At 59.1% G+C, this 55,832-nt stretch carries 58 protein-coding genes, 1 pseudogene and 1 riboswitch (2 of these 60 cut by a window edge); of the genes and pseudogenes, 19 read left to right on the top strand and 40 right to left on the bottom strand.

All coding sequences use genetic code 11. The annotated features are described in order from the left end of the window. Positions 1–194, bottom strand: partial view of a putrescine utilization regulator PtrR gene (gene ptrR, locus C9383_RS03415; protein ID WP_090369782.1) — the start only. The gene continues 679 nt to the left of window position 1, outside the view; the window shows 194 of its 873 coding nt (coding positions 1–194); it begins with the start codon at positions 192–194; its stop codon lies beyond the left edge, outside the window. 104 nt (positions 195–298) lie between these two features. Between ptrR and C9383_RS03410 the strand changes: the two genes are divergently transcribed. Next, positions 299–1,681, top strand: a complete 1,383-nt coding sequence (locus C9383_RS03410) for an aldehyde dehydrogenase family protein (RefSeq protein WP_090369780.1) — start codon at positions 299–301, stop codon at positions 1,679–1,681. A gap of 81 nt (positions 1,682–1,762) precedes the next feature. Here C9383_RS03410 and C9383_RS03405 read toward each other — a convergent pair whose 3' ends face one another. Together C9383_RS03405 and C9383_RS03400 are read right to left on the bottom strand one after the other, a co-directional pair. Then, positions 1,763–2,068, bottom strand: a complete 306-nt coding sequence (locus C9383_RS03405; protein ID WP_060755803.1) for a protealysin inhibitor emfourin — start codon at positions 2,066–2,068, stop codon at positions 1,763–1,765. 14 nt (positions 2,069–2,082) lie between these two features. Further along, the gene (locus tag C9383_RS03400) at positions 2,083–3,144 is read right to left on the bottom strand and encodes a M4 family metallopeptidase (protein WP_090369777.1); all 1,062 of its coding nucleotides are present in this window, start codon (positions 3,142–3,144) and stop codon (positions 2,083–2,085) included. 130 nt (positions 3,145–3,274) lie between these two features. Here C9383_RS03400 and C9383_RS03395 point away from each other — a divergent pair, with 130 nt between their 5' ends. The 4 genes from C9383_RS03395 to C9383_RS03380 all read left to right on the top strand — a co-directional run bounded on the left by C9383_RS03395 (position 3,275) and on the right by C9383_RS03380 (position 7,340). Then, complete coding sequence (locus tag C9383_RS03395) at positions 3,275–4,219, top strand: DNA/RNA non-specific endonuclease (RefSeq protein ID WP_060755805.1); 945 nt, start codon at positions 3,275–3,277, stop codon at positions 4,217–4,219. 35 nt (positions 4,220–4,254) lie between these two features. Continuing rightward, positions 4,255–4,449, top strand: a riboswitch (cobalamin riboswitch). Positions 4,450–4,567: 118 nt separating this feature from the next. Further along, a complete protein-coding gene (locus C9383_RS03390) occupies positions 4,568–5,578 on the top strand; it encodes an ABC transporter substrate-binding protein (RefSeq protein WP_090369775.1) in 1,011 nt (336 codons plus the stop codon). Further along, positions 5,575–6,579 carry a FecCD family ABC transporter permease gene (locus tag C9383_RS03385; RefSeq protein ID WP_090369773.1) on the top strand — a complete coding sequence of 335 codons (1,005 nt, stop codon included), beginning with the start codon at positions 5,575–5,577 and terminating at the stop codon, positions 6,577–6,579. Before C9383_RS03390 ends, C9383_RS03385 begins: the two co-directional genes overlap by 4 nt. After that, positions 6,576–7,340, top strand: a complete 765-nt coding sequence (locus C9383_RS03380) for an ABC transporter ATP-binding protein (protein ID WP_090369771.1) — start codon at positions 6,576–6,578, stop codon at positions 7,338–7,340. Before C9383_RS03385 ends, C9383_RS03380 begins: the two co-directional genes overlap by 4 nt. Here the strand turns inward: C9383_RS03380 and C9383_RS03375 are convergent. The 10 genes from C9383_RS03375 to C9383_RS03330 all read right to left on the bottom strand — a co-directional run bounded on the left by C9383_RS03375 (position 7,286) and on the right by C9383_RS03330 (position 16,556). Next, positions 7,286–8,257 (bottom strand): alpha/beta hydrolase fold domain-containing protein, encoded by a 972-nt coding sequence (locus C9383_RS03375; protein ID WP_090369769.1) that lies wholly within the window; start codon positions 8,255–8,257, stop codon positions 7,286–7,288. The two genes, C9383_RS03380 and C9383_RS03375, sit on opposite strands and share 55 nt — an antisense overlap. After that, positions 8,257–8,697: a tryptophan-rich sensory protein TspO gene (gene tspO, locus C9383_RS03370; protein ID WP_060755810.1), complete on the bottom strand. Its 441-nt coding sequence runs from the start codon at positions 8,695–8,697 to the stop codon at positions 8,257–8,259. Before tspO ends, C9383_RS03375 begins: the two co-directional genes overlap by 1 nt. A gap of 72 nt (positions 8,698–8,769) precedes the next feature. After that, on the bottom strand, positions 8,770–9,333 hold the full coding sequence (locus C9383_RS03365) for a nucleotidyltransferase family protein (protein ID WP_090372344.1): 564 nt from the start codon (positions 9,331–9,333) through the stop codon (positions 8,770–8,772). 55 nt (positions 9,334–9,388) lie between these two features. Beyond that, on the bottom strand, positions 9,389–10,747 hold the full coding sequence (gene chrA, locus C9383_RS03360; RefSeq protein ID WP_090369767.1) for a chromate efflux transporter: 1,359 nt from the start codon (positions 10,745–10,747) through the stop codon (positions 9,389–9,391). A gap of 82 nt (positions 10,748–10,829) precedes the next feature. After that, positions 10,830–11,564: a BPL-N domain-containing protein gene (locus tag C9383_RS03355; RefSeq protein ID WP_090369765.1), complete on the bottom strand. Its 735-nt coding sequence runs from the start codon at positions 11,562–11,564 to the stop codon at positions 10,830–10,832. A gap of 86 nt (positions 11,565–11,650) precedes the next feature. Further along, entirely contained in the window at positions 11,651–12,277 is a 627-nt protein-coding gene (locus C9383_RS03350; RefSeq protein ID WP_090369763.1) for a glutathione S-transferase family protein, read from the bottom strand. Between the two features lie 215 nt (positions 12,278–12,492). After that, positions 12,493–14,550: a methyl-accepting chemotaxis protein gene (locus C9383_RS03345; protein ID WP_090369761.1), complete on the bottom strand. Its 2,058-nt coding sequence runs from the start codon at positions 14,548–14,550 to the stop codon at positions 12,493–12,495. A 208-nt stretch (positions 14,551–14,758) separates the two neighbouring features. Continuing rightward, on the bottom strand, positions 14,759–15,058 hold the full coding sequence (locus C9383_RS03340) for a DUF3144 domain-containing protein (RefSeq protein WP_090369759.1): 300 nt from the start codon (positions 15,056–15,058) through the stop codon (positions 14,759–14,761). 78 nt (positions 15,059–15,136) lie between these two features. Next, positions 15,137–15,832 (bottom strand): tRNA (adenine(22)-N(1))-methyltransferase, encoded by a 696-nt coding sequence (locus C9383_RS03335; RefSeq protein ID WP_090369757.1) that lies wholly within the window; start codon positions 15,830–15,832, stop codon positions 15,137–15,139. A gap of 13 nt (positions 15,833–15,845) precedes the next feature. Then, the gene (locus C9383_RS03330; protein ID WP_090369756.1) at positions 15,846–16,556 is read right to left on the bottom strand and encodes a FadR/GntR family transcriptional regulator; all 711 of its coding nucleotides are present in this window, start codon (positions 16,554–16,556) and stop codon (positions 15,846–15,848) included. Positions 16,557–16,904: 348 nt separating this feature from the next. Between C9383_RS03330 and C9383_RS03325 the strand changes: the two genes are divergently transcribed. Both C9383_RS03325 and gudD read left to right on the top strand, forming a co-directional pair. Then, on the top strand, positions 16,905–18,266 hold the full coding sequence (locus tag C9383_RS03325; protein ID WP_090369755.1) for an MFS transporter: 1,362 nt from the start codon (positions 16,905–16,907) through the stop codon (positions 18,264–18,266). Between the two features lie 19 nt (positions 18,267–18,285). After that, positions 18,286–19,611 carry a glucarate dehydratase gene (gudD, locus tag C9383_RS03320; RefSeq protein WP_090369753.1) on the top strand — a complete coding sequence of 442 codons (1,326 nt, stop codon included), beginning with the start codon at positions 18,286–18,288 and terminating at the stop codon, positions 19,609–19,611. Positions 19,612–19,700: 89 nt separating this feature from the next. Here the strand turns inward: gudD and C9383_RS03315 are convergent. Continuing rightward, positions 19,701–19,886: pseudogene (locus C9383_RS03315) on the bottom strand (addiction module antidote protein); the annotation flags it as partial. Positions 19,887–19,939: 53 nt separating this feature from the next. Next, positions 19,940–21,268 (bottom strand): hypothetical protein, encoded by a 1,329-nt coding sequence (locus C9383_RS03310; protein ID WP_143038201.1) that lies wholly within the window; start codon positions 21,266–21,268, stop codon positions 19,940–19,942. Between the two features lie 348 nt (positions 21,269–21,616). On the opposite strand from C9383_RS03310, the gene C9383_RS03305 reads away from it, so the two are divergent. Further along, on the top strand, positions 21,617–22,027 hold the full coding sequence (locus C9383_RS03305) for a hypothetical protein (protein WP_090369749.1): 411 nt from the start codon (positions 21,617–21,619) through the stop codon (positions 22,025–22,027). 79 nt (positions 22,028–22,106) lie between these two features. Here the strand turns inward: C9383_RS03305 and cynS are convergent, their stop codons facing one another. Next, positions 22,107–22,577 (bottom strand): cyanase, encoded by a 471-nt coding sequence (gene cynS, locus C9383_RS03300; RefSeq protein ID WP_060755824.1) that lies wholly within the window; start codon positions 22,575–22,577, stop codon positions 22,107–22,109. Positions 22,578–22,607: 30 nt separating this feature from the next. Then, the gene (locus C9383_RS03295) at positions 22,608–23,249 is read right to left on the bottom strand and encodes a carbonic anhydrase (protein ID WP_060755825.1); all 642 of its coding nucleotides are present in this window, start codon (positions 23,247–23,249) and stop codon (positions 22,608–22,610) included. Between the two features lie 111 nt (positions 23,250–23,360). Between C9383_RS03295 and cynR the strand changes: the two genes are divergently transcribed. The 3 genes from cynR (at position 23,361) to C9383_RS03280 (ending at position 27,308) form a co-directional block, all read left to right on the top strand. Beyond that, positions 23,361–24,254 carry a transcriptional regulator CynR gene (gene cynR, locus C9383_RS03290; protein ID WP_090369747.1) on the top strand — a complete coding sequence of 298 codons (894 nt, stop codon included), beginning with the start codon at positions 23,361–23,363 and terminating at the stop codon, positions 24,252–24,254. A gap of 141 nt (positions 24,255–24,395) precedes the next feature. Next, positions 24,396–25,823, top strand: coding sequence for an MFS transporter (locus tag C9383_RS03285; RefSeq protein WP_090369745.1), 1,428 nt, complete (start codon positions 24,396–24,398; stop codon positions 25,821–25,823). 96 nt (positions 25,824–25,919) lie between these two features. Continuing rightward, the gene (locus C9383_RS03280) at positions 25,920–27,308 is read left to right on the top strand and encodes an aminotransferase-like domain-containing protein (RefSeq protein ID WP_090369742.1); all 1,389 of its coding nucleotides are present in this window, start codon (positions 25,920–25,922) and stop codon (positions 27,306–27,308) included. Here C9383_RS03280 and panB read toward each other — a convergent pair. Beyond that, positions 27,296–28,111 (bottom strand): 3-methyl-2-oxobutanoate hydroxymethyltransferase, encoded by an 816-nt coding sequence (gene panB, locus C9383_RS03275; RefSeq protein ID WP_090369740.1) that lies wholly within the window; start codon positions 28,109–28,111, stop codon positions 27,296–27,298. The two genes, C9383_RS03280 and panB, sit on opposite strands and share 13 nt — an antisense overlap. Before the next feature lie 151 nt (positions 28,112–28,262). Between panB and C9383_RS03270 the strand changes: the two genes are divergently transcribed. Beyond that, the gene (locus tag C9383_RS03270) at positions 28,263–28,430 is read left to right on the top strand and encodes a DUF2986 domain-containing protein (RefSeq protein WP_090369737.1); all 168 of its coding nucleotides are present in this window, start codon (positions 28,263–28,265) and stop codon (positions 28,428–28,430) included. A gap of 4 nt (positions 28,431–28,434) precedes the next feature. Here C9383_RS03270 and C9383_RS03265 read toward each other — a convergent pair whose 3' ends face one another. Both C9383_RS03265 and C9383_RS03260 read right to left on the bottom strand, forming a co-directional pair. Then, complete coding sequence (locus C9383_RS03265) at positions 28,435–29,421, bottom strand: GlxA family transcriptional regulator (RefSeq protein ID WP_090369735.1); 987 nt, start codon at positions 29,419–29,421, stop codon at positions 28,435–28,437. Between the two features lie 2 nt (positions 29,422–29,423). After that, positions 29,424–29,966: a cysteine hydrolase family protein gene (locus tag C9383_RS03260; RefSeq protein ID WP_090369733.1), complete on the bottom strand. Its 543-nt coding sequence runs from the start codon at positions 29,964–29,966 to the stop codon at positions 29,424–29,426. Between the two features lie 197 nt (positions 29,967–30,163). On the opposite strand from C9383_RS03260, the gene C9383_RS03255 reads away from it, so the two are divergent. The 3 genes from C9383_RS03255 to C9383_RS03245 are packed head-to-tail and all read left to right on the top strand — an operon-like array spanning position 30,164 to position 31,553. Then, positions 30,164–30,439, top strand: a complete 276-nt coding sequence (locus C9383_RS03255) for a metal/formaldehyde-sensitive transcriptional repressor (RefSeq protein WP_060755830.1) — start codon at positions 30,164–30,166, stop codon at positions 30,437–30,439. Next, entirely contained in the window at positions 30,436–31,341 is a 906-nt protein-coding gene (dmeF, locus tag C9383_RS03250; RefSeq protein ID WP_090369730.1) for a CDF family Co(II)/Ni(II) efflux transporter DmeF, read from the top strand. Before C9383_RS03255 ends, dmeF begins: the two co-directional genes overlap by 4 nt. A gap of 32 nt (positions 31,342–31,373) precedes the next feature. Next, on the top strand, positions 31,374–31,553 hold the full coding sequence (locus C9383_RS03245; RefSeq protein ID WP_090369728.1) for a DUF1289 domain-containing protein: 180 nt from the start codon (positions 31,374–31,376) through the stop codon (positions 31,551–31,553). 10 nt (positions 31,554–31,563) lie between these two features. Here C9383_RS03245 and C9383_RS03240 read toward each other — a convergent pair whose 3' ends face one another. The 20 genes from C9383_RS03240 to C9383_RS03145 form a co-directional block, all read right to left on the bottom strand. Beyond that, a complete protein-coding gene (locus C9383_RS03240; RefSeq protein ID WP_090369726.1) occupies positions 31,564–32,430 on the bottom strand; it encodes a DNA/RNA non-specific endonuclease in 867 nt (288 codons plus the stop codon). 363 nt (positions 32,431–32,793) lie between these two features. Next, complete coding sequence (locus tag C9383_RS03235; RefSeq protein WP_090369723.1) at positions 32,794–34,035, bottom strand: MFS transporter; 1,242 nt, start codon at positions 34,033–34,035, stop codon at positions 32,794–32,796. Continuing rightward, positions 34,025–34,756 (bottom strand): 2OG-Fe dioxygenase family protein, encoded by a 732-nt coding sequence (locus C9383_RS03230; RefSeq protein WP_090369720.1) that lies wholly within the window; start codon positions 34,754–34,756, stop codon positions 34,025–34,027. The genes C9383_RS03235 and C9383_RS03230 overlap by 11 nt, the downstream gene beginning before the upstream one ends. A gap of 4 nt (positions 34,757–34,760) precedes the next feature. Further along, positions 34,761–36,128 carry an ATP-grasp domain-containing protein gene (locus tag C9383_RS03225; protein ID WP_090369718.1) on the bottom strand — a complete coding sequence of 456 codons (1,368 nt, stop codon included), beginning with the start codon at positions 36,126–36,128 and terminating at the stop codon, positions 34,761–34,763. A 30-nt stretch (positions 36,129–36,158) separates the two neighbouring features. Then, positions 36,159–37,313 (bottom strand): KamA family radical SAM protein, encoded by a 1,155-nt coding sequence (locus C9383_RS03220; protein WP_090369716.1) that lies wholly within the window; start codon positions 37,311–37,313, stop codon positions 36,159–36,161. A gap of 147 nt (positions 37,314–37,460) precedes the next feature. Beyond that, complete coding sequence (locus C9383_RS03215; protein WP_090369714.1) at positions 37,461–38,678, bottom strand: phenylacetate--CoA ligase family protein; 1,218 nt, start codon at positions 38,676–38,678, stop codon at positions 37,461–37,463. A 27-nt stretch (positions 38,679–38,705) separates the two neighbouring features. After that, positions 38,706–39,998: an ATP-grasp domain-containing protein gene (locus tag C9383_RS03210; RefSeq protein WP_090369712.1), complete on the bottom strand. Its 1,293-nt coding sequence runs from the start codon at positions 39,996–39,998 to the stop codon at positions 38,706–38,708. A 5-nt stretch (positions 39,999–40,003) separates the two neighbouring features. After that, a complete protein-coding gene (locus C9383_RS03205; protein WP_159438932.1) occupies positions 40,004–40,861 on the bottom strand; it encodes an arylamine N-acetyltransferase family protein in 858 nt (285 codons plus the stop codon). Next, positions 40,851–41,573, bottom strand: a complete 723-nt coding sequence (locus C9383_RS03200) for an SDR family NAD(P)-dependent oxidoreductase (RefSeq protein ID WP_090369708.1) — start codon at positions 41,571–41,573, stop codon at positions 40,851–40,853. The genes C9383_RS03205 and C9383_RS03200 overlap by 11 nt, the downstream gene beginning before the upstream one ends. Beyond that, a complete protein-coding gene (locus tag C9383_RS03195; RefSeq protein ID WP_090369706.1) occupies positions 41,566–41,907 on the bottom strand; it encodes an ApeI family dehydratase in 342 nt (113 codons plus the stop codon). Before C9383_RS03195 ends, C9383_RS03200 begins: the two co-directional genes overlap by 8 nt. Next, entirely contained in the window at positions 41,897–42,448 is a 552-nt protein-coding gene (locus C9383_RS03190; protein ID WP_143038200.1) for a hypothetical protein, read from the bottom strand. Before C9383_RS03190 ends, C9383_RS03195 begins: the two co-directional genes overlap by 11 nt. 27 nt (positions 42,449–42,475) lie before the next feature. Then, positions 42,476–42,865 carry a hypothetical protein gene (locus tag C9383_RS03185; protein ID WP_143038199.1) on the bottom strand — a complete coding sequence of 130 codons (390 nt, stop codon included), beginning with the start codon at positions 42,863–42,865 and terminating at the stop codon, positions 42,476–42,478. A 57-nt stretch (positions 42,866–42,922) separates the two neighbouring features. Next, entirely contained in the window at positions 42,923–43,450 is a 528-nt protein-coding gene (locus C9383_RS03180; protein WP_090369701.1) for a DUF6622 family protein, read from the bottom strand. Positions 43,451–43,458: 8 nt separating this feature from the next. Continuing rightward, complete coding sequence (locus C9383_RS03175) at positions 43,459–44,238, bottom strand: nicotianamine synthase family protein (protein WP_090369699.1); 780 nt, start codon at positions 44,236–44,238, stop codon at positions 43,459–43,461. Continuing rightward, positions 44,239–45,480: an AMP-binding protein gene (locus C9383_RS03170; protein WP_107338851.1), complete on the bottom strand. Its 1,242-nt coding sequence runs from the start codon at positions 45,478–45,480 to the stop codon at positions 44,239–44,241. A 14-nt stretch (positions 45,481–45,494) separates the two neighbouring features. Further along, positions 45,495–46,757 (bottom strand): beta-ketoacyl-[acyl-carrier-protein] synthase family protein, encoded by a 1,263-nt coding sequence (locus C9383_RS03165; RefSeq protein WP_090369695.1) that lies wholly within the window; start codon positions 46,755–46,757, stop codon positions 45,495–45,497. Next, entirely contained in the window at positions 46,754–47,896 is a 1,143-nt protein-coding gene (locus C9383_RS03160) for a beta-ketoacyl-[acyl-carrier-protein] synthase family protein (RefSeq protein WP_090369693.1), read from the bottom strand. The genes C9383_RS03165 and C9383_RS03160 overlap by 4 nt, the downstream gene beginning before the upstream one ends. Continuing rightward, positions 47,889–48,260 carry a phosphopantetheine-binding protein gene (locus C9383_RS03155; RefSeq protein WP_090369690.1) on the bottom strand — a complete coding sequence of 124 codons (372 nt, stop codon included), beginning with the start codon at positions 48,258–48,260 and terminating at the stop codon, positions 47,889–47,891. The genes C9383_RS03160 and C9383_RS03155 overlap by 8 nt, the downstream gene beginning before the upstream one ends. 264 nt (positions 48,261–48,524) lie before the next feature. After that, a complete protein-coding gene (locus C9383_RS03150; protein WP_090369688.1) occupies positions 48,525–51,587 on the bottom strand; it encodes a multidrug efflux RND transporter permease subunit in 3,063 nt (1,020 codons plus the stop codon). Continuing rightward, entirely contained in the window at positions 51,584–52,744 is a 1,161-nt protein-coding gene (locus C9383_RS03145; RefSeq protein ID WP_090369686.1) for an efflux RND transporter periplasmic adaptor subunit, read from the bottom strand. The genes C9383_RS03150 and C9383_RS03145 overlap by 4 nt, the downstream gene beginning before the upstream one ends. Before the next feature lie 549 nt (positions 52,745–53,293). Between C9383_RS03145 and C9383_RS03140 the strand changes: the two genes are divergently transcribed. The 4 genes in view from C9383_RS03140 to C9383_RS03125 are tightly spaced (at most 38 nt apart) and all read left to right on the top strand, a layout consistent with a single transcriptional unit that may run on beyond the window. Continuing rightward, positions 53,294–54,508, top strand: a complete 1,215-nt coding sequence (locus C9383_RS03140) for a methyl-accepting chemotaxis protein (protein ID WP_090369684.1) — start codon at positions 53,294–53,296, stop codon at positions 54,506–54,508. A 9-nt stretch (positions 54,509–54,517) separates the two neighbouring features. Then, positions 54,518–54,886 carry a response regulator gene (locus tag C9383_RS03135; protein ID WP_003174214.1) on the top strand — a complete coding sequence of 123 codons (369 nt, stop codon included), beginning with the start codon at positions 54,518–54,520 and terminating at the stop codon, positions 54,884–54,886. Positions 54,887–54,908: 22 nt separating this feature from the next. After that, on the top strand, positions 54,909–55,196 hold the full coding sequence (locus tag C9383_RS03130; RefSeq protein WP_060755838.1) for an STAS domain-containing protein: 288 nt from the start codon (positions 54,909–54,911) through the stop codon (positions 55,194–55,196). 38 nt (positions 55,197–55,234) lie between these two features. Next, positions 55,235–55,832 carry the 5' portion of a chemotaxis protein CheA gene (locus C9383_RS03125; RefSeq protein ID WP_090369682.1) on the top strand. It continues 1,442 nt past the right edge of the window, so 598 of the gene's 2,040 nt are visible here — the first part of the coding sequence; its start codon is at positions 55,235–55,237; its stop codon lies off the right edge, out of view.

Here is a 55,832-nt window from a genome sequence, read left to right as displayed (position 1 = left end):
AGGAAATTCCAGCCGGCCGGTGACAGGCGCAGACGGCTCTTCTCGCGGATAAACAACTCGACGCCCAAGTCCTGCTCCAGTTGCTTGATGCGCGTGGTCAGGTTCGACGGCACGCGATGAATCAACTGTGCGGCGGCGCTGATGCTGCCCTGCTCGGCAACCGCCTTGAAGATTTCCAACTGCACCAGGTCCAAATCATTCTCCAAACGTGAACGTATTACTTAATATTATTCAGTTTCAAGAAAACATACAGCCCCGTACGCTGACCCCCATTCCACTCATTCAGCAGGACGGTGCCATGAACCCGACGACCCACGCCCTCTCGATCAACCCGGCCAATGGCGAAACGGTCGGCAGCTATCCCTACGAAACCGAGCAGCAACTGGACGCAGCCCTCGAGCGCGCTACCCACGCCTTTCGTACCTGGCGCCGCCAGCCGGTCAGCCAGCGTGCCGAGTTGCTGCTGGCCCTGGCCGCCACCCTGCGCGAACAAGCCGAAAACATGGCGCAGATGATTACCCTGGAAATGGGCAAACCTATCGCCCAGGCCCGCGCTGAAATCGAAAAATGCGCCCAGCTCAGCGAATGGTATGCCGCCCACGGCCCGGCCATGCTCGCCCCGGAACCGACCCTCGTGGACAACGGCAGCGCCCGGATCGAATATCGCCCACTGGGCCCGATCTTCGCCGTGATGCCGTGGAATTTCCCAGTGTGGCAAGTACTGCGCGGCGCCGTGCCGACCTTGCTGGCCGGTAACACCTACGTGCTCAAACATGCGCCGAACGTCATGGGCAGCGCCTACCTGATCCAGCAAGCGCTGCAGAAAGCCGGCTTCGCCGACGGGCTTTTTGAAGTGGTCAACGTGACGAACGAGGGCGTTTCCAAGGCGATTGCCGACCCGCGCATCGCCGCCGTCACCCTCACCGGCAGCGTGCGTGCAGGTATTGCCATTGGCTCCCAGGCGGGTGCCGCGCTGAAAAAATGCGTGCTGGAACTGGGCGGCTCCGACCCGTTCATCGTACTCAACGACGCCGACCTCGACGCCGCCGTGCAGGCCGCCGTGATTGGCCGTTTCCAGAACAGTGGCCAAGTCTGCGCCGCGGCCAAGCGCCTGATCATCGAAGCAGGCGTCGTGGAGGCTTTCACCGCCAAATTTCTCGAAGCCAGCCGCAAACTGGTAATGGGCGACCCGACCTCGTCCCAGACCTACATCGGCCCGATGGCACGCTTTGACCTGCGCGACGAGTTGCACGGTCAAGTGCAGGCCACATTGGAAGAAGGCGCGACCCTGCTGCTGGGTGGCAACAAAGTCGCAGGTGCCGGCAACTACTACGAGCCGACCGTGTTGGCGAATGTCACCGACCAGATGACCTCATTCAGGCAGGAGCTGTTCGGCCCTGTGGCCTCGATCATCACCGCCCGCGACGCCGAGCACGCGGTAGCCCTGGCCAACGACAGTGAATTCGGCCTGACCGCGAGCCTCTTCACCACCGATGCGGCAAAGGCCCGTGATATCGCCAACCAACTGGAAACCGGCGGCATCTTCGTCAACGCATTCAGCGTGTCTGACCCGCGAGTGGCGTTTGGTGGCGTGAAGAAAAGTGGTTTCGGGCGCGAGTTGTCGCACTTCGGCGTGCGGGAATTCTGCAATGCGCAGACCTTGTGGCTGGATCGCAAGTAAACCCGGCCAGTCCCCTTACGACACCTTACCTGTGGCGAGGGAGCTCGCTCCCGTGGGGCTGCGCAGCAGCCCTCAACAGCCTCAGCCACGCACATGCCGGCGCACGCACTGCACCAACCCATCCAGCGCCTGGGACTTCACCGGCGCCAGCACACAGACCGTATGTTCGCGCTGGCCCTCGGTCACGGTCAGGGTGTAGTGCACCTGGCCCGGGTTACCGGGCGCGGGCGGGTTGTTTGGCGGCAACTCAAAGAAATCTGAAGCCTTGATCAGTTGCCGCAATTCCTGCTGGTCTTGCTCAGGCAGTGTATCCAGCTCCACCGTACGCGGCTTGGCCAGGCCCGGAAAAAAACCCGGCCCGCCGTTTTCCTTGATTGAGATGTGCATGGCTGCTCCTCACGTCAAACAGCAATACCGACCGCTTGCCAACCGTCCTTGACCGCCTTCTGTTCGTCCTTGTTCACGCCGTACAGGCGCCCCGCAACATCGTAAGTAATACGCGCAAAGCGCACAAACCCCGAATTAGGCCGCAGCCGCGCATCACGCAGCGCGTCATACCAGATGCGCCCTGCGCGCTCCCAGGCAAACCCACCCAACCTGGTCGCCACCTGGTAGAACGCATGGTTGGGAATACCGGAATTGATATGCACCCCACCATTGTCCTCGTAGGTCTGGACAAAATCATCCATGTGCCCCGGTTGAGGGTCCTTACCCAACAACTTGTCGTCAAAGGCAGTGCCGGGGGCTTTCATCGAGCGCAGTGCAGTGCCTTTGATCTTTTTGGTAAACAACCCTTTGCCGATCAACCAATCGGCATCTTCAGCCTTTTGTTTCAAGGCATATTGCTTGATCAGTGAGCCGAACACGTCCGACAACGACTCGTTCAACGCCCCGGACTGATTGAAATACATCAGCTTGGCCTCATCCTCCGTGACGCCATGGGCCAACTCATGGCCAATCACGTCGAGGGCCACGGTGAAGCGGTTGAACAACTCGCCGTCCCCATCCCCGAACACCATCTGGGTCGAGTTCCAGAACGCGTTGTTGTAGTTCTGGCCAAAATGCACGGTCGCGTCCAACGCCATGCCCGCGTCGTCGATGGAGTTGCGGTCGAAGACCTGTTCAAAAAAATCGAAGGTGGCGCCCAGGCCATCATAGGCTTCGTCCACCGCCGCATCACCACTCACGGGCTGCCCTTCACCACGGATCAGTTTTCCTGGCAGGCTGTCGCTGCCCTCGGCGCTGTAGATCGAGCGCTGTTTCTCGGCGCCTATGGCCAAGGCCAGCCGGGCCGGCCCCTTGGCGGGCACCGCGACCATGCGCAGCGAGCGGAACGTGCTGTCCTTGGCACGGGTACGCAACGCGACGTCCCGCTGCGCCTTGTCGCCGTTGCGCGCGATCTGGTCGAGCATATAGGGCGGGATCAGGCAAAAAACCGGGTTACGCAAAGGGTGATCACACATGAACTGGCTCCTTGTTGGCATGGGGTGAACGTCCGGGTAACCGTTTCAGGATAGCCCCCAGGGGTTAACGCGTGTCATCAATTGTCATTAACCTATGTTGCAGTCGTGTTTATCCAAGGAGGACTTACCGATGCCCGCACGTAAAGCCAAGATTGACCTGTCGTACCGCCCACGGCTCGCTGACCTGCGCCCGTTGATCACTGCGAGCCCCACGCTGCTGGAGGCACGGGCGGCGACGCCCCGCGTCACCTCGGCCAACGACCTGAAGGACCGGCACGGCTACGCAGAGGATTTCCTCGGCAGTTTCGTGGTGCCCTGGCCCACGGCTGAAGGGGCCTTGGCGGATGATGTACAGGTCTTGAAGGGGGGTGGTGAGCGCCTGGACTACACGCACTTCTCGATCACCATGTCGCGCTCGAAACGGCTCGCGCTGTATGTCGGCGTCAACATCGACGGCAACCAGCACGTGGAGATTATTCGCAGCAACGACAGCTGGGCCTATGACGGTCGCTTGCCTATCGAAGCACAGGTAGGCGACGCGCTTTATGCCAACAATGGCCTGGATCGCGGCCATCTGGTGCGCCGCCAAGATCCCAATTGGGGTGACGTGGCGCAGACCGCCAACCTCGACACCTTCCACTTCACCAACTGCTCGCCGCAGATGAGCGGGTTCAACCAGAAGACCTGGCTGGAACTCGAAGACTACATTCTGGACAACACGCAACGCTGGAAAGCCAGGGCCACGGTATTTACCGGCCCGGTGTACGCCGACGATGACCGCGTATACCGCGGCGTGCAAATCCCCAAGGCCTTCTGGAAAGTGGTCGCCTACCTCAACGACGACGGCAAGCCGTCCGCCAGCGCCTACATGATCGACCAAACCCGCGAACTGGGGCAGCTCGACCTGGTGTTCGGCCAACTCAGGACCTACCAGCGCAGCGTGATCCAGATAGAACGCCTGACCGGCATCCGCTTCGCCAACCTGGCCGACTACGACGGTTTCAGCAACGAAGAACGCGCCACCGGCACGCGGATCGAAGCGCTGATCCAGGGCCCTGAGGACATTCGTCTGTGAGCAGGCCCACCTGGGCTATTTCACCTCGCTCTAATCAACTACCATACCGCGCCGGTTCCCAAACGGGACTAATAGGGAATCCGAAGCGCGGTGCACCCGCGTCAATCGGAACTGCCCCCGCAACTGTAGGTGCTGAGCCTGCTCCTGGATGCCACTGGACCTTGTCCGGGAAGGCCGGAGCCTGGCGACGACGCATCAGTCAGGAGACCTGCCGGCTCAAGCTCGATCACTAACCGGCGGGGTGTCCGGGAAGGACATCCTTGCCCTGCCCCATCGGCAGCGTTAATGGCTGTATTTCCACGACCGTACCTCCCCAGCTACTTGTACGGTTCAAACGGAGATTGCCCCATGCTGCCACGCTTTAGCGCCCTGCTCACCGCTCTTGGCTTCTGTGCCCTGGCCCAAGCCGCCCCCACCCAGTACCCACTGACCGTGGAAAACTGTGGCAACCCCGTCACCTTTCAACAGGCACCCGCGCGCAGCGTGACCATCGGCCAGGCCGCCACCGAAATGCTCTACACCCTGGGCGTTGCGGATAAAGTGGTCGGCACCTCGCTGTGGTTCAACGATGTGCAGCCCCGGTTCAAGGCGCAGAACGACAAGGTCGAGCGCCTGGCCAACAACGAGCCGAGTTTCGAAGCCGTGATCGCCAAGCGCCCGCAACTGGTGGCCGCCGAGCTGGAATGGGTGGTCGGCCCGCAAGGTGTGGTCGGCACCCGCGAGCAATTTGCTGAACTGAAGATTCCCACCTACGTGCTGCCCTCCGATTGCGAAGGCAAGGACAACCTGGTGGGTGCCGACGGGACGCGGCTGGAGCCTTTCCGTATCGACACCGTGTATAAAAGCATCCGCCAACTGGCCGAGATCTTCGACGTGCAGGCGCGCGGCCAACAAGTGAACGATGAGCTCAAGGCACGCCTGGCAAAATCCGTTGCCACCGCGCAAAGCAAAGGCCTCAAACAGGCCAGTGCATTGGTCTGGTTCTCCAGCGCCGAAATGGCCAGCGACCCCTACGTGGCCGGGCATAAGGGCGTTCCGCAATTCATGCTGGACACCCTGGGCCTGACCAACGTGGTGCAGTCCGATGAAGAGTGGCCTGCCGTCGGCTGGGAAACCCTGGCCAAGGCCAACCCGACCTTCCTGGTAATCGCCCGCATGGACCGCCGCCGCTACCCGGCCGACGACCATGAAAAGAAACTCGCGTTCCTGCGCACCGACCCGGTGACCCGCAACATGGATGCGGTGAAAAACAACCGCATCATCATTATTGACGCCCTGGCCCTGCAGGCCAGCCTGCGTACGTTCGATGGCCTGGAACAACTGGCCGGTGCCATCGACGGCTACGACCTGCCGAAATGATCCGTCCCTTGCTCGCCCTCATCCTGCTATTGCTCGCGATCCTCGCCGGCGTGGCCATTGGTGAAACCGCCATCGAACCGCAGGTGGTGTTGCAGGTACTCGCCAACAAACTGTGGGCGGCCGGCTACGCACTGGATCCGATCGATGAAGGCGTAGTGTGGAACTACCGTCTGACCCGCACCCTGGTCGCCGCCGCCTGCGGTGCGGGGTTGGCGACGTGCGGGGTGATCTTGCAGTCATTGCTGCGTAACCCGCTGGCCGACCCGTACCTGCTGGGCATCAGCGCCGGCGCCTCGACCGGCGCCGTGCTGGTGGCGCTGATCGGCGTGGGCGGCGGGTTGATTTCGCTGTCGGCCGGCGCCTTTGTCGGCGCCATGGCGGCGTTTGCCCTGGTGATTCTGCTGGCGCGCGCCAGCGGTGCGGCCAGCGGTACCGGGCAGATCATCCTCGCCGGCATTGCCGGTTCACAGCTGTTCAATGCCCTCACCGCCTTCCTGATCACCAAGTCGGCCAGTTCCGAACAGGCCCGGGGCATCCTGTTCTGGCTGCTGGGCAACCTCAGCGGCGTACGCTGGCCCTCGGTAGGGCTGGCGGTGCCGGTGGCGGTCCTGGGCCTGGCGGTGTGCCTGTGGCATCGCCGTGCGCTGGATGCGTTTACCTTCGGCACCGACTCGGCGGCGTCCCTCGGCATCCCGGTACGGCGTGTGCAGTTCCTGTTGGTGGGCTGTGCGGCACTGGTGACGGCGGTGATGGTGTCGATTGTCGGCTCCATCGGTTTTGTGGGGCTGGTGATTCCCCACGCGGTGCGCCTGCTGCTCGGCACCGGGCATTCGCGTCTGCTGCCGGCCAGTGCGCTGGGAGGTGCGCTGTTTCTGATCGCCGCCGATGTGCTGTCGCGGACCTTGATCAAGGGCCAGGTGATTCCGGTCGGCGTGGTCACCGCGCTGGTCGGCGCGCCTGTGTTTGCGCTGATCCTGATCGGTCGGAGGAACGCGCGATGAGTGTGCTGAGCTGCAACGGCCTGGGCTTCAAGGTGCGTGATGCCGAGTTGCTGCGCGATATCCATCTGGATGTTCAACTGGGCGAAACCCTGGGCATCGTCGGGCCGAACGGTTCCGGCAAATCCACCTTGCTCAAACTGCTTGCCGGTTTGCGCACGCCGGCCAGCGGCGAAGTACGCTTGGGCGGCCAACGCCTGAATGAACTGTCACGCCGTGCCATCGCCCAACAGCTGGCGGTGGTGGAGCAACAGGCCGACACCGACGACGCGATCCGCGTGTTCGACGCTGTGGCCCTGGGCCGCACGCCGTGGCTGTCGGCGTTGAGCCCGTGGTCCAGCAAAGACCACGCCATCGTCAATCAAGCCTTGCATGACGTCGACGCCACGCACCTCAGCCAGCGTGCCTGGCGCAGCCTCTCGGGCGGTGAACGCCAGCGCGTACACATCGCCCGCGCCCTGGCGCAACGGCCGCAGATCCTGTTGCTGGACGAGCCCACCAACCACCTGGATATCCAGCATCAACTGGCGATCCTCAAAGGCGTGCAGGCGCTTCCCGTGACCACCTTGATTGCATTGCATGATCTTAATCAGGCACTGACCTGTGATCGCCTGGCCGTGCTGGATCACGGCCGATTGGTGGCGTTGGGCAAACCGCTGCAAGTGCTGACGCCGCAACGGTTACAGCAGACCTTCGGAGTGCAGGCGCATTACCTGACAGACCCGTTCGATGGCGCGCAGATACTGCGGTTGCGCCCCAGTTGATAGCCCATTCGGTTGGCTATCCATTGGCGAGCGTAGCCGAGCACGTCCTGCGCCATATCCACGGGAAAATGGATAAACCCATGCGCCGCCTCCGGCAGCAGATACGCCTCAGCGCCAGGCCATCGCTCGGCGATCAATAAGGTGTCATCTTTGAGCGGGTCCAACTCGCCGACAAACATCAACGCCGGCGGCAACCCTGCGAAATCGCCATATAACGGCGACCATCGCGGCTGTCGGCGCTCATCATCAGTCAACCCCGGCGTCAGCCTACGCAGCGCTGCAACCATCCCCGGCCCGTCCAGCAACAAGGTCTGCGGCCCCGCCGTGCGCACGCTCGGCGTACCGGTCAAATCATAAACGCCGTAATACAACACCGCCCCGCTGACCCGCTGGAGCAAGTGCGGCCATTGCTTGAGCGCCAGTAACGTCGCTGCCGCCAGGTGCCCACCCGCCGACTCACCGACGACGATCACCGGCAATTCGGCGAATTCCGCGCAGTCCTCCAGCAACCAACGGGCGGCCGTCAGGCAGTCGTCCAGCAGGCCCTCGAGCGGCGTGTCCAGCGCCAGCCGATAGTCCACCGACACCACTGCCACGTCGCAGGCGTTGACCATGCCCAGGTTGAGGTCGTCATCCATCTGCGCATTGCCGATGACCCAGCCGCCGCCGTGGATATCCAGCACCACGCCCTTGGGTTGGCCGCGTGGGCGCAGGATACGCACGGGCACCGTCCCGATGAGCCGGGTTTCAGCCTCGGGGGCCTTCTTGAGCTTTTGGCTGACCCGCAACAACGCCTGGATCAAACGCGGCGTCACGCGATTGCGGATTTTAAAGCGTGGCATCCAGGCGAGTTTCTGGTTGAAGCGACGCATCTGGGCCAGTTCAGGCTGACTGGCGGACCAGGGTTTGGGCGCCATCAGCGGTTATTGCGCAGGATCGAGAAGTTCAGCGCCGCCGCCACACACAACCACGCCAGGTAAGGGAACAGCATCAGGCCGGTGATCAGGTCCAGGCGCACCGCCAACACCACCATCGCCGCCACGGTCACCCACAGCACCGCGATAATCAGCATCCCGGCGAGGATCCGATGGGCACCGAAGAACACCGGCGTCCACAGCGTATTCAAGGCAATCTGCGCTGCCCACAAGGCCAGGACGATTTGGCTGCCGGGAATCAGGCTGAGACGATAACCAGCCCAGGCCAGCAGCAGGTAGATAAGGGTCCACGCGACCGGAAACAGCCAATTGGGCGGCGTGAAGCTGGGTTTGACCAGGGATTCGTACCAGGCGCCGGGCTTGAAAAGTAGGCCGGTACTGGCAGCGGCGATGCAGGCGAGCAGGAAGATGAAGAAAGTCATGGTCGATCCTTGGCTGGGCATTTCAGGCTTGGACGTGCCGCACGCGGGTAAAAGTTCACTGGCGTACGCAAGCTAAGCAGGCGCCACAATCCTCAACCAAGGCCAACGCGCCTGGTAACTCCTGGCCTTCTGCGCAAACAATGCCGGCTCCGGATGCTGCGGGTTGATACGCAACACCCCCTGCGCCACATCCTCCAACCCGTACGGCGCATACACCTCGCCCGTCGCAATCTCCAGGCCGATGCACGTGCCCGCCACCAGGTAACGATCAATCCCCTGCCTGGCCGTGTGCAACTGCGGATAAGGCCGACCGAACCGCTGAGCGTACCAAAGGTGCACCCGCGCCTGATTCTTCACCTCAACGTTGACGCCCAGGTCCTGGAACAGCACTTCGGCCGAACGGATCACCGCATCCTCGGCCTCGTAGGACAAATCCGTATCGAAATAAAAAACGTCGTAGTCCTTGACGCCCTGGTCAGCAGGCAGCTTCGCCTGATGATTCCACACCGCCTGGAACAGGCAGCCCGCCGTGAGGAAACACTGGTCCACCCCGAGGTCAGGCAGGCGCGCGGTGATTTCGGCGTTGATGGGGTTGGCCATGGCCAGGTCGAGCAGGGTTTTGACGGTCAATGTCATGGTCATCCCTTTCAATCGTTTTCCAGCAGGCAACTGTACAACAGGGCCACGACTCTTAGCGCAACAGCTGCACCGCCAAACCGACCAGCGCGCAAGCGATCAACACCTGAATCACCCCGCGCTTGAAATAAAACAGGGCGACCGCCGCCATCAGTGCGATCAACGCGGAAGGCCAATCAAGGCTGGCGCTGAAACCCTTTGGCCACAGCACGTGATACCCGAAGAAGCACGCCAGGTTCAGGATCACGCCAACCACGGCGGCGGTAATGGCGGTCAATGGTGCGGTGAACCTGAGTTCGTTGTGGGTCGACTCCACCAGCGGGCCACCGGCAAGAATGAACAGAAATGAGGGCAGGAAGGTGAACCATGTCACCAGAGACGCAGCGACAGCTCCAGCCAGAAACATTTGATCGGCGCCAAACACCTGCGAGACGTAGGCGCCGACGAAGCCGACGAAGGCCACCACCATGATCAGCGGCCCGGGCGTGGTTTCCCCTAGCGCCAGCCCGTCAATCATCTGTGTCGGGGTCAGCCAGCCATAGTGCCCCACCGCTCCTTGGTAGACATAAGGGAGCACCGCGTAGGCACCGCCAAACGTTAACAGCGCAGCCTTGGTAAAGAACCAGCCCATCTGGGTCAACGTGCCCTGCCAGCCAAACAACAAGACCAAAATAGCCATTGGCAATGCCCACAGTGCAACGCCAAGCAGAGCGAGCGATGCCAATTTCAACCAGCTGAACCGGGCATGCTCTGGGGACGGAGTGTCGTCATCGATCAAGGCCGGGCCAAACGTTCTCTTGGCGGCACTATGCCCCCCTGTTCTGAATTTCTCGGGTGCCAGGCGTCCCCCGACATAACCGATCAATGCCGCCCCCAGGACAATCAACGGGAATGGGACATTGAACGCGAAAATTGCGCTGAATGAAGCAGCCGCTATCGCCCATAGCCAATGGTTCTTCAGCGCTCGCGAGCCGATCCTGTGGGCTGCCTGCACAACGATGGCGGTCACGGCAGGCTTGATGCCATAAAACAGGCCCGCCACCACCGGCACTTCGCCGAACGCAACATACAGCCATGACAAAGCGATCAGGATAAACAGTGAGGGCAGCACAAACAGCCCACCCGCGACCACCCCGCCCCAGGTTCGATGCATCAGCCAGCCGATGTAGGTCGCCAACTGCTGAGCCTCCGGCCCAGGCAGCAACATGCAATAGTTGAGCGCATGCAGGAACCTGCGCTCGGATATCCAACGGCGCCGCTCGACCAGTTCCTGATGCATGATCGAGATCTGCCCCGCAGGCCCGCCGAAGCTGATGAAGCCCAACTTCAACCAGAACCAGAAAGACTCCCGCAAACTGACCGCCTGCGGCCTCGACAACGCTTCTTCACCCACGGGTCCCGATACCTCGCTCATTGCGCTGTTCCTCATTCACGAACCCGATGAGTTGCATAATTCGGCGGCGATGCAATCGTTCTACCCCGCGATGACAAGCGCTTCAAAAGTTGCGAATCAACGCCCCAAACAGATCGCCACGCGGCATTTTGTTCAACGGGATGTCGGCATTCTCGAACCATTCGCGACCGGCCTCGGGATGCGGGCCGCTAAGCACGACCACACCCTTTTCATAGGTATAGCGCGCCGCCGCGACGTCGCCGTTGCGGTAGGTCGCGATGGTTTTGTAGGGCGCGGCCGGGTCGGCTGCGGGAATGTAAGGCCCGTCCTGGAAGAACACATGGTCAGGCTTGCCTTCCCACATGACCTGCACGGCGGCGTCGGCGATGCCGGGCGCTTCAAAACCGGGGCGACCGGCTTCGCCGTCGAGGTCCTGGGGGATCAGGCCGAGGTTACCGTCATCCGCCAAGTAGGCGCCCATGCACAACCCCAGGTAGCGCCCGCCGCCGGCGACATAACCGCGAATCGCCTCGGCGCGCGCATCGCCCAGGCTGCGCAGGGCACCGGGAATGTCCTGGCCGCCGCCGGGCTGCACGTAGAGGTCATAGCGCGCCAGGGTTTGTGGCGTGATGTCGGTGGCCTCCTGCGCGCCCACATAATCGATCTGATACTCGGGATTGAGGCGGCGCAAGGCATTCGCCACGTTCTCGGAACAGTCATCGCAGCCCGCCGGACCGCGGTAGATGGCGACGTGCTTGATGGGCGTGGCGGCCTCGGCCGGCGACGGCAGCAACAGCGCGAATGCAATTAACGTGACGGCGACAGCTCGTAAGTTCATGACCGAAGGCTCCTGTACGGACAACGCAGAGCCTATAGCGATTGCGCCCTTCAATCCGTTAACAGTTGTAAACGCCGTGAAGCCCCTTACTTGGCAAACGCATACTCCCCACCCTGCTCCACCGCCTTGCGATACGCCGGCCGCGCCTGGAATTTTTTCACCCACGCCGCCAGGTTCGGGTAAGCCTGCAACTTGCCCTGGGCCTTGGCGATTTCGCCGATGAAACTCATCTGGATATCCGCGCCACTCAGCTCATCGCCCAGCAGGTAGGCTTTATCCGCCAGCACGTCGTTCAGGTACCCCAGGTAATTGGCCACTTCCGATTCGATCCTCGGGTGCAACGGCGCGCCAGCGTCACCAAGGCGGCCGACGTAGAGGTTGAGCATCAGCGGCAGCATCGCCGAGCCTTCGGCGAAGTGCAGCCATTGCACGTATTGGTCATAGGTGGCCGTGGCGGGATCGGGTTGCAGACGGCCCTGGCCATGGTGGCGGATCAGGTAGTCGATAATGGCAGCGGATTCGATCAGCACTTGGCCACCGTCTTCGATCACCGGGGATTTGCCCAGCGGGTGGATGGCCTTGAGCTCGGGCGGCGCAAGGTTGGTCTTGGAATCGCGCTGGTAGCGCTTGATCTCGTAAGGCAGGCCGAGTTCTTCGAGCAGCCAGAGGATACGTTGCGAGCGCGAGTTGTTGAGGTGGTGAACGGTGATCATGGTAGCTCCGCTAAGCGAAAGGGGGGTCCTGAAAAGAGACTACACCACCGCCCGGGAGTGCCCACCTAATTTACTTGTAGTGAGCGGGCTCGCCCCGCGCTGGGGGGCGAAGCAACCCCAAAACCAGGCACCTCGGTCTTTCTGAAACACCGCAGTGACAGGGTTTAGGGCGGCTGCGCCCCCCAGCGCGGGGCAAGCCCGCTCACTACAAACGCTCAACCCAATCGAAAGCGCGCGGTGTTATCGCTCAATGCCCGGCTGCCTTTGCTCAAGGTGTCCGCCGCCTGATTCACGGCACGCGCGCCATCGAGCAGGCGCCCTGCTGCCTGGTCGACCTGCTGGATATTGCCGCTCACTTCATCCGCCGTGGCAGCCTGTTCTTCCACCGCCGTGGCGATCTGCGCCAGGGTGTCGGTGACATTTTGTACCGCGCCTGCGATTTCGCCCAGGCGCGCCCCCAGGCCGGTGACTGACTCGGCGTCGGCCAGGGCTTGCTCGCACGCCGCGCCCATCAAGGTGACCGCCTGGCTGACGGTTGCACGCAGGCTGTCCACGGTGCCGGCGATCTGCGCCGTGGACGCCTGGGTGCGTTGCGACAGGCTGCGCACTTCATCGGCCACCACGGCAAAACCGCGCCCCTGTTCGCCGGCGCGAGCGGCTTCGATGGCGGCGTTGAGCGCCAGCAGGTTGGTCTGTTCGGCAATACCCCGAATGGTATCGACCACCGATTGAATCTGCTGGCCTTGCTGGCTGACCTGTTCCAAGGCGTTGGCGGTGTCGGTCAGACGCTGGTTGAGTTGCTGGATGCTCGCGGTGGTGCGCTGGCTGTCGCGACTGCTGTCCTCGGCAATGCTGCGGGTGTGCTGGGCGCTTCCAGAGGCTTGCTCGCAACTTCTGGCGACGCCCATCGAGGTGGCGGCCAGTTGGGTGGCGGCGGCGGCAATCTGGCTGATCTGGTGCTGTTGGTCTTCGACCTCGGTGAGGGTGCTGCCCGATTGTGCGTTGAGGGTGTGTACGGCCGAACCGAGTTGCTGGGTTTCGTGATTGACGCCCAACAGGCTGGTGCGCAGTTGCACCACGGCAGCGTTGAGTGCGGCGCTGATCAGCGCCAGTTCATCACGGCCCTCAACCGCCACTTCGATACACAGGTTGCCGTCGCGCAGGGACTCGGCCAACGTGGTGATGCCGCTGGCGCTACGGCGGATCGAGGCTTGCAGGCACATGAACAGGTACAGTGCGGCCAACGCCAACAGACTGAACGTCGCCGCCACCGGAATGAACTGTTTGATCGATTGCCCGTGGTAGTAACCCAGGCGCGCATCCAGCGCGTGCAGCGACTGGCTGCGCAACGCGCCCAGGGCACCGAGCACGGCGTCGACACTGCTGTCGAACGCGGCAGTATCGAGCTTGATGGTGCCGCCGAAAACGCCCTCGTCCAGCGTCTTGAGTTGGTTGTCCAGCAACTGCAGGCTGCTGTCATATTGGGCAGTCCACGGCTCAATGCCCGGATATTGCTTGGCCTTGAGCGACGCGGCGGCTTTGACCAACTGATCCCGGGCATCGCCGATACGGCCGCGCAGGTCACGCATCTGCAAGCGGCTTTGCAAGGTGAACTGCCCCGAGGCAATGGACGACTCACCGACGCTGGCGGTGCGGCCGATGCGCTCGATCAGGTCCGGGGTGTACTGGCTGGAAATCTGCATCAGCAGGTAGGTTTCCAGCCAGGGATCGAGGATCAGGCCGGTATCCAGGGTGATCTGCTCGCGCAGGGTTTGCATGGCGGTCAAGGCAGCGGTGAAGCGGTCATAACCGTCCGGCCACCAGCCCACGGCACGCAAGGACTGGGTGTCCATGCCCTTGACGGCGGCCTGCAACGCCTCGAAACGCGCCAGGGTGTCGGCGCTGGCGTGCTCAGTGTTGAGCACATCGCCCAAGGCTTGCAGGCTCTGCTGGATCAGCGGGTTAGCGGCATCGACTTTGTCCATCGCAGCCTGGGCGGCAGGGGTTGGCGCACGTAGGATGTCCACGGCCTTCCAGCGCGCAGCGAGGTTGCGTTGTGCGGTGAGCTGGCTGTCGAGCGCGTCCAGGGCCAACAACTGGCGAACGCCGGACTGTTCGCTGGCAATCACCGCGAGTTTGTCGCGATAGCCCTGCCCGATCAGCCACACACTCGCGGCCAGGGGCAGCATGAACAGGAAAAACAAGACCTGGAACTTGCGTGCGAAACCGAAACGGCCGAGCAAACGGATACCCGGTGATAAAAGACTGTGCATCGCCGACCACTCCCCCAAACAGCTTAGAAATGACTAAAAGCAAAATGCCATGTCATTGATTAAACTGGCTCAAGCAAGATGTGGGCCGTTGGTGCCGAGGCCGAAAACAGGCGCTTCTACACCGGCTGCCCGCTCAGGCGCGCACGAAAATGGGGCGAAAGCACTCAGTGTTGCGTGCACGTCTGTAACCCGTCGAGACGCCTTGAAATCAGCCCTCGGTGTTTACCAGCATATACCGGCTGAAATTATTGATGTGATCATCCAGATTATCCTCCAGCATCATCCGGTACTGATCACAGAAATACTTCAGCATGGCCTCCCGCGCCTCGGCCATTTCTGCGCCGGACTTGAAGTTGCGAGCACTGGCCCAGGCGTTGAAACGCGTGGTGCCGAACATCATCGAGGCACTGACCTCGCCGAGGTTTTCACAGGTCTTGAGCTGCTCGTTCGACAGTTCGATGTGCGCGTCGGCACGGTCGTAGAAGGCTTGGTCGGTGGTATCGGCCATGGCGGGGTCCTGGGTCAGCGAATGAAGGGCCGCATTGGAGCATAAGACGTCAACCTCAGGCGACCGAAGCCTGCGCCTTCACGCCAGTAATTCACTAATCCAGCGCACCTCTCGAGCCACTTCCTGCACCTTCGCCGGCGGCACCGCTTGCCGCGCCTGTTCAAGGTTGGCCAGGGTCTTGTGCTTCTGACGCAGCAGGCGTTGCCACTTGGCCAGGAACACCGGGCTGCGCGCTTGCATCTGCAGGGGGCCGAAGTACAGTTGTTCGGCGCTGTAGGTCACGGGCCCGGCGCGTTCAGCCACGATGATTTCGTAGTAGAAGCGGTTCTCCTGCAACAGCTCTTCGTGCAGGATCGAGTAGCCATTGTCCATCAACCACCGGCGCAACGGTTGCTCGCCACCGTTGGGTTGCAGGATCAGGCGCTCCAGGCCGCTCAGGCACGCCTTTCCGGCGTCGAGGATGTCGCGAATGGTTTCGCCGCCCATGCCGCAGAGGCTGATCGCGGTGATCCTGTCCCCCGGCTCGATCGCCGCCAAGCCATTGGCCAGGCGCACGCTAATGTGTTGTTCCAGGCCATTGTCGCGCACGGTGCGTTGGGCGGCGTGCAATGGTGTGGTCGCGACCTCCCCCGCCACCGCGGAGGTGATCACGCCACGGTGCATCAACGCCACCGGCAGGTAGGCGTGATCGGAGCCGATATCGGCCAGGCGCGATTCGGCCGGCACGTTGGCGGCCACGCGCTCCAGGCGCATGGACAGCGTGTGTTCGTTCAACAGTTGGTCCTTTTCATTCCCCGGAAAATCGATCCCGGCTATTGGTCAAATGCAACACCATGGCGGCCCGCGCGGCGTCCGGGTCCTGACGCCTGATCGCGTTGAAGATCGCCTCATGCTCCAGGTTCGCCAGTTGCCCCAGCCTGGCAAAATCCGCCCCGCCGCGTTCGGCGCCCTTGACCTGGGTACGCGGAATCATCGCATTGCCCAGGTGCGCCATGATCTCGGTGAAAAACGTATTACCGGTGGCTTCGGCGATCAGTTGATGAAAGCGCTTGTCTTCATCCACGCAACTGTCGTTATTGGCCAGCGATGCCTGATAGTCATCCAGCGCCTGGCGCATACGTGCCAGTTGTTCATCCGACCGGCGCAGTGCCGCCAGCGCCACAGCCTGCACCTCCAGGCCCAGGCGCAACTCAAGCATGTTGCGCACACTGGCGACCGTATCCACATGCAGGCGCAAGCCCTGCTGTGCGCGTGGCTCCAGCACGAAGGTGCCGATACCGTGACGCGTCTCCACCAGGCCGGATGCCTGCAATTTGGAAATGGCTTCGCGCACCACGGTACGACTTACCCCGTGCTCCAGCACGATGCTGGATTCGGACGGCAGTTTTTCGCCGGGCTTGAGTTGCCCGAGCAGGATGCGCTGGGTCAGCGCGTCGACCACGCCTTGGGCCAGGTTGCTGGAGCGTCTACGGACAAGTGTTCCGTTTTCAATGGGCATCACTGCGGGTCCACGGGGTTGGGCTGGAGGGAGCTTAACACTCCCTATCCGAGCCTGGCAGGCTAGGTTCACAAGACACTCAACTTGTATGACAACCAACTTGATCAATCTGCATTTTAACGCCCCCTGCCGCCAGCCCCAGATAACGTCGGCTTTGCTCGACAACGCTCAAAAAATCTATAACCACCAATAGATATGGGCAAATAACCATAAAATCTATTTCGATGGCGGCCTTATAAGCACAAAAACATCAATCACCCAATTGCGAATCCAAGAACACAACTTGTATGATGTCTATCAACAATACACAAACCCGCATAAAAATAAATCAGGGGGAGTTTTCGAGTCATGAGCCATTCAAATCCAGCATCCGCCGCTGCAGAAAACGAATCGGTGCTCAGCCGCACCGTCAGCAAAGTGAAGAGCCATGTGCTCCCCCTGTTCGTGATCATGTTCATCCTCAACTACATCGACCGGGTCAATATCGGCTTCGTGCGCACGCACATGGAGCACGACCTGGGCATCGGCGCCGCCGCCTATGGCCTGGGTGCCGGACTGTTCTTCATCGGCTACGCGCTCTTCGAAGTGCCCTCCAATCTGCTGCTGCAGAAGGTCGGCGCACGGATCTGGCTGACCCGCATCATGTTCACCTGGGGCATCGTCGCCACGCTGATGGCGTTCATCCAGAACGAAACCCACTTCTACATCCTGCGCTTTTTACTGGGCGTGGCCGAAGCGGGCTTTTTCCCGGGGGTGATCTACTACTTCACCCGCTGGCTGCCGGGTGTTGAACGCGGCAAAGCGATCGCCATCTTCCTCAGCGGCTCGGCCGTGGCCTCACTGATTTCCGGGCCGTTGTCGGGCGCGTTGTTGCAGATCGAAGGGTTCGGTTTCCACGGCTGGCAATGGATGTTCGCCATCGAAGGCCTGGCGTCCGTGGCGTTGGGGTTCTTCGTGTGGTTCTGGCTCGACTCCAAACCCCACGACGCCCAATGGCTGACCCGTGAAGAACAGGATGCACTGGTGAGCGCCATCGACCAGGAGCAGCGCGACCGTGAAGAGCTGACCACGGTCAAGCCGACCCTCGGCAAGTTGCTCAAGGACCGTCAGATCCTGTTGTTCTGCGCCTTGTATTTCTGCATCCAACTGACGATCTACGCGGCCACCTTCTGGCTGCCCAGCATCATCAAGAAGATGGGCGATTTGAGCGACGTGCAGGTCGGTTTTTTCAACTCGATCCCGTGGTTGATCTCGATCATCGCCATGTATGCCTTCGCCGCGCTATCGGGCAAATTCAAGTTCCAGCAGGCCTGGGTTGCCGCTGCGCTGCTGATTGCCGCAGCGGGCATGTTCATGTCCACCACCGGCGGACCGATCTTTGCCTTTGTGGCGATCTGTTTTGCAGCCATCGGTTTCAAGTCCGCCTCTTCGCTGTTCTGGCCAATCCCCCAGGGTTACCTGGACGTGCGCATCGCCGCCGCCGTGATCGCCCTGATCAACTCCATCGGCAACCTGGGCGGTTTTGTGGCACCGACCACGTTCGGCTTTCTGGAGCAGACCACCGGCTCGATCCAGGGCGGCCTCTATGGCCTGGCCGGCACCTCGGTGCTGGCGGCGATCCTGGTGTTCTTCGCCAAGACGTCGCCCTCTGCCGCGTTGCCTGCGCCAAGCGTTACACCAACGGCCACCGCTATCAGCAAACCTCTTTGAGCCCATTCAGGACATCACCATGACTACCCCCGTCATCACCCACTTCCAAGTCATCCCCGTGGCCGGCCATGACAGCATGCTGCTGAACCTGAGCGGCGCCCACGGCCCCTTCTTTACCCGCAATATCGTGATTCTCCAGGACAGCAGCGGCCAGACCGGCGTCGGTGAAGTGCCCGGCGGCGAACGCATCCGCGAAACCCTGGAGGACGCACGCAGCCTGGTCATCGGCCAACCCATCGGCCAGTACCAGCGCATCCTCAACCAGATGCGCAGCACCTTTGCCTCACGCGATGCTGCGGGCCGTGGGCTGCAGACCTTTGACCTGCGCATCACCATCCATGCGGTCACCGCCGTGGAAGCGGCCCTGCTCGACCTGCTGGGCCAATACCTTGAAGTGCCGGTGGCCGCCCTGCTCGGCGAAGGCCAACAGCGCGATGCGGTAAAAATGCTCGGTTACCTGTTTTATATCGGCGACCGCACAACGACCAACCTGGCCTACCGCAACGAGGCGCACGCAGAGGACGAGTGGTTGCGCTTGCGCCACGAACCGGCCCTGACCAGTGAGGCCGTGGTGCGCCTGGCCGAAGCCGCCAAAGCCAGATATGGCTTCAACGACTTCAAGCTCAAGGGTGGTGTCTTGAGCGGCGATGCGGAAATCGAAGCGGTTACCGCCCTCGCCGAACGCTTCCCGGATGCGCGCATCACCCTCGACCCGAACGGGGCCTGGTCACTCAAGGAAGCCATCCGCCTGTGCCGTGACCAACACCACGTGCTCGCCTATGCCGAGGACCCATGCGGTGCGGAAAACGGCTATTCAGGCCGCGAAGTCATGGCTGAATTCCGCCGTGCCACGGGCCTCAAGACCGCCACCAATATGATCGCCACCGACTGGCGCGAAATGGGCCACGCCATCCAGTTGCAGTCCGTGGACATTCCCCTCGCCGATCCGCATTTCTGGACGATGCAAGGCTCGGTGCGCGTGGCGCAGATGTGCAACGACTGGGGCCTGACCTGGGGTTCGCACTCCAACAACCACTTCGATATTTCCCTGGCGATGTTCACCCAGGTCGCGGCGGCGGCACCCGGTGATATCACGGCCATCGACACCCACTGGATCTGGCAGGACGGCCAGCGCCTGACGCGCGAACCGCTGAAAATCGAAGGTGGCTACGTGAAGGTACCGGCCAAGCCGGGCCTGGGCGTGGAGATCGACATGGACGCAGTGGCCAAGGCCCACGAAGTCTATAAAGGCATGGGCCTGGGTGCGCGGGATGACAGCGTGGCCATGCAGTTCCTGATCCCGGGCTGGCGCTTCAATAACAAGCAGCCTTGCCTGGTGCGCTAGGCACGTCGTTCGATGCAACCAAAGCGAGCTTCACCGATCTCTTGCGCTGCACTGGGTGCCGACGGTTGTGTGGTGTTTGGGATGCTCTACGCCTTGGCAACCTCAGCCAGCGCCTTCATGAGTATTTGTGGATCCTGGGACTTCATACTTTGCGCCAGGTAAACGCTGATGGTTTCTGGACTGTCGAGAAATCGCGAAACTTCGTAGACGCGCGTGCCGGATGTATCAAGGTCGAGGATCGGCATGTCCTCTGGTTTGAATTTCGATTCGCTCATTAACGCTTGTTTCCCCTGCGCTTAGCGCATTGTCAGGTTGGCGGCTTGAGGTATCAGGGCTTGATATTTCTCAATATCGTGAATAAGTGACCAGGCCAGATCCAGCGCTGGGTGGGCTGATCGCGGGTCTCTGCGAGGGCATCCAAAATCGTGCGATTAGCCGCGTCGGTGGCAGGTATACCCAGGGTCGAGGGCGGCGGCGTTTTCTCGCCAGAGGAGTCCGACGGCGTGCTCAATCTGCCAGTGGCCGAGTCAATCGCATAACCGCAAACCTTGCCATATTCGGTGAGGCTCCAGACACCGTTGATGACGACGGCGACTGATTTGTCGGGCGGCAGCCTTATGGCCTTGTTTGTGGTACGAACGGCATAGTCTTCGAAGTTGATTTTTTTGAAGGTGGCGAACTCGCTGCCGAGGGGCGGTTGATCATCGCCTTCATTGGAGAATTTGTTCACCATTCGCTCCAGGAACGGTATGCCGCCAAGGTTGGTGAACGCCCCGTGGTCCGGATGCAGGATGTACCGCAAAAAACCCTGATCGATACGGGTGCTGTTGATCGCCGAACCGTTCAGGATGCGAGAGGCGATCTGCGCCTCCTCTTTCTTGAAATCGAAAGTGACCCGGTAGCCGTTGGCGTCATAACCATTATTGCCACCCACCGTTTGCCGACCGTCACTGGAGCGCCGATAGTCACCCAGGACCACGGCCACTTGGGTGACATGAGCCAAGTTAGCGCCCTCCGCTTGAGCATAAGCAAACATATCCGCAATTAAGTTTCGATCCTCAATGGTAAGAAAGTCGCAGGGGTTTTGAGCCATGTTGTAGAAGGTGGCAGGTGGAAGGGCAACGGGTGGCTCACTGCCGCGAAACAAGCGCGAAATCATCAGGTCTCGCCCGTTGACAGGTATCGACTTCAAGCTGGGCGCTGGCGTTGATTGCAACTCTTCCCATGCCGCACGCCGCTCATTGATGGTGAAAGAACCACCCTCGTCATGGGCAATCAAGCTTAGTTGGTCACGCACAAGGCCTTTAAAGGGATTGCTGTCGACTCCGTTGACGAAACCTGTCGCTTGGCGGGCCCGTGCCAGAAGCTCCGGGTCATTGCTGCTGGGCATCTCGGTATCGTGTACCGTTTTGCTGGCGAAGTAGTTATCGCCGGTAATCAGATCAAGAGAATTACTGTTCTTCTGAGCCGTACGTATTGCCGCTTCGTTTAGTTGATGGGCAAGCGCCGAGACGGTGCTAGTAGAAGCAAAACGACGAGCAGGTGCAGAAGAATCCACTGGGTCTTCATCAGGCAGAACAGTGGATGGATCAGCGTCAGCAACACCACTTGCCACATGACTGCCAAGTGTCAAGGGATAGAGATTGATCGTGTTCATGGGGCATTCACCCTGCACAATACTCTGGATAAAACACTGTAACTTTTAATATAAAAATTAAACCTCAGCCAAAATCAAATCGCCCAACAACTGAGCCTTCCACAATTATCACCACAGCGTCAAAATTTGAGTACCTAAGGTTCCAATCAATCCAGCCGTATGAATCACGCCATTACCCTTGCACGTTTTATCAACTCAAGTAACCCCACAACTTCCTAAAAACACGAAGTCTTTATCTGTAATACTTGAAAGTAAGACTTCGTCAGCAACTTCCTAGTCCCATACACCCTCTACTCAACCCGCCCATTTCACGTCATGATGTGCCCCCCATTTCAAGGACGTTAAATAATGAAAGTTCCCCTCGCCGCCTGGGTACTGGTGCTTTTACCCGGTGTGGCCTGCGCGCTCCCCGTCCTGAAAGACACCACGCTCTACACCGACACCGTCCACGACTGCCAGGACGTCGATCTCGCCACCTGGCAACACCCGACCCGTGCGCTGCTGGAGAAAAACCATTTTCAGCTTGAACGCATCCAGCTCTGCAACGATGGGCACTACCCGGTTTTCCATGTGCAAGCGCCCTACGACCCGCGCGGCCAGACCAAGGATTTTTACCTGCCGTTGTATGAACGCATGCGCAAGGCCAACGGCAAATGGCCGTTCGCGCTGGTGGATAACAGCGATGCGGTAGTGGTGTATGTGAGCTACCCCAAAGACGATGGGATGTCCCTGGATTACGAGGGCTTCGAAGCGCCGTAGTCATTCGGAGCCCGGGACTTGCTGGAATTTGCTGCAACGTGAACCGGCGCCTCACGGCGCCGGTTTTTTTACCTCGCGATCAGAACGGTTTGGTCGGCAAGTATTTGCCATCCAGAGTGATCACGGCGCGGGAGCCGCCGTCCGGATCATCGACCTTTTTGACGTCCAGCTTGAAGTTGATGGCGCTGATGATGCCGTCGCCAAACTTCTCGTGAACCAGCGCCTTGAGCGTGGTGCCGTAGACCTGAATCATTTCGTAGAAGCGGTAGATCGTCGGGTCGGTGGGAATGCCGTTGCCGAGGCTGCCGCGCAACGGAATTGTTTGCAGCAGGGCGACCGCGTCCGCGTCCAGGCCCAGGGTGTCGGCCACCTTTTGCGCGGCGTCCGCCGGCAGTGGGTGCTGGCCTAGCAAGGCGGCGGTAACGAAGGCTTCATGCAGGCCGGTGCCTTCGGCAATCTGGGCGAACGACAGGTCTTTGCGGGCCTTGGCCAACAGGATGACGTCGGTCAGGGCAAGGCGGGTGTTCTGGCTGATTTGCGACTGGATCATGGGTTTATCTCCGTGGGTAAACATCAGGGGTTAGTGCGAAACGGCCCGCACGCTCGGGTTGTCGGCGAGGGCGACGAATTTGCCGGTACGGTTGTCGAAGGCTTGGATGCCGCCGCTTTCGATGTCGTAGACCCAGCCATGCAGGGTCACCCGCCTCTCTTCAAGGGCAAGGCGAACCGAAGGGTGAGTCTGGATATTGGCCAATTGCGCGATCACGTTTTCACGCACCATGGCGGCGACTTTCGCGGGCACATCGACATGCTGGCGGGCCTCGTTGACCACCCGGCCGGAATCGGCGTAACGCAACCAGCCGGCCACGGCGGGCATGTGGTCCAGGCACGTGCAGGTGGCGATGGCGGTCATCGCACCGCAATCGGAATGCCCACAGATCACGATATCGCTGACTTGCAGGGCAGCCACCGCGTATTCCACCGAGGCCGACACACCTCCGGGCTCCGGGCCGTAGGACGGCACGATATTGCCGGCGTTGCGGATCACGAACAGGTCGCCTGGCTCGCGCTGCGTGACCAACTCAGGCACCAGGCGGCTGTCGGAGCAGGAGATGAACAGCGCTCGCGGGCTCTGCTGGTTGGCGAGGTCTTTGAACAAGCCGGCGCGCTCGGGGAAGGCATGGCGTTGAAACTTCAGGAAACCTTCGATGATGTCTTGCATGGGTGACTCCGTGGGTTCGCGATGCGATGGAGCAGAGGTTACGCAGCCGTTTAAATAAGGTAAAAGTCTCAAATATTATCCAGAGCATTAGATAATCTTATGAAATCAAACATGCTGGCACGGCACATCCAGTACTTTTTGGCCGTGGCACAACACGCAGGCTTTACCAAAGCGGCCGAGGCCTTGCATGTCTCGCAACCGGCGCTCTCACAGCAAATACGGCAGTTGGAGGAAAGCCTCGGCGCGCAATTATTCGATCGCTCGGGTCGCAAGACACGCCTGACCGATGCCGGCGAGGTTTACCTGCGTTACGCATTGAGGGCCGCGCAGGAGCTGCAGCAAGGTCAGCGTGCGATTCATGACGTAGGCGATTTGAGCCGGGGGTCGCTACGGATCGCGTTCACGCCCACCTTCACCACTTACCTTGTCGGGCCGCTGATGGAAGCTTTCCACCGCCGCTATCCGAACATCACCTTGAGCCTGCATGAGGTCGCCCAGGAAGCGCTGGAACGCCAGCTACTGGCCGACGAACTGGACGTGGGGATCGCCTTTGATGAGGTGCACGCGCAGGACATCGAGGCCACCCCGCTGCTGGTTGAAACCCTGGCGCTGGTGGTCGGCAGTCAGCATCCGCTGGCCGGGGAACGGACTATCGGCCTGCCGGCGCTGAACGCCGAATCCCTGATTTTGTTGAGCCAAGCGTTCGCTACCCGCGAGCAAATCGACCGCTACTTCAACCAACACGGCATTTGCCCGCGCGTGGTGATGGAGGCCAATGTCATCGGTGCGCTGATTGAGGGGGTGCGCAGGACGACCCTGTCGACCCTGTTGCCCGCCGCCATTGCGCGGGCGCATCCGGGCTTGATCGCAATTGAACTGGGGCCACAGCGCCTGCAACGCACGGCCGTGTTGATGCAGCGTAAAGGGGTGTACCCGTCAGCGGCGGCGCGGGCGTTCAGGGAGGTCGCCGAGGAAGTCGCATCAGCGCTGGAGGCAAGCTGTTGAGCCTTCGATGGAACGCGGCAGAGGTCACCTGCGATGAATATTCCAAGCCATTTCTTGACAAAATAAATCGCCGCATCGCAATATTCAAAGCGATCCCTTGGTAAATCAAGCCAAGCCCGACAGCACAACAAGGAATAGTCGATGCAAACCCATGACAGCAGTTGGGGCGAATTGCTGCGCGGCGAGAACGCCGCTCGTTCCATCGCCCTCTCCGGCGGCATAGCGCTCTATGCCACCAACACCTACATCGCCACCACTATTTTGCCGTCGGTGGTCGCTGAAATCGGCGGGTTGGCGCTCTATGCATGGAGCACCACGCTGTACGTGGTGGCCTCGATCCTCGGTTCCGCCCTCACCTCCAAGCTGTTGCAACACACCGGCCCACGGCTGGCCTATACCGTTGCCACGCTGATCTTCATGGTCGGCGTGTTGATCTGCGCACTGGCGCCGAGCATGCCGGTGATGCTCGCAGGACGTTTGATCCAGGGTCTGGGCGGCGGGATGTTGCTGGCCCTGTGTTATTCGATGATCCAATTGGTGTTCGAAGAACGCCTGTGGCCCCGGGCAATGGCCTTGGTGTCGGGCATGTGGGGCGTCGCAACGCTGGTAGGCCCGGCCGTGGGGGGCGTGTTCGCCGAACTGGACGCCTGGCGCTACGCCTTCGGCGCCATGGTGCCGGTGAGCCTCGCCTACATCGTGCTCACTCACCGTGCGCTGCCACCCCGTGACAACGCCACGGACAGCGCCAGCCGCTTGCCCGTGCCGCAACTGGTGCTGCTGGCCGCTGCGGTGCTGGCCGTGTGTGCGGGCAGCGTCTCGTCGCTGCCGAGCTGGAACCTGCTGGGCATTGCGGCCTGTGCCGGGCTGGTATTTCTGCTGATCCGGCACGAGTCCAGCGCCTCGATCCGCCTGTTGCCCAGGGACGCATTGAAGTTCAACACCCCGCTTTGTGCGCTCTATGCAACCATTTGCCTGCTGGTGATCGGCATGAGCAGCGAAATTTTCATGCCGTACTTTCTGCAGCATCTGCACGGCCAGTCGCCGCTGTATGCCGGTTATATGGCGGCACTGATGGCCGTCGGCTGGACCGTCTCGGAAATCCTCAGCTCCGGCTGGACAGGCCGCAGCGCACAACGCGCCATCCTCGCCGGGCCGCTGTTTATCTTGGGCGGACTGGTGCTGCTGGCAATCACCACCCCCATGGCCAGCCTGGGCGAATGGGCACGGCTGGCGCCCATCTGCCTCGGAATGTTCCTGGTAGGTTTCGGCATTGGCCTGGGTTGGCCGCACCTGCTGACGCGCATTCTGCAAGTGGCGTCGGAGCAGGACAAAGACACGGCCGCAGCGTCGATTACCACTCTGCAACTGTTCGCCATGGCTATGGGCGCGGCACTGGCGGGCGTGATCTCCAACGTGGCGGGCATCAATGATGCGACCGGCAATGCCGGCATCGCCAATGCGGCACAATGGCTGTTCGCGCTGTTTACCCTGGCGCCGGTATTGGCTTGGGTGATGGCACGGCGCGCAACCCGAGCGCAGGCCAGCACCGGCGGGTTAACGGTGTCTTGAGCGTGGATTTCCGTATGGCATCGCCTTGCAGGATACTGGGCCGGACCAACCCCTGATGGGCGTGCCATCATTAGCGGTCGAACGCTTCGAGTGATCATGGAAAAAACCCAGCACAGCTCTTTTGCCTATCAAGCCGTGTATCGCTACCTCGTCGAGTTGATCGAGGCGGCCCCTGTGCACACCGAGCAAAAACTACCGTCGCTGCGCCAACTGGCGCGGCGCCTGGGAGTGTCGGTGTCGACCACCAAGTACGCGTATGCGCTGCTTGAAGATGAGGGGCGGGTCGAAGCCAGAGCCAAGTTCGGTTACTTCATCAAAGCCCTCCCCGGCGGCACGTTGGCCCCCCGCCCTTCCAACCTGCTCGATCAGGTATTCGCCAACGCACGGCAACCGGGAATGCTGGCGCTGAGTAGCGATGCACCCGCCCTGTTGCTGTCTCTGGAAAACCCACTGTGGATGATCGAGCGCGAGTTGGCGCGGCAGTATCCGCGCTCGCTTGCGCCCCTGTACCTGCCATTCGGCGAGCCCGAACTGCGTGCCGCATTGGCCGCGCGCTACACCCACTCCACCGACCGCTACTGGCAAGCCGATGAGGTGTATATCGGCGCAGACCTGCACAGCGTGCTGGCCATTGCCCTCAATGCCCTGAACCTGGCGGGCACGGTAGCGCTGGTGGAGTCGCCCTGCTCGTGGGCGGTGTTGCGTCAACTGGAAGCGGCGAAGGTGCGTGTGATCGAGTTGCACCTCGACGCCGACGGGCGTTTCGACCTGGTGGCGCTCAGTGGCTTGCTCCGGCAAGAGCCGATTCGACTGGCGGTGTTCTCGTCGACCGTGAATATTCCCCAGGGCGGCCTGATGCCGGCGCAGGACAAGCAGCAGATCTGCCGTTGGCTGGCGGAACGGGATATCTGGCTGTTCGAGAACGACACCTACGGCGAGCTGTGTTTTGCTGCGCACCCTGCGCGCTATCGCGACTTTGCCGACCCCAGCAGACTGCTGGTGTTCTCCACCTTCGACAAAGTGATCGGCTCCGAAGCGCCCTACGGGTACGTGCTATGCCGCGAGCAGCGGCCGGCGTTACAGCGGTTGTTTCTGGAACGCGGGTTTCGCCTTTCGCCGATCCGTCAGAGAGCCATCGCCAAGCTGTTGACCTCCAAACGCGTCGACGCCCATTTAAAAGCACTTCGCGCGCAGCTATTGACGCGGATGAACCAACTCAAAGCCCTGCTGGAGGTCCACGATCTGTGGCACGTTCAAGTGCCCCAAGGCGGCGCGAGTTTCTGGTTGCAGGCCAGGCGCCCGGTGCAGATGCGGCGGGTGTTCGAATCCTTGCTGGCCCGGCGCATCGTCATCGCCCCAGGTGAATTGTTCAGCCAGCATGGCGCCTGGCAGCAGCATCTGCGCCTGAGTTTTACCCTCGACTGGAACAAGGATATCGCCCAGGCGGTACACCAACTGGCCGAGGCGATCCGTCAAAGCCCGTAACAGTGACGCGCTTCGGGAAAGCGGCCATGGCGCACGTCGTCGGCAAAGCGGGCGCAGGCATCGCGAATCACTTCACTGACATCCGCATACTGTTTGACGAAACGCGGCAGGTGCCCGCTGCCCAGGCCCAGCACATCTTCGGTAACCAGTACCTGGCCGTCGCACGCCGGCGACGCGCCAATGCCGATGGTGGGCATGCTTGAGTCCAGGGTGATCTGGCGCGCCACGCCCTCGGCCACACCTTCCAGCAACAGGCTGAAGGCGCCCGCCTCGAGGTTGGCGCGGGCGTCTTCGGCAATCACCGCACCGGTTTGCGCCGTGAGGCCCTGGGCCTTGAAACCGCCCATCACATTGACGAACTGCGGCATCAACCCCACATGGGCCATTACCGGAATCCCTCGCGCCACCAGAAATTCCACCGTTCCCGCCAGCGCCTGATTGGCCTCCAGCTTGACCGCATCGCAGCCCGTGCGCGCCAGCACCTGGGCACAATTGCGGAAGGCCTGCTCGAAGGACTCCTGATAACTGCCGAAGGGCATGTCGGCAATCACACAGGCCAGCTGCGTGCTGTCGACCACGGCGCGGGTATGCCCGATGGTTTCTTCCAATTGCATGCTCAAGGTCGAGGCGCGGCCATAACCGACCATCGCCGTGGAGTCGCCGACCAGAATGAAGTCGACCCAGGGGTCGATCAGCCGGGCGATGGCGCTGGAGTATGCGGTCAATGAGACGATTTTCTGCTGGCCCTTCATCGCCACCAGTTGCGGAACCGTCATGCGTTTTGTGCGGGTGTGGGTGCTCATCAGGATCTTCCGTTTACGCTGGATACCCGACCGGATTATTGGCAAAAGGACTCGCGGTTCAATGTACAGATCGACGCTAAAAAGCGACTCAGGTAACGGGCCGTTTTTTTAAACTGATATCATCCGGGTCTGTACAACCCAGGTAAAAGACATGAATCGCCAAAAGAAACTCCAGCAGCTCTTCAAGGCCAAGGCCAAAAAGGCCAGCGCCAAATTGGCGCCGAAAAGCAAAGACAAATACATCAGCAAAGCCGACCGTGCGAAACTGGCGGCTGAAGCGGCTCAAGAGCCGGCCACGCCCGCCGACACGTCCTGCTGAACCATCAGCCGGCATCAACCAGGAGGCGCAGGCTGGAAGGCGTGCCGGCTTCGTATTTGCTCCAGATGCGCCGCAGGTGGCGCGCCGAACCAAAGCCTGCGCGCTCAGCGACCGTTTCAATACCCAGGGCCGACTCGGCCAACAGTTCACGGGCCACGGCCAGTCGCAGCCGATGCAGGTAGTCGAGCGGGCTGCTACCGACGTGCTCGTGGAACAGCCGCGCCAGGTGGCGGCTGCTGGTGTAGGCCAACGCCGCCATGCGCGTGGCGGTCCAGGCTTCACAGGGGGCGGCAGCGATGGCGTCCTGCACCCGATGCACGGCCGGATGCAGATGATTGCGCCCGGCGATCCAGGGCGACAATTGCGGGTCGGCGCCACTGCGGCGCATATACACCACCATGTCCCGAGCAACCGTGCAGGCCAGGCGTGGGCCGGCCAGCTCGGCAAGCAGGTGCAGCATCAGGTCGATCCCCGCAGTGACGCCGGCGCTGCAACTCACCGGACCGTCAGTGACGTAAAGCCGGTTTTCCAGGACCCGGGCCTTGGGCGCCACGGCCTGCAATGTGGCGCACAGCGCATGGTGCGTGGTGCACTGGCGCCCATCCAGCAATCCGGCCCTGGCGGCACTCAACGCTCCCGCACAGACGCATACCAGCCGCTCGCCCGAAGGCGCGTACACGTTCTGCAGCCACTGGGTCAGCGCCTGACTGGCCACCTCGAACGCCTGTTGGCGTGCCTTGCTCACCTTCGACGTGGAGCCCACCAACACCACCAGAGTGCCGGGTGCCAGGACCGCTGGAAGTGGAGCCAAGCCGGCCAGCGGCAAACCGATGGAGGTTTGCAGGGACTCCACCGGGCTGACGTACTGCAGGTCGAAATCGATGACGGCCGGGTCCTCGACCTGAGCCGCCAGGCGCAGCACTTCGGCGGGGCCTGCCAGGTCGAGCATCAGTACATTGGGCAGCAACACGAACAGCACCGGCACGCTCACGGTCAGGCCTCCAAGGCCTGGGCGACGGTGACGATGCGCGCAAAGCGGTCTTCGAGCACCAGCTCCGTGCGCTCGCGGATCTCGGCCGCAGTGTAGACCCGGGCACTGCGCGCGTGAGTCATGGGGAAGGTCAGCGTCGCCTCGCTGACAAAGTCCACGATAAAGCCGCTGTCCGACGCCTGCCGCGTGGTGGTTTCGCAGCATTGTTCGGTGCGAATACCGCTGATGATCAATGTGTCCACCCCCATCTCCGTCAGCCGTGCCGCCAGGGGCGTGCCGGCAAAAGCACTGTGGTAGCGCTTGTGGATGACCAAGGCCGGCTCGATCGACAACTCGCTCAAGGTTCTGACGTTGCCCGATGCCATCGAAAAATGCCCCTGGTCTTCAACATGGAAGACTTGTATCACCGGAATGCCTTGCTGAACACACCCATCAATCAGGGCCTGTTGTTTGGCAAGGTAGTCAGGCAGGTCATTTTCGGACCAGTAGGTGGAATGGCGGAACGAATGCTGGGCATCGATCACGATCAGGGCTTTGCGTTTCATGGACAGTCCTCGTGGTATGAATTTCAGACGCCATGGTAGGCGCGCCACCCGGTACGCAACAGGCACAGGCCGGACCAGCCGAGGACGGATTCGGACATCATGACATACCAGCTTTCGGCAACCGCTCGACGCCTCGCGTTGTATAGGGGGGCGGGGTATGCAATGATCCGCCCCATCATAGGTAGGGGGGGTATGCCATGGGCCATATAGCCGCGAACAAAGACAGCTTGATCAAACGCGTCAAACGCATCGCCGGGCAAATCCAGGCAGTCGAAAAAGCGCTGGAGTCAGACGCCGACTGTGCCAAGACCCTGCATCTGGTGGCCGCCACCCGTGGCGCCATCAACGGGCTGATGGAGGAAATCATCGAAGACCACGCCAGGGCCCATGTGGCCGATCCGTCCCTTAGCGAAGAAGCTCGCAACAAAGGGGTCGAAGAATTGCTCGAAGCCATCCGGCGGTATTCCAAATGACCCTTACGCCCCACACCCACGAGCATGTATTCCTCGGTTCAACCCATGACGAAAACGCCAGGCGCACCCTCTGGGTGGTGTTGCTGACCGTCGTCATGATGGTGGCGGAAATCGCCGCCGGCGCGTTGACCGGTTCCATGGCCCTGCTGGCTGACGGCTTTCATATGGCTACGCATGCCGGCGCCTTGGGCATTGCCGCTGCGGCCTACGCCTACGCCAAACGTCATGCGAACAGCCCGCGCTACAGCTTCGGCACCGGCAAAGTCGGCGACCTGGGCGGCTTCGCCTCGGCGCTGATCCTGGCGCTGGTGTCCCTGGGCATTGCTATCGAGTCGGTAATTCGCTTGCTGCAGCCTGCCGAGGTGCAGTTCGGGACGGCGACGCTGATCGCCGTGTTGGGCCTGGCGGTGAATATCCTCAGTGCGCTGCTGCTGGGTCACGGCCATAGCCACGGGCATGACCACGACCACGATCATCACCCTCACGGCCACGACAACAACATGCGCTCGGCCTATGTGCACGTGATCGCCGATGCCTTGACCTCGGTGCTCGCCATCGCCGCGTTACTGGCGGGCCGCTACCTGGGTTGGGTGTGGCTGGACCCACTGATGGGCATTGTCGGCGCCCTCGTGATTGCGCGATGGGCCTGGAGCCTGATGAAGGCCACCGCCGGTGTGTTGCTGGACCAGACCGATGAACAGGTCGCCGCCGAGATCCGCGAGTTGGTTGAACAACCCGGCGATGCCAGGATTACCGACTTGCACGTCTGGCGCGTCGGCCCCGAGGCATATGCGGCGATTGTCAGCGTGGTCGGCCGCTCGACCAATGCCGAGAGCATTCGCGAGCGCCTTGAACCTGTCCATGAGGTGAGTCACCTCACGGTCGAATTTCACGCCGCGTAACGGCGGCCTTTACTGCGCACCCGGGTGAGACCTTGGCCAAAGATATTGAAAACCCCTGCATTTCCATCTGCCAGCTCAGCGGTGACCTGTGCGTCAGCTGCGGACGCAGCAAGGACGACATCCGCAAATGGAAACGCATGAAGCGTCCCGAGAAAATGGCCGCTGTGCAACGTGCGACGCAGCGGCTCAAGGCATTGAAGAAGGCCAGGTAAGGTGGACGGATCAGGTCCGCCCGACGGACCCCGCGACCGGCAAATGACCCAGCAACCTGAGCCCGGTGCTTTTGACAAAAGTGTCGTAGTCCATCGGCTTCTGGATGCGAGTCTCGGCGTTAGGCAGCACATAGGCCCAGGCGCGTTTTGACGAAGCGTCGTACACCAGTTTGAACAGGCGCGTCGGCACCCAGACCTTGTGAGGGCCCATGGTGCTGTAGCCCGGGTCAAACAGCGGCCCAGTGAACACGAAGACATTGCCACCGGCACGGGTGGCAAATTTACGCACGTCTGCTTCGACCTTGCTCCAGATCTTGCGGTTGTTGGTCGGGTCTTGGGGCACCATGTTCGACAGCGCGAAAGACTGCGCCATGGCATTGGCACTCGGTGCGTCGGCGGCCGGAGACTGGTGACCGCGATCCATCGCCGGATGCTGGCCACGATAGTCGCTCAGTTCTGCGCGACCGTCCTTGGGAATGCGTGGGTCCGGGTAGAACTGGTTGGTGCGCTCCTCGCCCTTGGCATCTTTCAACTGCGCGGCATTCAGGCGTTCGACCACCACCAGCGGTGTCCTGCTGGTTTGCGAATAAAGCACTGCGAAGTTGTCGGAACACAGCGCCAGAGGTTTCATCATGGCAGGCACGGTGGCGGTGTTGATCGGTGTAGCGCCAGGGAACAGATCGGCACAGCTGTCGAACGACGGCTTTTTCTGTTGGCTGGAATAAAGCTCAAGAGCCGCGCCCTGACTGACCGAGCCGGATCGAGTGCTGTGTTCTTGGGCCGCTGGTTTGAACAGGTCCAGCAAGCCACGAGCTTGCGTCTGGATGGGGAGCAAAACAAGGGCCGTCAGCCCGACTGCAATAATACGCAGGTGCATGGAATGATTCTTCGAATGAGAGTGAGGCGAAAGGCTTCGTCACCGGAGCCAAGCTTATGATATTGCTATGTTTATTGACTTGTCCAAGTCACATTAGTGCCTCACTCAAGCCGGTTTTCATCTCACCAGCTGAAACGGTCGATAACCATCGACACCAACTGTTGCCCAGCCCGAGCGGGCCGTCTTTGCGCCGCGCCAGGCAATACGTCGAGCACGAAGAAACGCTGAGGGCCGACATTGCCAACTGCAACCCACGCTGGAGCTGGATCGACAACGTTCTGGAGAACGCAGGCCTGACGAACTGATGGGAACACCGCACTCACTCGTGTGCCGGTACAGCACGCGAGCGAATGCCCACGCGCGTCACTCCTCGAACAGCGCCTTGGCGGGCAAACGCCGACGCCTGAGGTACATCCACACCGCCATGATACTCAACGCACTTAACGGCAGGCCGTGGAACAGCACAATCACCTGCGCCGGGCTCCAGGCCAGATAGAACGGCCCGACGATGAGCATTCCCACGCCGAAGCCGGTCATCTGGATCAGCGTCAGTAAGCTGAACAGCGGCAAACGTAGCGTCTCGGGTTCACGCTGGGCACGCGATATCAAGGCCACTTCGGCTACGCCATCGCCCACGCCCGCCCAGACAATAAACACCAGCGCCAGCCACAACTGCGCCTGCTGGAAGGTCAGGATGAAGCCAGTCGACATCAGTGCGACTCCGACCATGAACAAGCGCTCCATGCCTTGGATGCCGCATCCTTTCAACAGTGCATTGGCCAAACGCGCCCCGGCAAACTTGCCGCATGCCCACACTGCCAATAAATAGCCCATGACCGTGTTCACGGTATCGGGGGCAATGAGCTGGGACAGCACCGGAAACCCGACGTTGTGTGCTGCACTGCCCAGGGTATCAAGCAGGCTGATGAGCAACATCGCCGCTAGCACAGGCGTACTTCGCAGCCCCTGCTTGAGTGCGTGCCACTCTCCCGACAGCCCTTTGTGCGCCACGGGAGATACCGCATACAACGCCCGCAGCGGAACAATCAGGATGGCGGCCAGCAAGTAAGTGGCGATATTGGTTGCAAAGACGGCCTCAAATCCGCCTTCTGCGATCAACAATCCCGACAGCAGGCTGCCGAATATTGCTCCCGTGGCGGCCGCGGACGTCAGCCAGGCATTAGTGTTCACACGCAGGCCGGGGGCAACCCAGGTAGGCAACTGGCTATTGAGGCCGATCGCAAAAAGGGAATTGCATAATCCGATGCCGAACGCGATGAAAGGCAGGATGTTCAGTTGGTGGGCCGGTGCCAGCAAGAGCAACGGCGTCAATAGCATAGCCCGGGAGAGATCCAGCCCGGCCAATGCGCCTCGCCCGGGAAAGTGCCTGAAAAAGCTGATCCCGAACAGGCTGGCGACAATGCCGCCCGCGACTCGACACGCCAGGAACACACTGACGAACACCACACTTTGGCTTAGCCAATAGACGTAGGTCGATAAAGCCACCATGTTAAGAAAGGCACCAAAATCGGAAACGCCCCTGGCGAATACGATCAGGCGTCCGTTGCGGGCGGACCGGGCAAGCGCAAGGTCGTCATTGAGCATGATCCGCCCCCTCCACCTTAGCGGGCAGGCGTCGGAACCCGACAAGCAGCAGGTCGCGGCTGGCGGGCAGATCGCCGCTCAATGGGCGAACCAAGCCGGCGCGGTGGTAGACCTTGCTGTCGTTGATCGCGATGGTTTCCAGGAAGTGCTCCATGGGCACGCTGAGCAGACAGCTGTCAGCCTCCTGCGAGGCGTAGATCTGCGATACCACAGGCACCGTATTGCACGCGTCGATGAAGTGCATGAACACCCAGTCAAGCCCATCCTGATGAATCCCCGAGGTTGTCGGGCTGCCGCTTGGTTTATCCGCCTTGACCCGAAACTGGTGGATATCAATGGCGTACGAATACTTGCCTAACTGCGGACCAATAGCAGCAATGTCGGTGGCCAGCAGCCGCTGCAAGAGCGGATGGGAGATAAAACCTTCCTCTGAATAACTCAGGGCATTCACCCCTTGGCGGTACTCAATGGGGTATACGACCGAGGAGGCGTAATTGGCATCTCTGTCCATCTGCAAATGCCCGTTGGGCGCTAAGCGATAGCGCAGAATCCGCCGCTCGCGGTAGGTGTACTCTCTGAACGCCTCGTCCCGGACCAGGTTCGACCAGTAAGCCCGGAAGCTGCGCTCTTCCTCTCGCTCGATGTGCAGCAACTCGCGAAAGTGACGTCCATGCCAATAATGATGCTGGCTCAAGTGAGCCGAAATCTGTGAGCTATCCATAGCGCTATCCTGCGAAGGGGAGGTCGATAACTGCGTTGAGGTTTTGCCGGACCGCATCATGCAGCGCACAGGCGTGGTCAACACCGTCGACCTTGGCCCAGCATTTGAGGAGGTAATGTTCTTCAATATCGGCGTCGAGATAGCCACCGGCTTCCTGCACGGCGTATTCCACTACAGCCGGGTGATCGTCCAAGTACCCTAGCCCTTCAAAACCTTTGAAACAGCCACTGCTTTCGGGATAAACCGCCAGCATTGCGTAGCTTTGCGTTGCCGCACCGACTTTGCGTTGCACGGTATCAAGCAGCGTGTCGACTGCCGGATCACGCAACAGCAGGGAAACATACAACTGATACGGATCGAAGCCCGCGAGATCGCGCAAAGCGGCATTAACATACAACCCACCCAACCGGGGGTTGATCTCAATGACCACAGGCCCCTGCTCCGTCATGCGAAATTCGAAATGCGCGAGCGCGTCAGTCAGGCCTAATGCCTGCAAGCACGCCGCGGCGTAACTGCGGATCTGGTCACACTGCTGCGCCGTGAACGAAACAGGAGGCGTAATCAACAGATTCTCCAACACGGTGCCGCTACGCTCTGTCAGCAGCAGCTTTTCGTTGATCAGCACGGGATAAATTCGATTGCCCGCCGCCACACATTCCACCGTGCCTTCAACGCCCTCGATAAATCCCTCAAGCATGAGGCTTCGACCCGGAATGTACTCGCGTGAAGTCCCGTCGTCGTTGGGCAAGGTATGGGCGCATCCGTAGAAATCGGCACATGCGGCTTCACCGTGACGCGCGACAAACTGCACATAGTGATCTCGCAACTGCGCCCAGTTCGAACAACGCTTGATAAACGCCGACGCGCCGCCAAACGCAGGCTTGGCAATCAGCGGGTAGCCCACCCGGGCGGCGCCCTCTTCCAGCTCTTTTTCATCATTGCACAGCGCAAAAGGAACTGAGCGCAGCCCGTGCTTTTGCAGGGCGCGACGCATCAGGTACTTGTTGTTGCACGCGGCGATGGCCTCCGCCGACGCAGAAACCAGACCGAGCTCTTGGCACACCCTTGCGACGATACAACCCACTTGCCCTTGGGCAGAAGCATGTCCCGCATGACAAAAGATCGCTCGCACGGTGTACCGATCCTGAAGCTCGTCGACCAGCTCTAAAATAGTTTGCTCGCTCAGGGTTTCAAGCAAGAACACTTCGTCACTGTCCTGCTGCAACCGTTGCAGTTGGGTGCGCCCACAGACTCCTGCGATCAGGCACAGCAGCCCTTGCAAGCGAGCAGCGGCAAAGTGCGGTTCACGGTAGCGATAGCGCACAGAGGGGCTGTCGTCGATATCAATAAACAGAATAGCGTCTTGCTTCATCGTTGTTCACCACGTCTAGTCAAAGGCTGCTCATGCATCGTGCCAACTGCACCGATGACCGTTCCAACTCTGGAACGTGTAATAACGCTGACCATCGCGCATTTCAAAGCGGGGCAGCTCATCGGGCTTATCGAAATCCATGATGGGCACGGTAAATTTGCCTTGGGCATGGGGAAGCACGTATTCAGGCATGGCGATATTGGAAACGCGCCGCTTGAGGCGTTTCATCAGCGCGATCGCGTGGGTGATGGACGCTTTGTATTCACTGGCACCGGGAGAAAACGGCATGAAGTGGTACAGGTAATAGGGCTTGACGCCCATGCGGTAGAGATCGATGAATAGCGTGTGAAGCGTGTGCTCATCGTCGTTGACGCCCCGTAGCAACGGCATGTTCGAAAAGACGATCGGCACTACCGACTGAATACGTTTAACGGCACGTGCAAAGTCGTCACTCAATTCAAGCGGATGGCAGACATGTAGGCCGAATGCATTGACCTTGTATTTTTCCAGCATCGCCACCAGCTCGTCAGTCACGCGAAACGGGTTGAAACTCAAGGCCCGCGAGTGGATACGAATCAGCAGGTCATCACTGATCGAGCGCAGCGCCGCCAGGTTTTCCTCCAGCTTGCGATCGGACAGCATTAACGGATCGCCACCGCTGAGAATGACTTCCTCGATGGCAGGCGTATTACGGATATATTCAAGGGAATCGAGAAAAGAGTTGGTATTGGCGTTGGGCTTCTCGGTCCCCACTTGCAGAGTCCGCAGCGCCTCGAAGCAGAACTGACAATAGGCGTTGCAGGTATTGGTCATGCGCAGGATGACGCGGTTATCGTATTTATGCTGGCAGATCGGTGTTTTCATTTCATGGTGCAACTCCCAGTTCTCAGAAATACCGTCGTAATCATTCTGCGCAAGTTCGTTCCAGTAGGGCACTACCTGTCGCCAAAGTGGATGTTCCAGCACACTGCCGGCGTTGAGCGACCGCATGATCAAATCAATATAGTAGGGCGTGATCTGCAACTTGCGTCCTTGTAAGTTGTGCACGATATGGGCCGTCACGTCGTCGCCCCAACCGCCGCAGGCCTCACGCAGTGAAGGCTCGTCGCGCACGGCGTTTTTCTGCTGCCAGCGCCAGTCGCTCCATTGGTTTACAACGTGGATAACCCGATTGATTGTCGTCATTGACCGGATGCCTCCCTCAGTAAATATTTACAACACGGTAGTGAATATCGCACTGATCAGAACGTGCGGGCGTGGCTAAAACCAATGAGTGAAACATCGACTCAATTGTTCTTATTTGAATAGTGGTCTGCCGTAGGGACCGAATACTTATGTCTGGCGTAAATCGCGCAAGGTAGGCACTTTTTCCCGCGCACTGACCCAAAATGCCGCGTCGGGTTCAACCTGGATCGTCGCGACGCCGCGTCGCAATCCTTCTGCCAACGCCGGCATTGCCATCAGGGCAGATTCGATGTCGGCACGGGCTGTTTGAGCGTCAGTAAAATGAGTCAAATCACCCGTTACACACAGGTGATCTCTACCCGCATCGCCGCTGCTCAGTGTCAGTTGCAGAGCGAATGGCTGTCCGCAGCGCTGCCATATCGTTTCGCTCACCTGGGATAGGCTTAATAAATTACCGCAAAAGTTAAAACTTTTATCACTGCGCCCGTGCAACACCAAGGTGCCGACCCGCGGGTTAGAAGTGGGTAATAAAGTTGCCAGGTCTCCGGTGTCATAACGTAATACCGGAACCCGAGGTGCTTTCAAGTCGCTAAGGTACAACTTGCCTTGCTCATCGACTTCCGCCAACACCCATTTACTCAAGAAATCATAATGTCCCGGCGGGTGCTGGGGAGTCGATACACCTACCAACCCTACTTCGGTATTGCCATAAAGGCCGTAAAACGCGGCGTTTGGCCAAACCGTGCGAATATAGTGCTGCTTGGCCGCGGAGAAGGCCTCGCCAATATAGATAACCTTGCGAATATCCAGCTTTACATGCGCCTGCACCGCCCAGTGTGCGGCTTGAATAATACCGCCCGGTGTTGCCAACAAGGCCGAGACGCCGGCGTCTCGGCATATCTGCAGACAGGTTTGAGGGCAATCCTGTGCGTCCAAACGACCAACCGGCAAAAGCGTGCACCCAATAGGTTCCAATAAACGCGAAAACCCTTCATATAAACAACCAAACCCGCCAGGCACCAATAAGTTGGCCACCACATCGCGACTGGAAAATACCCGCTGCCCTAGAAAGCGCCGGATCTCCAGAGAATAAGCATCACGTAATTCGCCGACGGCATAATCACTGGCAACCACTAAAGGAGACGCCGTGGTACCTGATGAACTGATCAGATAGCACTGACGCAAACCACCTGCCCGCCGAAGTTTCTCCGATCGCTCATGCAGATTGGCTTTTGAAGCCTGAGGATAAAGCCGGTCGAACTGCTCATAGTTCAGCACTCGCGGATAGCCCGTGTAACCGGCATCGTGATAGTGCTGAACCATTCGGTCGAACGACTGCGTATCAAAAAAAGAGTGATTGATCATGCAAGCTGCCTTCCCTGCAGTGCCTTGCTAGAAATAGGCGCGGTACTCATTCCTGAGAAACTGCCACGCGGCCGGCGTTAATGTCGCACCGTTCAAGACGGTCTCGGTCCATCGTTCAAATACCGCCAGGTCGTCCCAAAGAACCGTTTCATCCTGATGGGAAAACGCCGCATTCATTGATGAGGAAAACAAATCGCTGGTGGTCTTGAAGCGCTCGCCCACTTCGACTGAAGCTTGAAGCCCGATGAAACTTTCGAGCGGTGCAAGCGCTTCGTTTGCCCCGTTGAATACGCCCGGCGCCATACTGATGACGTCACTGATAATGCCGCGTCTGATCAGCCTGGCTGAACCGACCTCGCCCCTTGCAAAACTGGTGGCGTATAGTTGGCTCAATAAATGCGGGTCATAACAATGTTCGAACAGCGCCGGCGTAATGGTCCCGTGCAACCGCGCGCCGACTTCGATCATGACCGGCCCAGCCGGACTATCGAGCAACTCCATATGGATCGCGCCCGTATGAATACCCAACGCGCAAGCGGCCTGTTGCGCATAGGCGACCAGCGCACGAAGACGTTCGCAGTTCGGGTCCAGTAAAAAGGTAAATTTCTTCACGAAGGGGCAGCTATCAATTCCCAGCTCATCACACCGAATATAACGACAGACCGATGAAACAACGTACTTGCCTGCCTGCGCCACCATGTCGACAACGTACTCTTTGCCGGTGATGAATGGCTGCAACACAAAGCAGTCATTGTTGGACCATGTCGATGAAAAACCGCCCCAATCCGCGCCCAGAAATGCCTGCTCCAGTTCAATACGGTTGCGGCAAAAAACGACCCCTTCCCCGCCTGCGGAAGATTGCGGTTTGAATACACAGGGATAAGCCTCCCAACACGGTAACAGCGAAAGGGCCGCCGAGAGCCCGTCCAGCACGCAGGTCGGTATTGCGGCCAAACCGGCCTGTGCGAGCGCCCGGTGCATGGCATCTTTATGACGACGGAGTCCGGAATGCGCCGGGTCATTGCCCGCCAGTCCATGTCGCTGGCTCAGGCGCTCGGCAAGCGCAACGCCGTTTTCACTGCCGGCCAGGATAATATCGAACGGCAGTTCCTCCGGCCCCGGCACTTGCTCGGCCGAGATGAAGATGCCGTGATAAAGCTCGGCGTTGAATTCACCTTTCTTTTTCTCGCTCAATGATGGCATCCGGCTGACTTTATCCATCTCAATGACGGCATAACAGTCGACACCTTGTGCCTTCAAATACCCGACCAACAGGTTCGCATTGGAGACGGGGTTGGTTATCAGACAGCGCTTGGTCATTGGTGTTAACCCCTGCCGATCCCGGGCGGTAAGTGGTGAAATCTTTCCGGAGAAAGCGTGATATTGAAGTGTGATTTGAGCAGGCCGATCAATTCGTCAAGCGTGCGCGCGGTATAGCTCGTGCGACGCTTTGCGTGAACACACACCAACGTCCCGTTCTGCAGAAGATCGCCGCCTTCCCAATGAGGCCTGGCGCAAATGAAATTGCCGGCAAACAGTGAAGTGGGTGAATGGGTGTTATAGAAGTGTGTGACACGAAACTCTTCATAGGGGTAGTCCGCATCCCGAACCACCAACAAGCCTTGCCAGGACTCACCGCGCAGGTACTCCACCAACCACTCCCGTGTGACCAGCCGTTTGACACGGTAACGATGACAACCCTGCACTTGCGTCACCTGATCATCACGTTCATCCAGTGAAAGCGGCCTTATTGGCCCCCGCAGGCCAAACCCGACATCACACAGCCAGCGCTGTCCCTCCACATCGACCAACAGTGCCATATGGGTGGACAGCTCCCGGCATACGCCATTCTGAAAGGTCTTGGCCAACGTGCGTCGGACCTGGAACCCAAGGCTGTGTAGAGCTTGAGCAAAAATGCCATTCATCTGCGTGCAGCCGCCGCCCCGCTGTTCGTGGACGATTTTCTGAGCTACATCGTCCAGCAAGAAAGGCACCTGAGCATCCAGGAAGCCATCCGCCATATCGAAGGGAATATGGGCGATGTGCGCCTCATGCAACCGGGCCAGGCAGGCAAAATCCACCCCAGCTGCATTCGGGCCGCCCAATCGCTGAAAGTATCCGGCCAACCATGGCGGGCTTACCGACTGCACAGCTGCGCTGACTTTGAAGGTTTCACCCCACATTTTCGCCATTCCCTACACGCAACACAGTGCCCAGGGTGGACAGTTGCCGAGTGGCCAGCAAACACACGATTTGGGCAACTTCATCCGCTGTCATGACGCGTCTTGCGGGTATCGACTTCAGGATCTCTCTGGCCTGTTCACCGGCAAACGTCTGAAACATGTCCGTGTCCACAAAGCCCGGCGATACACAGTTGACGCGGACATCGAAGCGCGCAAGTTCAACTGACAGGCCCAGGCTCAAGCGCTCTATCGCCGCTTTAGCGCAGCCATAGGCCGTGTTGCCCAACTTGATCTTTTGCGCAGCCACCGAGCCGATATTAATGATATTGCCGTGGCGCGCCTTGGCCATGAGCGGCGCGAACACTTCACAAAAATTCAGGGTGCCGCCAAAGTTGTTGGCCATCACCTGTGCAAACGAGGACGGCTCCTGACTCAGAAACAGCCCGTCACGTGCGATGCCTGCGTTATTGACCAATACCGAGGGCAGAGGATAGTCGATGAGTTGCGCCTGGAAGCGCTCGACCTGGCCCCGATCGCTACCATCAACGCGTGCGGTAATGACGCGTGCGCCGAACTCGCCGGACAGTCGGTCAGCGGCGGCCTCATCGTTGTGATATGTGGCGAAAACGGTGAAGTCCTGCGCGACCAACCTGGCGACGATCGCACGACCTATTCCCCGCGTTCCCCCGGTAACGATAGCGATATCAGTCATACATGACGCTCCCTCGGCAATGTATAGAATGTGAGGTTTTCAGGACAAAACCGATCTCTTTAGCCTCTGGAAGATCTAGCCCTGAAAACTGCAACTGCAAACAGGCACCCGGCGTTATCGGCTTGATGAAAACCACACGCTTGACCCGTACCGCATTCTGCGACAGTAACTGTCTACAGCACGCCAGCACGAAGCCGACCGTGAACGCCCCTGGAACAATCGGATAACCCGGAAAATGCTCATCAAAAATCGGCGCAACGGCATCCACTTCAACATGCACCGTAGCGTTCGAGTTGATCAATTCGAGGGCAGTATTGAAAACCTCATAGCGCACGGTTTCGCTCTCCTTGAGCCAAGTAAACGTCCGGGTACTTCTGGGTAAAGACAACTGCACACAGAATGGTGAAGTAAGACATCAGCAGATAAATCGGCCAGTCGTCGACATCAGTCAAACTGGCCAAGGCAAACCCAAAGTTAAGCGTGAATACCGCGTTCCACACCAACGTAATTTTTTTATTGATATGAATGAACGGCGGTGTATTCCAGAATTCCCGAGGTGTTTCCAACCTCGCATACTGCAACGTAAAGGGTTTACCGACGTAGTAGGACACCCACCCTGCAATAGCCAACAAGCCATAAATCAAAGGCTTGGTAAATGACAGACTGAAAAAACTGGGTTGAACATAAGAGACGCCGGCGATCAAAACAAAACCACACGCGACACTCCAGTCAATGACGAACTTATTTTTCAAGCCTTTATAACAAAGCGCCACCAGCACCAACAATGACAGTAAAGCAGCTTCAACATAATTACCGGTGCGCCACTCGAGAAAGTACGGAAACAGCAAGGGTGGAACAAGAAGATTAATCATCACGACGTCATCCCACAACAGTAGAACGCATTAAGTGGCGGCACGCTGCTCATTCATGGCCCGCAGGGCCATGACCGTCACTGAGCACAACAGATCATCATGAGCCGCTGAGACGGCGGATGAATAAATCTGCACAGTTCCGCCCTGCTGCTCCCTGGAAACCTGTCCGAACAAATAACCGATTTGCCGAATGTCGGCCGTACTCAGTTGACGCAAGGATACCGGCAGAAAGCGCTCACTTGCGGCGCCTGCATCCACCGTCGCACGCACGCACCGCACCGCGAATTGATGACAAAGTTCTACAGTGACAAGGGTGGCGTCAAAGCGTGACAGAAACGTCGCCAACAAATCCGGATCAAGCCGAACGCGAAAAAACGGTCCGTGCCTTTCCAACTCAGGACACAGATCAAGGTAATTCATGGCAAGCACCCTCATCGCCTCATCAGGCTCTTTATTATTGAAAACTTAGGGACTCGTTCATTTCTTGTTTGCACAGGCAACGTCAACTTCGCTGTGACGGGAAAATGCATTCAGGATCGACAACATTTTCCACGCCCGGCCGCACAATAATCCTATGGTTAAACCCGAGGCGGCGCCTATCAGCAGTCGCATTGGCAAGGACCCGGCAAATAGGGGGTCTGTCGCCTGTTGATAGCCGATAAAGTATTTAATCGCGAAAAAAAACATCGATAGCACCAGTAACTTGAATGACCCTGGTACCGAGATAGAATGACGAGCCTCACCCTCGGTAATACCGTGATAGTCAAACCACCGCATAGCAATCATCACCCCCACGAACACGCCTGCTATCCAACTGCCCATCGACACCCAGGGTTGAGTGGCATAGTCCATGGCCATCAAGGACCAGGCTACGAATATCGCCGGGCTGAGCAACAGTGAGCGTCGGGTTTCATTACTGTTGAAGCATGCCATTACACCGTAATAAAGCAGCAGAAAAAAAACGGCGTAAACCCACAGCGGTGTTTCGCGCAATATGACTAACATGGTATCCCTCAATCGTTGGATCGAACGCCGTAGATGGCACTGCTGATCGGGCAGCCTGAAGAGTGAGTGAGCAACTCCAACCGGTGTTGGCTGGGTAAACCCACCGGGCGATAAATAAACTGTTTCCAACCCTCGGTATCGCGCAACACAATTCGAAGTTGCGGCTTGCGGCAGGTATCAAGAATGCGCTGCAGGACGTTGGATCGTCCGGAAACCGTCATGGACAGCACAACGACATCGTAGTCACCGTAATCAAAATCCGCGCCGTCAGCCTCGACCAGACTCAAGCGCTCACGGGGTATATCCAGTGCGCTGAATACTGCGTCCAGCCCTTGCCGCGCTCGCACAATCGCCGTGGGGTCAATGTCAATTCCCGTGACGACAAACTCGGTTTTCTGCACATACAGCAAAATACTCAGCGGCATGGCGCCCACACCCACTTGGCACAGTTTTCCATGGTGGGCGTCGAGGCCAGTGAGTTCGCTGCTGACCATGCGTTGATAAATGCGATAGAAAAACCGGCTGAGTGGACTGCCCTCAGTCAATAACGTATTCCATTGATGACTCAGCGCCGACTCAAACAGTTGCTCTATTTCCAGCACTTTGCGCTGGCAGTCTTCCATGCGGTATCGTTCAGCACGTTCTGAGTGTTCGTAAGGGGCGCTACGTTGATAGCTGTTCAGCAAGATCAACAAATCCGAATACGCATGAAAAAGCTCATCCAGCCGCCCCGCTTCTGTTGGGATGGCCAGCAACCTTTCGATACGCCGTCCTGGCTCAGCATCCATTCAGGCAACTCCAACGCGCGGGCGCTCATCACGCAGTGCTGGCAGTTTTTGTCGTGCGTTGAACTTAAACCGCTCGCGTCCCACGATGGATACCTCGGCGACGCCACGCCGCAGTGCTTCGCCCAATTTGGGAATCTGACTCAGCGCCGACTCCACTCGCGCCCGTAAGCCTTCATCCACTTCAATGTCCGGCAGGTCCAGCGCCACTTCCACGCGGTCTCGACCCTGTTCGGCCGGTTTGAGCGTGACCTGGCACCACGTTGCATCCACGTCTGCAACCGCAAGCTGTTGACGGACCTGGTCCAGGCGGATTTTATGTCCTCCCAGACTGAACTCCTCGCCCACCCTGTCGCCAATGGTCAAGTAGAACTCAGGGCTGGCGGGTTCCGAAAAAAGCGCGCCATAGTCGCCGATTCTGTAGCGAATAAGCGGCACGACCGGCGCCCTCAGATCGGTCACCAATAGCTCCCCTTGATCGCTGACTTCGACGAAAAACCAATCGGAGAGCAGCAGATGCTGGCCGGGGCTCATTTGTGGCGTGTTGATCGCGGCGAACCCCAACTCCGTGGCGCCATAAATGCTGTAAAAATGCGCGTCGGGCCATTGCTCACGGACAAATGTGCGCTTGGAGGCGTGAAAGGCTTCGCCGACGAATACCACTTTGCGAACCGGCAGCGACACGCCCGCCCGCAATGCCGCTTGCGCAACCTGCACAATGCCACTGGGAGACCCCACCAGCACATCGACGTGAAAGCGTTCCAGCAGATCGAGCAAGAGCGCGTCGTTGGCCAAGGTATCCGGGCGGCCCACGGGGAGAATGGTCACCCCGATGCTTTCGAGCAAACGGCACATGCCCTCATAACTGTTTCCCAGACCACCTGCTGTCAGCAGATTGGCAACAATGTCATCGGCACTGAATACATGCTTGGCCATCGCGACACGCACTTGATAGGGATAGCTGTGTTCCGTGACGCCCTGCAGAAATTTATTCGCAAGAATGACAGGGCCGCTGGTCGTACCTGAGGTCGACACTACATAACAACCCTGCATTTTTCCCGCACCAAGCAACTGCCGTCCCGAGGCTGACAGCGCACTTTTATCCATGACAGGATAGGCCTCGACAAACCTCTGGTAATCCTCGACTGGCTCAAGCGTGCCGGGGTAATCATCACGCAAGTAACCCATGATCATTTGATTAAACTTATCGACTGGAAAATCTGTCCGGCGTTGGATTGTTTGCATCCTGCAATCCCTTATTAGGCGTCAATTCGGCGAAAGATCATTGAGGCTGCCAGTCCACCCATCCCAAACGAGTTCTTGAGACAGTATTCGATGTGGGCGCTCTGCGTCTGACCTATTATGTTGGCCTTGCACTGCGGGTCCGGGGTCTCAAGGTTGCGCGTCCCAGGAATGAATCCTTCTCTCAAACCAATCAGGGTATTGAGTGTTTCCATGGCCCCCGCCGCGGCGATCATATGCCCGTGCAGTGATTTATTGGCGGTGACCGGCACTCGCTCCGATAACACTGAGCAAATAGCAGCTGACTCGTGCAGATCATTCAACACGGTTGAGGTGCCATGGGCATTGACCAACCCTATTTGACTGGGGTTGAGCCCGGCACTGGCCAGTGCCCGAGTCATTGAAAGTTTCATCTCCCGGGATTCAGGATCGGGCTTCACAATATGGCTGGCATTCATGCTCGCCCCATACCCGACGATTTCCATCAAAGGCACCGCGCCTCTCCTGAGCGCATGGGTGTAACTCTCCAACAAGAACAGCACCGCGCCCTCAGCCGGCACATAACCTGAACGGCGCGTATCAAAGGGGCGCGACAAACCATCAAACGGTAATGAAGCGTCGGTGCAAATCACATCGACCGATTCAAGGCCGATATAGTGCTCGGGCGTTACTTTGGCGCTGGCACCGCCGACGATAGCGGCATCCACTCGCCCGCGAGCTACCTGTTCAAATCCCGTACCAATTGCCTGCAGTGAGGCCGCGCACAGCCCCAGGTGCACCATGCTCGGGCCATGGAATGGAATTTGCGCATGGACCTGGCGCAATACCTGAGTTGAATCCAGGCGGGCAAAATCGCTGATGCGATAGTGCTTTTCCATCACCTCGGCCATATTGGTAAATGCCTTGTCAGCGTCACGCTGCAAGTCATAAACAAAATCAACGGTTTGATGGATATCCGGAACGGGTTCATCAACGCCCAGGAAACATCCAATACGCTGCGGCGAGAAATGACTCAGGTCCATACCGGGCCATGCCATTAATCCCTTAACCGCATTATTGATATACAACTCGTCCCAGGAGCGACTGCGTTTTAATGAGGACGTGCGCATGTTGCCAACCTCTGGCACGCCCGCGAAATGGCTTTTGAACGAAGCCGTATCGAACTTCTGTATTTCACGAATGCCGGTTGTCCCGTCACGCAATGCCGCAGTGACCGAATCATAGGTATTGCCCAGGGGCGTACAACAGCCCAAGGCGGTGATGACCACGCGTTCTCTCATGACGCTTCTCCCAATACGGGCCGGTCGATGGGCAGATGTTGCAACTTTTTGACCACGGCGCACGCACAGCCGATGCCGATCCCCATGCCATTGACCAGTAGTGTGCGGCCAACTTCAACGCTCTTGTCGGCCAGCGCACAGGCAAGGTCCACCAGGCCACTGGTACTTCCCGCATAACCTGTATAGGGTTTGTAACGACGAATATCGACGTTCGGGAGGGCCTTGAACACCGCTGCATTCTCGACCTGACGCAGGTTCGGCGCGCCGTTGTCATACATCACAACCACCGGTTTTTCGCCGATTACTGCAGCAGGCAAGCCGCTGAGCAAGGCCTCCCAATCCGCTTGCTGTGAATGGATTTTCCCGTCGAAACGACTATGGACAGACACAATCTGCGCAAGCGCGACATGGCCGGAGCGTTGCAACAGGGCGGCATTTTCCAGCATCAATGCAACCGCGCCATGGGTGACGTTGACTTTATCGGTTTGCGGCCGGTGCGGGTCCGACTCAATCAGACCCATCTTGCGGAACGCTTCAAAGTTATCAGCTTTGATCATATCCCCGACCCCACACAATAAAGCCCCTCCCTGCGCCTCGTCCTCAAGTTTGAATAGCGCATGTTCCAATAAGGAGAGCCCGCCCAGTGACATACTGCGCAATGGATAACCCCCTCCGATAAATCCGAAGAACTTGGCAATGTGGTACAGGTTATTAGTCGGCAACTTTCGAAATAACCGAAGTGGGTGGACGCTGCCGGCAACACGTCCTAACACCGCGTGTAGATCAGCGGCCGTCAGTTCCGGGTGCTTGATACGGTATTCGTAAAGAATTTCGTAAAAGTCCCGGACGGTTTCAGCGGTGGTATAGACATTAATAAGCGCACGCGCCTCTTCGCTAAAGGCAAGCTGTTGTTGCGCCATTGCACATGCGGCATCCGCGACGGTAAGGCTGCGTATTGCTGCGTCGGATAATATCGCCCTGTCTTCACGGGCAATATCTTTAGCCATCTGCGCAGACAAAACCGCAACCCCTTTGGACGCTGCTTCAGCGGTTACAAAAGCGGCCTCTTGCCGAGCGATATCGGCCAGGTCGAGCCCGGCCTGACGTACGGCGATTCCAGTCAAGTAAACACTAGCCATGGGCGAGCGCCTCTAGACGCCGGGAACAGAACTCCGGCGTCCAGAAACGACCGATCTTATTCGGCTCAACCACATCGCTATCCGCAACTTGCAGGATGTCGCGAGTCATCTCCCGCCCGCGGGTGGTCCACTGACTGTCCACGCACAATGCTGGATCCGCCATCATTTTATGGAACGGCCACAAGTACTCGGGCTCCACATCGGCGTTGATCTGCGACTTGACTTCAAAACAGAAGTCGATGAAATCAATCGACGTAAATCCGATTTGATCAAATGACTGGTCACTGGGAATTGACTCTGGCCCCTCCAGAAAAAGAATGTCTGCTGCGATCTCTTTTATTTTGACCAAGTACATATCAATCACACCCCTTCATCCATGTTTGTCTAAAACTTGAGCGGCAGAAAAGTCAGTCGACTTTGTTGTTCTTATGATTGGATCCAATCCAGACTAATCAAATAGATATAAGCTTGTCAAAATCTTTTACAAAGAATTTTTTCAGCCCGATGAACGGTAACTACTAATTAAAAGACGATAAAATACGCAGCACCTGAATAGGGCTGAGTCATACAAAATCTACGACTTACTTAAAATTATCTTCTTCCAACAAGCTGGGATCAGTGTGCTTTATTACCGAGTCATTACAGGGATCCCATCCACCTCGACCTTTCGCACCTCGCTCTTGGCCAATAACGTATAGACGCACGGCAGGACAAATAACGTGAATAGCGTGCCAATCGACATCCCGGTGGCAATCACCATACCGATGTCATAACGACTTACCGCTCCCGCACCGGTCGCAAGTATCAACGGCACCATGCCAAACACCATAGCCGCCGTGGTCATCAATACTGGCCGCAAGCGAATGGAGGCCGCCTGTTCTACGGCTTCACGGGCCGACAAGCCTTTGTCTTTACGCAACTGGTTGGCGAATTCGACGATCAGAATTCCGTGTTTGCTGATCAAACCGATCAACGTCACCAGCCCCACTTGGGTATAGATGTTCAGGCTCGACCATCCAAGGAACAAGGGAATCAGCGCTCCGCAAATCGACATCGGCACCGTCACCAGTATCACCAACGGATCACGGAAGCTCTCGAACTGCGCCGCCAAGACTAGGAAAATAATGGCCAACGCCAAACCAAAGGTCACCCACAGTGCGCTACCTTCGTGGACGAACTGCCGTGATTCGGCGCTGTAGTCAAATGCATACCCTGGCGGCGCTTCTTCGACGGCAATCTGCTTCACCGTCTCGATGGCTTCTGCCATTCCCACCAATGGAAAACCCGAGATCAATGCCGAGTTGAGCTGCTGGAACTGGTTCAACTGCCGTGGTCGCGCCCGATCGGTGATGCGGATCAACGTCGAAAGCGGCAACAATTCACCATTGGTGTTTCTGACGTAGTAACTGTTCAACCACTCGGGGTTGTCGCGGTAGGCCCTCTCGACCTGGGCTATCACTTTATAGCTACGCCCTTCAAGGGTGAACCGATTGATTTCCGCCTCGCCCAGCAATGTCGCCAGCGTACTGCCAAGATCCTGCATCGACACACCCATCTGCGCCGCCTTGGCGCGATCGATGTCTATCACCACTTCCGGTTTATCGAACGCCAGGTCGATATCGACAAAAGCGAACTTGCCCGTCTCCATGGCGCGCGTCTTCACCCGATCGGCCACTTTCAGCAACGACTCATAATCGCTGGCGGTGTTGATGACGAAACCAAACGGCAAGCCTTCGCCAGTACCTGGAAGCGAAGGCAGGTTAAAGCCAAAAATTTGTAGACCAGGGATCTGCGCCAGTCGACCTTGCAGTTCGGGCAGGATCTGCATTTGGGTGCGGTTGCGCTCATTCCATGGTTTGAGCAGGAAGCCGCCAATCCCGGACTGCACGCCGTTATAGCCGTTGATCTGGAAAGACGAGTAGTACTCCGGGAAGGCTTTGAAGATATCGATGAATTCGTCGGTGTAAGTATTCAAGTAATTCAGGTTGGTCGGTTGAGGCGCACTGGACATCATGAAAATGATGCCTTGGTCTTCAGCCGGCGCCAGCTCCGACTTGGTGAATTTGAGGAACACTGGAATCAGACACAACACAATCACGGCAAACACCAGTACCACTGGCCGTGTATTAAGAGTGCCATGCAGCAGCCGTTGATAACGCCGTTTGAGGCTTTCGAAAATACGGTCCAGTCGGTGGGCGAGCCCCGAACTGCTGGCCTCGGAACGAAGCAACAGAGCGCACATCATCGGCGAAAGTGTCAACGCGACAATGCCGGAAATCACCACCGCACCGGCCAGAGTCAAGGCGAATTCCTTGAACAGTGCACCGGTCAAACCGTCCAGGAACCCAATTGGCGCATAGACCGCCGCCAAAGTGACGGTCATGGAAATCACCGGCAGAGCAATTTCCCGCGCGCCCTCCAGCGCCGCGTCCATCGGTCCCTTGCCGTCCTCGATATGCCGGTGAATGTTTTCGACCACGACGATCGCATCGTCTACCACCAGGCCGATCGCCAGGACCATCGCCAATAGAGTCAGCAGGTTGATCGAGTACCCCATCATCTGCATGAAGAACATTACGCCAATCATCGACAGCGGAATGGTGACCACCGGGATCACTACCGAACGTAGCGCCCCCAGAAACAGGAACACCACCACGATCACAATCAGCACAGCTTCAAACAGCGTCTTCACCACTTCATTGATCGACGCCTGGATAAATTGTGTGGCGTCATAGGCTATATCTACCTTGAGGCTGGGCGGCAGTTGAGTCTCCAGCTCAGGCATGAGCTTGCGTACTTCCTTGATCACGTCCAGCGGGTTGGCGCTCGGTGTCGCCTTGATGGCGATGTAAACCGAAGGTGTGCCGCCAAAGGAGCTGATGGCGTTGTAGTTTTCCGCCCCCATTTCCACCCGCGCCACATCCCCCAATAACACTCGGCTATCGCCATCGGTTTTCAGGGTGATGGCAGCAAAGGCTTCAGCGGTTTTCAGATCGGTACTGGCGTTAATACTGGTAACCACATATTCGCCTTTTACCTCACCGGCAGCCGAAAGGTAGTTGTATCGGCGTACCGCTGCGGTGACATCGTTGGCACTCAAGCCGAACCCCGCAAGCTTCACCGGGTCGAGCCACAGGCGCATGGCAAATACCTGACTGCCGAGGATTTCGGCTTCAGCCATACCAGGCAGCGTGGCGAGCTTGGGCTGGATGACCCGAGACAGGTAGTCGGTGATTTGCGAATTATTCAGTTGCCGGCTGGAAAAGCTGATGTACATGAGCGCCGAGGCGTCAGCGGCCTCCTTGCTCAGCACCGGGTCTTCGGCGTCCTGTGGCAGCTTGTTCTTGACCTCGTTAGCCTTGGCCAACAGTTCGGTAAACAGACGATCGCTGTTAGACCCGATGCGGGCGTAGATCGAAATCACCGAAAAATTCTGGCGGCTGACCGACGTCATATAGTCAATGCCCTCGGCACTGGCCAGGCTTTGCTGCAACGGTTGGGTGATATAGCCCTGAATGGTTTCGGCATTCGCACCTGGGTATGCGGTCGTGACTGTGATCAGTGCGTTTTCCATCTTCGGGAATTGCCGCAGCGCCAGCTTGCTGTAAGCCTGAAACCCCAGCAGCACGATCAACAGACTGACCACCACGGCCAACACCGGGCGGCGAATGAAAACATCGGTGAACTTCATAGCGCACCTGCAGCGAGGGCTGGTTGGTCAGGCACTGCCGGCTGAGTCTTGTCAGGGCTGATGGCGACAGGGGTACCGGTGTCCAGCTTGAGCTGGCCGGCGCTGACCACCTGATCACCGTTTTTCAATCCGCGCGTTATCAGCACCAGACCGCCTCGCCGCTCGCCAGTTTCTACAAAACGCCGTTCGGCAATCAGGACGGGCTGGTTGTTGGCGTCTTTTTCCACGCTGCCGTCATCGGCTTTTTTCTGCGTGATGGCATACACCGAGTTGCCGTAAAGGGTGAACGTAATCGCGCTTTCCGGGAGCACAATCTCAACCTTCGGATCAGGCAGCAACACCCGCAGGCTGGCGAACATGCCGGGGAGCAGTTTGTTGTCAGGGTTGGCCAGGGTGGCGCGCACCAACATATTGCGCGTGGTGCTCTCAACCTTGGGGTTGATGGCACTAATGGTGCCGGGAAAGGCTTGTTGCGGGTAGGCCGACACCTCGACCTGCACGCCTTGCCCGATGGCCACTTTAGGCACCGATTGTTCGGGAAGATAAAAGTCGACGTAGAGGCTGCTCAGGTCCTGCAAAGTGGCAATCACAGTGCCGCTGGCCAGGTAATCGCCGACATCGACCTGACGAATACCGATGACACCGCCAAACGGCGCAAGAATGTGCTTCTTCGCCAGGGACGCCTTGAGTTGATTGACGGTGGCCAGGTTTTTTTGCAATTGGGCCGAGAGTCGATCGAACTCACCTTTGGAGATGGCCCGATCACCAACCAATTGGCTGCCGCGTCCAAAATCCAGCTTTGCCAGGCCAAGATCGGCCTGGGCGGTTTCGAGCAGCGCCTGCTCTACCGCGCTATCGAGCTGGACCAGAGGTTGTCCGACCTTCACCGTTTGCCCTGATTCGAACTGCACGTCCTTGACGGTGCCGGCAATCTCCAGGCTCAGGTTTACGCCGCGCAATGCCTTGAGCGAGCCCACCGCCGGCAATCGCTCCTGCCATGTCTGCTCCTGCGCCGTCACCACGGCCACACTGACTGGAGGGCGGGGTGTGGAAAAACCCTGTACTTGCTGATAGATCGAATAAGCCTTGTAGCTTGCCAGCATCAATACAACGCACAGAGAAACACCCAACATGATCATCATGCGACGGCGCAGCATATTCCGATTCCTTGGAAAATTTGAACACCCGAAGTCAAAGCAACTGGCACGTTACTTCAAGTATCAAAATGTTTCCAACAGCTAAAACCGACAGGTCGGGACGTTGGATCACTAGACCCTCAACCTAGAGCCTCGCGCAAGATATCGAAATTTTCCATACAGCGGATTCTGTCGTCATTACGCCGTGTAAAAGTGGTTTTTCGGGTGCGCGCGTCTCTTTTTGGCAGGATCTACAGGTTTCGCAGTAAAGTCCCGAACCTCTAAAACCGGCGCACTCATGAAATCATCGGGGTACTGGCCTGAACGTGCAGGCGCTGAAAGGCAGCACAAAAGTCAAGGCAAAAACTGCATAGCCCCATTTGCGTTCGACTTGAGTTGCACACCTTGCAGCGCTACGGCAAGAAATAGGCCATCGCCCTTTTCCCGGCGCCCACTCACGCCTCAGTAACAAACCAGACGGAAGGTACATACTAGGTCTAAAGTTAAGGCGCCAGGGACAGATAGACTTTATGTCGTTCATATCTGCAACAATGTTCAAGGACCGAACTCATGACTCAGCGTCAATCCGGCCGTACTTTGCCCCCCGTTCCCTTGCCTTTTCGCTGGTTTGCGTTAATCCCGGTCATCCCTGCCATCGCATGGACACTCCTGCAATCAGCCTCTCTGGCCAACATGGTGGCCTGTGCCGTACTGCTGCTGATCGGTCTTGGTGCGTGCGCCTGGAGCACCCGTTCGCAGCGTGACCTGGTGCTGCGAGCGATTGCGCAGGCCAAGGCAGACCCGGCAGATGCAGACGCGACACACCACGGCATGGCCGTGCGCGCCCAACTCGACGAGGTGTTGCTGGGCGCCATGCCCATCTGGGCCAAGCAAGTGGAAAGCTCGCGCTTGCAGACCGAAGACGCCATCGTCAGCCTCGCCAACCGTTTCACGGGTATTTCCACGCGCCTGCAGGACACCGTGCAGGCCTCGCAGCAAGCCGCCGGGGAACTCGATGGGCAGGCTGCCGACGGCGCGCTCAAGGTGCTGGCGCGCAGTGACAGCGAACTGAGCCAGGTGATCGACTCGCTCAAGGCCGCTCAATCGAGCCGAGACCAGACTCTCTCCCAGGTGCGCAGCCTCACCGCCTATACCGGCGAACTGCGCACCATGGCCGCCGACGTGGCGGCGATTGCGGCACAAACCAACCTGCTGGCCCTCAATGCCGCGATCGAAGCGGCGCGTGCCGGTGAAGCCGGGCGCGGGTTTGCCGTGGTTGCGGATGCGGTGCGCAGCCTGTCGAGTAAATCCAGCGAGACCGGCCAGCAGATGTCGGCCAAAGTCGACATCATTAACAACGCCATCACCCAACTGGTGCAGGTGGCCTCCACCAGCGCCGACCAGGACAGCCACTCCGTCGCCGCGTCCGAGCAGAGCATCCAGCAGGTGCTCGAACGCTTCCAGAGCATCACCGGGCGCCTGGCCGATTCCGCCGACCTGCTCAAGCAGGAAAGCTACGGCATCCGTGACGAAATGACCGAGGTGCTGGTCAACCTGCAATTCCAGGACCGGGTCAGCCAGATCCTCAGCCATGTACGCGACAACATGCACGCCCTGCATGAGCACCTGCTCCAGGCCAACCAGACGCCCGACCAACTGGCAGCCGTCGATGCCCGCCAGTGGCTGGCGCGCATGGAGGCCACCTATGCCACCGACGAGCAGCGGCGTAACCATCATGGCGATACCGCGGCGCAGCAGAGTTCACAAGACATCACTTTTTTCTAGGAGCACAGCATGGCGAAGAATGTATTGGTGGTCGATGACTCGAGCAGCGTGCGACAAGTGGTCGGCATTGCCTTGAAAAGTGCCGGCTACGATGTGATCGAGGCCTGCGATGGCAAGGATGCCCTGGGCAAGCTCAACGGGCAGAAGGTGCACCTGATCATCAGTGACGTGAACATGCCCAATATGGACGGCATCACCTTTGTAAAGGAAGTCAAGAAGCTGGCCAGCTACAAGTTCACCCCGATCATCATGCTGACCACCGAGTCGCAGGAATCGAAGAAAGCCGAAGGCCAGGCCGCAGGCGCCAAGGCCTGGGTGGTCAAGCCGTTCCAGCCGGCGCAGATGCTGGCGGCGGTGTCCAAGTTGATCCTGCCCTGACCGATGACGGCATGGAGGCCTTATGTCCATCACCTGCGAAACAGTCGACGGCACCGCCCGCCTGGGTATTGACGGCGAACTGACGATCTACACCGTGGCCGAGCTTGCCGCCGCGCTGCTGCCCCGGATCGGCGCGGCGCCACGCCTGGAAATCGACTTGTCACAGGTCACCGAAATCGACGGCGCCGGCCTGCAATTGCTCGCGGTCATCAAGCGTGAAGCCGCCGGCAATGGCACGGACCTGAGCCTTGCCGGGCAGAGCCAGGCGGTCACGAGCACCTTTCAACTGTGTGGCGGCGCGATCTTCTAGCGCGCAGCCCCGTTCAATGAGCGACAAGGAGTGTCCAGGTGAGTATTGATCTCGATCAGGCACAGCAGACCTTTATCGCCGAGGCACGCGAGCTGCTGCAGGTCATGGAGCAATCCCTGCTGCAACTGGAGAGCGAACCCGGTGATGAAGATGCGATCGGTGCAGTGTTTCGCGCCGCCCATACCATCAAAGGCTCCGCCGGGTTGTTCGGCTTGGCACCGATTGTCGGTTTCACGCATATCGTCGAAGACGTGCTCGACCGCCTGCGCGATGGCAGCGTAAAAGTGGATGCGGCGTTGATCGCACTGCTGCTCAAGTGCGGCGACCACATACTTGACCTGATCGAGGCGGTCGACCATCACGGTGGCGCGCTGCAGCCTGCGACGCTGGAACATGGTGAGGTGTTGCGCGAAGCACTGAGCGCCTATCAGCCACTGCAGACGGCAATCACCGCTGTGGAAAGCGCAGGCCAAGATGACGAGACCCGCGCCGAGGTGCTCTGGCATATTTCCCTGCGCTTCGGCGCAGAGGTGTTCCGCAATGGCATGGACCCGTTGTCCTTCTTGCGCTACCTCGCCACGCTGGGCCAGTTGCTACAGGTCACCCCGCTGACCGAGCGCATTCCGCCCGTGGACG

This window comes from Pseudomonas palleroniana, assembly GCF_003031675.1.
GTDB classification, from domain to species: Bacteria; Pseudomonadota; Gammaproteobacteria; order Pseudomonadales; family Pseudomonadaceae; genus Aquipseudomonas; species Aquipseudomonas palleroniana.
Note: the sequence above shows the minus strand (reverse complement) of the source record. Positions and strands in the feature narration are given on the sequence as shown.

Excerpts from the sequence above, each read along its gene's own strand:
- C9383_RS03410 (WP_090369780.1), top strand. The coding sequence starts at position 299 with ATGAACCCGACGACCCACGCCCTCTCGATCAACCCGGCCAATGGCGAA.
- C9383_RS03405 (WP_060755803.1), bottom strand. The coding sequence starts at position 2,068 with ATGCACATCTCAATCAAGGAAAACGGCGGGCCGGGTTTTTTTCCGGGC.
- C9383_RS03400 (WP_090369777.1), bottom strand. The coding sequence starts at position 3,144 with ATGTGTGATCACCCTTTGCGTAACCCGGTTTTTTGCCTGATCCCGCCC.
- C9383_RS03395 (WP_060755805.1), top strand. The coding sequence starts at position 3,275 with ATGCCCGCACGTAAAGCCAAGATTGACCTGTCGTACCGCCCACGGCTC.
- C9383_RS03390 (WP_090369775.1), top strand. The coding sequence starts at position 4,568 with ATGCTGCCACGCTTTAGCGCCCTGCTCACCGCTCTTGGCTTCTGTGCC.
- C9383_RS03385 (WP_090369773.1), top strand. The coding sequence starts at position 5,575 with ATGATCCGTCCCTTGCTCGCCCTCATCCTGCTATTGCTCGCGATCCTC.
- C9383_RS03380 (WP_090369771.1), top strand. The coding sequence starts at position 6,576 with ATGAGTGTGCTGAGCTGCAACGGCCTGGGCTTCAAGGTGCGTGATGCC.
- C9383_RS03375 (WP_090369769.1), bottom strand. The coding sequence starts at position 8,257 with ATGGCGCCCAAACCCTGGTCCGCCAGTCAGCCTGAACTGGCCCAGATG.
- tspO (WP_060755810.1), bottom strand. The coding sequence starts at position 8,697 with ATGACTTTCTTCATCTTCCTGCTCGCCTGCATCGCCGCTGCCAGTACC.
- C9383_RS03365 (WP_090372344.1), bottom strand. The coding sequence starts at position 9,333 with ATGACATTGACCGTCAAAACCCTGCTCGACCTGGCCATGGCCAACCCC.
- chrA (WP_090369767.1), bottom strand. The coding sequence starts at position 10,747 with ATGAGCGAGGTATCGGGACCCGTGGGTGAAGAAGCGTTGTCGAGGCCG.
- C9383_RS03355 (WP_090369765.1), bottom strand. The coding sequence starts at position 11,564 with ATGAACTTACGAGCTGTCGCCGTCACGTTAATTGCATTCGCGCTGTTG.
- C9383_RS03350 (WP_090369763.1), bottom strand. The coding sequence starts at position 12,277 with ATGATCACCGTTCACCACCTCAACAACTCGCGCTCGCAACGTATCCTC.
- C9383_RS03345 (WP_090369761.1), bottom strand. The coding sequence starts at position 14,550 with ATGCACAGTCTTTTATCACCGGGTATCCGTTTGCTCGGCCGTTTCGGT.
- C9383_RS03340 (WP_090369759.1), bottom strand. The coding sequence starts at position 15,058 with ATGGCCGATACCACCGACCAAGCCTTCTACGACCGTGCCGACGCGCAC.
- C9383_RS03330 (WP_090369756.1), bottom strand. The coding sequence starts at position 16,556 with ATGCCCATTGAAAACGGAACACTTGTCCGTAGACGCTCCAGCAACCTG.
- C9383_RS03325 (WP_090369755.1), top strand. The coding sequence starts at position 16,905 with ATGAGCCATTCAAATCCAGCATCCGCCGCTGCAGAAAACGAATCGGTG.
- gudD (WP_090369753.1), top strand. The coding sequence starts at position 18,286 with ATGACTACCCCCGTCATCACCCACTTCCAAGTCATCCCCGTGGCCGGC.
- C9383_RS03310 (WP_143038201.1), bottom strand. The coding sequence starts at position 21,268 with ATGAACACGATCAATCTCTATCCCTTGACACTTGGCAGTCATGTGGCA.
- C9383_RS03305 (WP_090369749.1), top strand. The coding sequence starts at position 21,617 with ATGAAAGTTCCCCTCGCCGCCTGGGTACTGGTGCTTTTACCCGGTGTG.
- cynS (WP_060755824.1), bottom strand. The coding sequence starts at position 22,577 with ATGATCCAGTCGCAAATCAGCCAGAACACCCGCCTTGCCCTGACCGAC.
- C9383_RS03295 (WP_060755825.1), bottom strand. The coding sequence starts at position 23,249 with ATGCAAGACATCATCGAAGGTTTCCTGAAGTTTCAACGCCATGCCTTC.
- cynR (WP_090369747.1), top strand. The coding sequence starts at position 23,361 with ATGCTGGCACGGCACATCCAGTACTTTTTGGCCGTGGCACAACACGCA.
- C9383_RS03285 (WP_090369745.1), top strand. The coding sequence starts at position 24,396 with ATGCAAACCCATGACAGCAGTTGGGGCGAATTGCTGCGCGGCGAGAAC.
- C9383_RS03280 (WP_090369742.1), top strand. The coding sequence starts at position 25,920 with ATGGAAAAAACCCAGCACAGCTCTTTTGCCTATCAAGCCGTGTATCGC.
- panB (WP_090369740.1), bottom strand. The coding sequence starts at position 28,111 with ATGAGCACCCACACCCGCACAAAACGCATGACGGTTCCGCAACTGGTG.
- C9383_RS03270 (WP_090369737.1), top strand. The coding sequence starts at position 28,263 with ATGAATCGCCAAAAGAAACTCCAGCAGCTCTTCAAGGCCAAGGCCAAA.
- C9383_RS03260 (WP_090369733.1), bottom strand. The coding sequence starts at position 29,966 with ATGAAACGCAAAGCCCTGATCGTGATCGATGCCCAGCATTCGTTCCGC.
- C9383_RS03255 (WP_060755830.1), top strand. The coding sequence starts at position 30,164 with ATGGGCCATATAGCCGCGAACAAAGACAGCTTGATCAAACGCGTCAAA.
- dmeF (WP_090369730.1), top strand. The coding sequence starts at position 30,436 with ATGACCCTTACGCCCCACACCCACGAGCATGTATTCCTCGGTTCAACC.
- C9383_RS03240 (WP_090369726.1), bottom strand. The coding sequence starts at position 32,430 with ATGCACCTGCGTATTATTGCAGTCGGGCTGACGGCCCTTGTTTTGCTC.
- C9383_RS03235 (WP_090369723.1), bottom strand. The coding sequence starts at position 34,035 with ATGCTCAATGACGACCTTGCGCTTGCCCGGTCCGCCCGCAACGGACGC.
- C9383_RS03230 (WP_090369720.1), bottom strand. The coding sequence starts at position 34,756 with ATGGATAGCTCACAGATTTCGGCTCACTTGAGCCAGCATCATTATTGG.
- C9383_RS03225 (WP_090369718.1), bottom strand. The coding sequence starts at position 36,128 with ATGAAGCAAGACGCTATTCTGTTTATTGATATCGACGACAGCCCCTCT.
- C9383_RS03220 (WP_090369716.1), bottom strand. The coding sequence starts at position 37,313 with ATGACGACAATCAATCGGGTTATCCACGTTGTAAACCAATGGAGCGAC.
- C9383_RS03215 (WP_090369714.1), bottom strand. The coding sequence starts at position 38,678 with ATGATCAATCACTCTTTTTTTGATACGCAGTCGTTCGACCGAATGGTT.
- C9383_RS03210 (WP_090369712.1), bottom strand. The coding sequence starts at position 39,998 with ATGACCAAGCGCTGTCTGATAACCAACCCCGTCTCCAATGCGAACCTG.
- C9383_RS03205 (WP_159438932.1), bottom strand. The coding sequence starts at position 40,861 with ATGTGGGGTGAAACCTTCAAAGTCAGCGCAGCTGTGCAGTCGGTAAGC.
- C9383_RS03200 (WP_090369708.1), bottom strand. The coding sequence starts at position 41,573 with ATGACTGATATCGCTATCGTTACCGGGGGAACGCGGGGAATAGGTCGT.
- C9383_RS03185 (WP_143038199.1), bottom strand. The coding sequence starts at position 42,865 with ATGAATTACCTTGATCTGTGTCCTGAGTTGGAAAGGCACGGACCGTTT.
- C9383_RS03180 (WP_090369701.1), bottom strand. The coding sequence starts at position 43,450 with ATGTTAGTCATATTGCGCGAAACACCGCTGTGGGTTTACGCCGTTTTT.
- C9383_RS03175 (WP_090369699.1), bottom strand. The coding sequence starts at position 44,238 with ATGGATGCTGAGCCAGGACGGCGTATCGAAAGGTTGCTGGCCATCCCA.
- C9383_RS03170 (WP_107338851.1), bottom strand. The coding sequence starts at position 45,480 with ATGCAAACAATCCAACGCCGGACAGATTTTCCAGTCGATAAGTTTAAT.
- C9383_RS03165 (WP_090369695.1), bottom strand. The coding sequence starts at position 46,757 with ATGAGAGAACGCGTGGTCATCACCGCCTTGGGCTGTTGTACGCCCCTG.
- C9383_RS03160 (WP_090369693.1), bottom strand. The coding sequence starts at position 47,896 with ATGGCTAGTGTTTACTTGACTGGAATCGCCGTACGTCAGGCCGGGCTC.
- C9383_RS03150 (WP_090369688.1), bottom strand. The coding sequence starts at position 51,587 with ATGAAGTTCACCGATGTTTTCATTCGCCGCCCGGTGTTGGCCGTGGTG.
- C9383_RS03145 (WP_090369686.1), bottom strand. The coding sequence starts at position 52,744 with ATGCTGCGCCGTCGCATGATGATCATGTTGGGTGTTTCTCTGTGCGTT.
- C9383_RS03140 (WP_090369684.1), top strand. The coding sequence starts at position 53,294 with ATGACTCAGCGTCAATCCGGCCGTACTTTGCCCCCCGTTCCCTTGCCT.
- C9383_RS03135 (WP_003174214.1), top strand. The coding sequence starts at position 54,518 with ATGGCGAAGAATGTATTGGTGGTCGATGACTCGAGCAGCGTGCGACAA.
- C9383_RS03130 (WP_060755838.1), top strand. The coding sequence starts at position 54,909 with ATGTCCATCACCTGCGAAACAGTCGACGGCACCGCCCGCCTGGGTATT.